The organism is Thermomonas sp. (assembly GCF_035369645.1).
Taxonomy (GTDB): Bacteria; Pseudomonadota; Gammaproteobacteria; order Xanthomonadales; family Xanthomonadaceae; genus Thermomonas.
The window spans coordinates 13,290-57,569 of sequence record NZ_DAOOUM010000009.1; the positions used below are offsets into that span (position 1 = coordinate 13,290).

The 44,280-nt window shown below is 60.8% G+C and carries 48 protein-coding genes and 2 tRNA genes; 21 read left to right on the forward strand and 29 right to left on the reverse strand.

From position 1 onward, the window contains the following. On the reverse strand, positions 1-389 hold a 389-nt coding region (locus tag PK789_RS02960), incomplete at its 3' end, for a hypothetical protein (RefSeq protein WP_324306907.1). A 123-nt stretch (positions 390-512) separates the two neighbouring features. Here PK789_RS02960 and yidD point away from each other — a divergent pair. From yidD to PK789_RS02975, 3 genes are read left to right on the forward strand one after another with little or no spacing between them, the layout of a single operon-like run. Next, a complete protein-coding gene (gene yidD, locus PK789_RS02965; protein ID WP_324306971.1) occupies positions 513-731 on the forward strand; it encodes a membrane protein insertion efficiency factor YidD in 219 nt (72 codons plus the stop codon). Positions 732-740: 9 nt separating this feature from the next. Continuing rightward, positions 741-2,087, forward strand: a complete 1,347-nt coding sequence (locus PK789_RS02970) for a dihydroorotase (protein ID WP_324306908.1) — start codon at positions 741-743, stop codon at positions 2,085-2,087. Then, on the forward strand, positions 2,084-2,953 hold the full coding sequence (locus tag PK789_RS02975) for a M23 family metallopeptidase (protein ID WP_324306909.1): 870 nt from the start codon (positions 2,084-2,086) through the stop codon (positions 2,951-2,953). The genes PK789_RS02970 and PK789_RS02975 overlap by 4 nt, the downstream gene beginning before the upstream one ends. Before the next feature lie 8 nt (positions 2,954-2,961). Here PK789_RS02975 and folE2 read toward each other — a convergent pair whose 3' ends face one another. From folE2 to efp, 6 genes are read right to left on the reverse strand one after another with little or no spacing between them, the layout of a single operon-like run. After that, complete coding sequence (gene folE2, locus PK789_RS02980; RefSeq protein WP_324306911.1) at positions 2,962-3,885, reverse strand: GTP cyclohydrolase FolE2; 924 nt, start codon at positions 3,883-3,885, stop codon at positions 2,962-2,964. A 48-nt stretch (positions 3,886-3,933) separates the two neighbouring features. Further along, positions 3,934-4,602, reverse strand: coding sequence for an isoprenoid biosynthesis enzyme family protein (locus PK789_RS02985; protein ID WP_324306912.1), 669 nt, complete (start codon positions 4,600-4,602; stop codon positions 3,934-3,936). Then, positions 4,599-5,294, reverse strand: coding sequence for a phosphoglycolate phosphatase (gene gph, locus PK789_RS02990; protein ID WP_503011881.1), 696 nt, complete (start codon positions 5,292-5,294; stop codon positions 4,599-4,601). Before gph ends, PK789_RS02985 begins: the two co-directional genes overlap by 4 nt. Beyond that, a complete protein-coding gene (gene ubiG, locus PK789_RS02995) occupies positions 5,273-5,983 on the reverse strand; it encodes a bifunctional 2-polyprenyl-6-hydroxyphenol methylase/3-demethylubiquinol 3-O-methyltransferase UbiG (protein ID WP_324306916.1) in 711 nt (236 codons plus the stop codon). Before ubiG ends, gph begins: the two co-directional genes overlap by 22 nt. Next, complete coding sequence (locus PK789_RS03000) at positions 5,980-7,317, reverse strand: TRZ/ATZ family hydrolase (protein WP_324306918.1); 1,338 nt, start codon at positions 7,315-7,317, stop codon at positions 5,980-5,982. Before PK789_RS03000 ends, ubiG begins: the two co-directional genes overlap by 4 nt. 3 nt (positions 7,318-7,320) lie before the next feature. After that, on the reverse strand, positions 7,321-7,887 hold the full coding sequence (efp, locus tag PK789_RS03005; protein WP_324306920.1) for an elongation factor P: 567 nt from the start codon (positions 7,885-7,887) through the stop codon (positions 7,321-7,323). A gap of 90 nt (positions 7,888-7,977) precedes the next feature. Here efp and epmB point away from each other — a divergent pair, with 90 nt between their 5' ends. Further along, positions 7,978-9,033, forward strand: a complete 1,056-nt coding sequence (epmB, locus tag PK789_RS03010) for an EF-P beta-lysylation protein EpmB (RefSeq protein ID WP_324306921.1) — start codon at positions 7,978-7,980, stop codon at positions 9,031-9,033. A 39-nt stretch (positions 9,034-9,072) separates the two neighbouring features. Beyond that, on the forward strand, positions 9,073-11,169 hold the full coding sequence (locus tag PK789_RS03015; protein WP_324306923.1) for an EAL domain-containing protein: 2,097 nt from the start codon (positions 9,073-9,075) through the stop codon (positions 11,167-11,169). 61 nt (positions 11,170-11,230) lie between these two features. Here PK789_RS03015 and htpX read toward each other — a convergent pair whose 3' ends face one another. Then, entirely contained in the window at positions 11,231-12,088 is an 858-nt protein-coding gene (gene htpX, locus PK789_RS03020; RefSeq protein WP_324306925.1) for a protease HtpX, read from the reverse strand. Between the two features lie 77 nt (positions 12,089-12,165). On the opposite strand from htpX, the gene gluQRS reads away from it, so the two are divergent. The 5 genes from gluQRS (at position 12,166) to PK789_RS03045 (ending at position 16,042) form a co-directional block, all read left to right on the forward strand. Continuing rightward, a complete protein-coding gene (gene gluQRS, locus PK789_RS03025; RefSeq protein WP_324306926.1) occupies positions 12,166-13,086 on the forward strand; it encodes a tRNA glutamyl-Q(34) synthetase GluQRS in 921 nt (306 codons plus the stop codon). A gap of 45 nt (positions 13,087-13,131) precedes the next feature. Further along, positions 13,132-13,872: an acetoacetyl-CoA reductase gene (gene phbB, locus PK789_RS03030; RefSeq protein WP_324306927.1), complete on the forward strand. Its 741-nt coding sequence runs from the start codon at positions 13,132-13,134 to the stop codon at positions 13,870-13,872. Between the two features lie 75 nt (positions 13,873-13,947). Then, the gene (locus PK789_RS03035) at positions 13,948-14,388 is read left to right on the forward strand and encodes a hypothetical protein (protein ID WP_324306929.1); all 441 of its coding nucleotides are present in this window, start codon (positions 13,948-13,950) and stop codon (positions 14,386-14,388) included. A gap of 96 nt (positions 14,389-14,484) precedes the next feature. Next, positions 14,485-14,985, forward strand: coding sequence for a DUF456 domain-containing protein (locus PK789_RS03040; RefSeq protein WP_324306930.1), 501 nt, complete (start codon positions 14,485-14,487; stop codon positions 14,983-14,985). A gap of 19 nt (positions 14,986-15,004) precedes the next feature. Beyond that, complete coding sequence (locus PK789_RS03045; protein WP_324306931.1) at positions 15,005-16,042, forward strand: mechanosensitive ion channel family protein; 1,038 nt, start codon at positions 15,005-15,007, stop codon at positions 16,040-16,042. Positions 16,043-16,099: 57 nt separating this feature from the next. Here PK789_RS03045 and PK789_RS03050 read toward each other — a convergent pair whose 3' ends face one another. Beyond that, positions 16,100-17,620, reverse strand: a complete 1,521-nt coding sequence (locus tag PK789_RS03050) for a fumarate hydratase (protein WP_324306933.1) — start codon at positions 17,618-17,620, stop codon at positions 16,100-16,102. 107 nt (positions 17,621-17,727) lie between these two features. Between PK789_RS03050 and PK789_RS03055 the strand changes: the two genes are divergently transcribed. Further along, positions 17,728-18,228 carry a TerB family tellurite resistance protein gene (locus PK789_RS03055; RefSeq protein WP_324306934.1) on the forward strand — a complete coding sequence of 167 codons (501 nt, stop codon included), beginning with the start codon at positions 17,728-17,730 and terminating at the stop codon, positions 18,226-18,228. Positions 18,229-18,380: 152 nt separating this feature from the next. Continuing rightward, entirely contained in the window at positions 18,381-19,190 is an 810-nt protein-coding gene (locus PK789_RS03060) for a ferredoxin--NADP reductase (protein ID WP_324306935.1), read from the forward strand. Positions 19,191-19,196: 6 nt separating this feature from the next. Here PK789_RS03060 and PK789_RS03065 read toward each other — a convergent pair whose 3' ends face one another. Together PK789_RS03065 and PK789_RS03070 are read right to left on the reverse strand one after the other, a co-directional pair. Then, a complete protein-coding gene (locus PK789_RS03065) occupies positions 19,197-19,601 on the reverse strand; it encodes a hypothetical protein (RefSeq protein ID WP_324306937.1) in 405 nt (134 codons plus the stop codon). Next, positions 19,598-20,077, reverse strand: a complete 480-nt coding sequence (locus PK789_RS03070) for a glutathione peroxidase (RefSeq protein ID WP_324306939.1) — start codon at positions 20,075-20,077, stop codon at positions 19,598-19,600. The genes PK789_RS03065 and PK789_RS03070 overlap by 4 nt, the downstream gene beginning before the upstream one ends. Positions 20,078-20,346: 269 nt before the next feature. Here PK789_RS03070 and PK789_RS03075 point away from each other — a divergent pair, with 269 nt between their 5' ends. After that, a complete protein-coding gene (locus PK789_RS03075) occupies positions 20,347-22,437 on the forward strand; it encodes a M3 family metallopeptidase (RefSeq protein WP_324306940.1) in 2,091 nt (696 codons plus the stop codon). Between the two features lie 73 nt (positions 22,438-22,510). Here the strand turns inward: PK789_RS03075 and PK789_RS03080 are convergent, their stop codons facing one another. The 9 genes from PK789_RS03080 to asnB all read right to left on the reverse strand — a co-directional run bounded on the left by PK789_RS03080 (position 22,511) and on the right by asnB (position 31,099). After that, on the reverse strand, positions 22,511-23,326 hold the full coding sequence (locus PK789_RS03080) for a polysaccharide deacetylase family protein (RefSeq protein WP_324306941.1): 816 nt from the start codon (positions 23,324-23,326) through the stop codon (positions 22,511-22,513). A 165-nt stretch (positions 23,327-23,491) separates the two neighbouring features. Further along, positions 23,492-23,568, reverse strand: a tRNA-Arg gene (locus PK789_RS03085). An 81-nt stretch (positions 23,569-23,649) separates the two neighbouring features. After that, positions 23,650-23,742, reverse strand: a tRNA-Ser gene (locus tag PK789_RS03090). Between the two features lie 56 nt (positions 23,743-23,798). Beyond that, the gene (csrA, locus tag PK789_RS03095) at positions 23,799-23,996 is read right to left on the reverse strand and encodes a carbon storage regulator CsrA (protein ID WP_324306942.1); all 198 of its coding nucleotides are present in this window, start codon (positions 23,994-23,996) and stop codon (positions 23,799-23,801) included. A gap of 128 nt (positions 23,997-24,124) precedes the next feature. Continuing rightward, on the reverse strand, positions 24,125-26,779 hold the full coding sequence (alaS, locus tag PK789_RS03100) for an alanine--tRNA ligase (RefSeq protein ID WP_324306972.1): 2,655 nt from the start codon (positions 26,777-26,779) through the stop codon (positions 24,125-24,127). Positions 26,780-26,935: 156 nt separating this feature from the next. Beyond that, a complete protein-coding gene (locus tag PK789_RS03105; RefSeq protein WP_324306943.1) occupies positions 26,936-27,442 on the reverse strand; it encodes a regulatory protein RecX in 507 nt (168 codons plus the stop codon). Further along, entirely contained in the window at positions 27,439-28,470 is a 1,032-nt protein-coding gene (recA, locus tag PK789_RS03110; protein WP_324306944.1) for a recombinase RecA, read from the reverse strand. Before recA ends, PK789_RS03105 begins: the two co-directional genes overlap by 4 nt. A gap of 182 nt (positions 28,471-28,652) precedes the next feature. Continuing rightward, on the reverse strand, positions 28,653-29,288 hold the full coding sequence (lexA, locus tag PK789_RS03115; RefSeq protein WP_324306945.1) for a transcriptional repressor LexA: 636 nt from the start codon (positions 29,286-29,288) through the stop codon (positions 28,653-28,655). A gap of 113 nt (positions 29,289-29,401) precedes the next feature. Next, on the reverse strand, positions 29,402-31,099 hold the full coding sequence (gene asnB / locus PK789_RS03120; protein WP_324306947.1) for an asparagine synthase B: 1,698 nt from the start codon (positions 31,097-31,099) through the stop codon (positions 29,402-29,404). Between asnB and PK789_RS03125 the strand changes: the two genes are divergently transcribed. Together PK789_RS03125 and PK789_RS03130 are read left to right on the forward strand one after the other, a co-directional pair. Further along, positions 31,098-31,313 carry a hypothetical protein gene (locus tag PK789_RS03125; protein ID WP_324306949.1) on the forward strand — a complete coding sequence of 72 codons (216 nt, stop codon included), beginning with the start codon at positions 31,098-31,100 and terminating at the stop codon, positions 31,311-31,313. The genes asnB and PK789_RS03125 overlap by 2 nt on opposite strands. Before the next feature lie 44 nt (positions 31,314-31,357). Then, the gene (locus tag PK789_RS03130; protein WP_324306950.1) at positions 31,358-33,721 is read left to right on the forward strand and encodes a penicillin acylase family protein; all 2,364 of its coding nucleotides are present in this window, start codon (positions 31,358-31,360) and stop codon (positions 33,719-33,721) included. On the opposite strand, the gene dapE is transcribed toward PK789_RS03130, so the two are convergent. The 6 genes from dapE to PK789_RS03160 form a co-directional block, all read right to left on the reverse strand. Further along, entirely contained in the window at positions 33,722-34,855 is a 1,134-nt protein-coding gene (gene dapE, locus PK789_RS03135) for a succinyl-diaminopimelate desuccinylase (RefSeq protein WP_324306951.1), read from the reverse strand. It lies immediately after the preceding gene. Further along, on the reverse strand, positions 34,852-35,211 hold the full coding sequence (locus PK789_RS03140) for a Spx/MgsR family RNA polymerase-binding regulatory protein (protein WP_324306952.1): 360 nt from the start codon (positions 35,209-35,211) through the stop codon (positions 34,852-34,854). Before PK789_RS03140 ends, dapE begins: the two co-directional genes overlap by 4 nt. A 140-nt stretch (positions 35,212-35,351) precedes the next feature. Beyond that, positions 35,352-36,197, reverse strand: a complete 846-nt coding sequence (dapD, locus tag PK789_RS03145) for a 2,3,4,5-tetrahydropyridine-2,6-dicarboxylate N-succinyltransferase (protein WP_503011879.1) — start codon at positions 36,195-36,197, stop codon at positions 35,352-35,354. Continuing rightward, a complete protein-coding gene (gene glnD / locus PK789_RS03150) occupies positions 36,194-38,797 on the reverse strand; it encodes a [protein-PII] uridylyltransferase (RefSeq protein ID WP_324306954.1) in 2,604 nt (867 codons plus the stop codon). Before glnD ends, dapD begins: the two co-directional genes overlap by 4 nt. Next, positions 38,794-39,570, reverse strand: a complete 777-nt coding sequence (gene map / locus PK789_RS03155; RefSeq protein ID WP_324306956.1) for a type I methionyl aminopeptidase — start codon at positions 39,568-39,570, stop codon at positions 38,794-38,796. Before map ends, glnD begins: the two co-directional genes overlap by 4 nt. 10 nt (positions 39,571-39,580) lie before the next feature. Then, on the reverse strand, positions 39,581-39,871 hold the full coding sequence (locus PK789_RS03160; RefSeq protein WP_324306957.1) for a hypothetical protein: 291 nt from the start codon (positions 39,869-39,871) through the stop codon (positions 39,581-39,583). Here PK789_RS03160 and rpsB point away from each other — a divergent pair. From rpsB to PK789_RS03185, 5 genes are all read left to right on the forward strand, one after another. Next, positions 39,855-40,637 carry a 30S ribosomal protein S2 gene (gene rpsB / locus PK789_RS03165; protein WP_324306958.1) on the forward strand — a complete coding sequence of 261 codons (783 nt, stop codon included), beginning with the start codon at positions 39,855-39,857 and terminating at the stop codon, positions 40,635-40,637. The genes PK789_RS03160 and rpsB overlap by 17 nt on opposite strands. Positions 40,638-40,796: 159 nt before the next feature. Then, positions 40,797-41,675 (forward strand): translation elongation factor Ts, encoded by an 879-nt coding sequence (gene tsf, locus PK789_RS03170; protein WP_324306959.1) that lies wholly within the window; start codon positions 40,797-40,799, stop codon positions 41,673-41,675. 119 nt (positions 41,676-41,794) lie between these two features. Further along, complete coding sequence (locus PK789_RS03175; RefSeq protein WP_324306960.1) at positions 41,795-42,154, forward strand: transcriptional regulator; 360 nt, start codon at positions 41,795-41,797, stop codon at positions 42,152-42,154. Continuing rightward, a complete protein-coding gene (locus PK789_RS03180; RefSeq protein ID WP_324306961.1) occupies positions 42,144-42,452 on the forward strand; it encodes a helix-turn-helix domain-containing protein in 309 nt (102 codons plus the stop codon). The genes PK789_RS03175 and PK789_RS03180 overlap by 11 nt, the downstream gene beginning before the upstream one ends. A gap of 95 nt (positions 42,453-42,547) precedes the next feature. Then, complete coding sequence (locus PK789_RS03185) at positions 42,548-42,844, forward strand: HigA family addiction module antitoxin (RefSeq protein WP_324306962.1); 297 nt, start codon at positions 42,548-42,550, stop codon at positions 42,842-42,844. A gap of 55 nt (positions 42,845-42,899) precedes the next feature. Here PK789_RS03185 and PK789_RS03190 read toward each other — a convergent pair whose 3' ends face one another. The 3 genes from PK789_RS03190 to PK789_RS03195 all read right to left on the reverse strand — a co-directional run bounded on the left by PK789_RS03190 (position 42,900) and on the right by PK789_RS03195 (position 43,869). Beyond that, positions 42,900-43,259: a hypothetical protein gene (locus PK789_RS03190; protein ID WP_324306964.1), complete on the reverse strand. Its 360-nt coding sequence runs from the start codon at positions 43,257-43,259 to the stop codon at positions 42,900-42,902. 88 nt (positions 43,260-43,347) lie between these two features. Continuing rightward, positions 43,348-43,635, reverse strand: a complete 288-nt coding sequence (locus PK789_RS11655; protein WP_503011880.1) for an Ogr/Delta-like zinc finger protein — start codon at positions 43,633-43,635, stop codon at positions 43,348-43,350. 3 nt (positions 43,636-43,638) lie between these two features. Beyond that, a complete protein-coding gene (locus PK789_RS03195) occupies positions 43,639-43,869 on the reverse strand; it encodes a helix-turn-helix transcriptional regulator (RefSeq protein WP_324306966.1) in 231 nt (76 codons plus the stop codon). Between the two features lie 172 nt (positions 43,870-44,041). On the opposite strand from PK789_RS03195, the gene PK789_RS03200 reads away from it, so the two are divergent. Then, on the forward strand, positions 44,042-44,280 hold a 239-nt coding region (locus PK789_RS03200), incomplete at its 3' end, for a hypothetical protein (protein WP_324306968.1).

Consider the following 44,280-nt stretch of genomic DNA (forward strand, 5'->3'; position numbering starts at 1 on the left):
GGCTTGCTCGCTGGCTTGCTCGCTGGTTTGCTCGCCGGCTTGCTAGCTTGCTTGCTGACCGACTTGGCTGCTGCCTTGGCAACCGGCACCGGTTTTTTAGCAACAGGTTTGGCCGCAGCCGCCTTCGCCGGCTTTTTCGCCGGGACAGCTTTTTTGGCGACCACCGCTTTCTTTTGCGGGGCCGTCGGCTTCACGGTCTTGGTCACTGCGGTCTTGGCCACGACTTTTTTCGCCACGACCGGTTTTTTTACCGGTGCGGCCTTCTTTACTGGCGCAGCATGTTTCGCCGCAGGCTTAGCAGCCGCCTTTTTTGCGGGGGCCGGCGATTTCGCCGGGGCGAGCTTTTTGGCCGGCTTTGCGGCCTGTTTCGCGGGTTTTTTCGCAGCCACGTCCGTCAGATTCCTTCGTCTTCCCTTGAGAGGGGAAGGCGCGCTGTTATACCCTGCCCAGCGCAAGGCGGCAACCGCAGCTTGAAGATTCCGCTCTTGACACCCCAACTTCGTGATCCATTCGTGATCTCAAAACTCCTCATTCTCTTGCTGCGCGGCTATAAGCGCTTCATCAGCCCCCTGCTCGGCCCACGCTGCCGATTCGCGCCCTCGTGCTCGGAATATGCGATGGAAGCGCTTGCCCGCTTTGGTGCTATCAAAGGCAGTTGGCTGGCCGCGCGCCGTGTGGCCCGTTGCCACCCCCTTCACCCCGGCGGACACGACCCCGTACCGCCCGCATAAGGACTTCCCATGACATCTACCCTCATTGTGAATGCGCGTCTTGTGAACGAGGGGCGCGAATTTGACGGCGACCTGCGTTTCAACAACGGCAAAATTGAAGCGATTGGCAGCCAATTAACCGCTAAGTCCGGTGAAACCGTCATTGACGCCGCCGGCAAGAGGCTACTGCCCGGCATGATTGACGACCAGGTGCATTTCCGCGAGCCGGGGATGGAGTACAAGGCCGACATCGCGGTGGAATCTGGCGCGGCGGTGGCCGGTGGGCTGACCAGCTTCATGGATATGCCCAATACCAAGCCGCCCACCTTGGACAGCGCCGCGTTGGAGGACAAATACCGCCGGGCGACGGGCCGCGCCTGGGGCAATTTCGGCTTCTATCACGGCGCGTCCAACGACAATTTGGAGGCGATCCGCGCACTTGACCCGAAGGCCGCGCCCGGCATCAAAGTCTTTATGGGGGCCTCCACCGGCAATATGTTGGTGGATAATCCGGACACGCTGGACGCGATTTTCCGCGACACGCCGGTGCCGATCATCACCCACTGCGAAGATACGCCGATGATCGACGCCACCCTGGCCGCCTACCAGGCCAAATATGGCGACGCTATCCCGGTGGAGTGCCACGGCGAAATCCGCTCGCGCGAGGCCTGCATCAAATCCACACGGCTGGCCATCGAACTGGCGCGCCGCCATGGCACCCGCCTGCATGTGCTGCATATTTCCACTGCCGACGAGCTGGCGCTGTTTGAACAAGGCCCGCTGATTCGCGCCGATGGCAGCCGCAAGCAAATTACCGCCGAAACCTGCGTGCACTTTTTGCACTTTGCACGCGCGGACTACAAACGGCTGGGCAATTTCATCAAATGCAACCCGGCGATCAAAGAGGCTTCCGACCGCGACGCCATTTTGCGCGCGCTGGCCGAAGACCGCATCGACGTGCTCGCCACCGACCACGCCCCACACACACTGGAAGAAAAGCAACAGCCCTACAGCAGCGCACCCAGTGGCCTGCCGCTGGTGCAATACGCCCTGAACCTAGCGCTGGAAAAAGTCCACGACGGCCACCTGACCACCGCGCAAGTGGTGCAAAAATTTGCGCATGCGCCAGCGCAGTTGTTTGATGTCGAACATCGCGGTTTTCTGCGTGAGGGTTACGCCGCCGACCTTGTGCTGATTGAAGATGCACCGTTCATCGTGCGTCGTGAAGACGTGTTGAGCCGCTGCGGTTGGTCGCCGTTTGAAGGCGACACCTTCCGCTCGCGCATCGCCAGCACTTGGGTCAATGGCGTACTGGCGTGGAATGGCCGCAACCTGGTGGGCAGCCCGCAAGGGCAGCGGCTGACCTTCGACCGATGAGGGCAGCACCGCGCGGCATCGCCCTTGCGGGCTTGCTCTTGGCTAGCCCACTCTTGGCCAGCCCACTCTTGGCCAGCCTGACCACAGCACCGCAACCGGCATCAGCTGCACCCAGCGACATCGTATTTCCGGCTTCGGCACCACAAGGTGCGATGGTGCTGGGCAAGGTGCCAGTGGGCAGCCGGGTGACCTACGCTGGCCGCAGCTTACGACCCACGCCCTATGGCAGCGTGGTCTTGGGCATTGGTCGGGATGCCACCGGGCCGCTGCACATCGACGTGCAAGCACCCGGTGCCCCGGCACAACAGATCATCTTGATAGTGACCCCGCGTGACTGGCCGATCGAAGCGATTGCCGGGGTGCCACCCGCCACGGTCAACCCGCCACCTGCGATCGCCGCCCGCATTGAACGCGAACAAGCCGCCGTGGCCGCCGTGCGTCGCCGTGACGGCGATGAAACCGGCTTTACCCAGACGTTCTCATGGCCCGTGCAAGGCCGCATCAGCGGCCGTTTTGGCCGCGCCCGCAGCTATAACGGCCAGGCCGGCGCGCCGCATTCCGGCATGGATATCGCCGCCGTCACCGGCACCCCCGTCAAAGCCCCCGCCAGCGGCGTGGTGACCTTCGCCGCACCCAGTCTGTACCTGACCGGTGGCACTGTGGTGCTGGATCATGGTCACGGCATCAGCAGTAATTTTTTGCACCTCTCACGCATCGATGTGAAGGTGGGAGATGTGGTGAAGCAAGGCGATGTGATCGCCGCCGTGGGTGCCACTGGCCGCGCGACCGGCCCCCATCTGCATTGGGGGATGAATTGGTTCGATGTGCGCATCGACCCGCAATGGGTGCTAGAGCGCAAGCAGTAAGCGCACGCTTACGGGTTGCGGCCGCTGACCGTGGCCACCGCATCGTGCGGGTGCAGGCTTTCAAAATGCGCCACCTGTGCCTGCCATGCCGCCACCCGGGTATCGGCCGCAAGCACCGAGGCCACCCGCCGTGCGGCGTCTTCGCAGAACATCAAATTGGCCGCATTGGCCAGCGCAAATGCCTGCTCGTCCTCGCGCTTGACCGCCGTTTGCACCGGCGTGCCCAAGGCCGCTTCCAATGCATCGATCAAGGCCACCAGCGGCAGTTCGTCAAAACAGGGTTTCAGCTCAACCCGCACCTGTGCGCGGCTGCGCTGGGCATGCGGGGTGGCCGCCATGCCGCGCTCGCTGGCCAGCCAATCCCCCACCGCCTCGCTTAACGGTGCGCGTAGGCCGGCGAAATCTTCTTGAAAGCGCTGGGCATTGGCCTGCCGTGACAGTGCTGCCGATGCCGGGCAGGTGCTGGAGTATTCCACCGCAAACGCCAAGGTCAGGCGCAGATGGCCGTCGGCCAGCTCGGCCTCGACCGTCACCGGATAGCGCTTCCAACCCGCGTTATCACTCCGCAACGCGTTGCGCAGCAGTAATTGTTCGAAGCGCAAATGCAAGCGCGCGCGCGTCGCCAAACCGTTCTGGCTGCCGATACAGGCCTCCAGCAAGCGGCGCAGCGCAGGCGCGCCTAAGGCTTCATTCGCCAAGCTTTGCTGCAATTGCAGGTACAAGCGCGACATATGGATGCCGCGCGCGCTGGCGTCTTGCAGGTTGACCGCCACATCGACCGTGGCAGGAATCCGCATCGGCTGGCCGTGCGCGTCCACCACTTTGATCGGCAGCGCCATGCCGTCCATGCCCACCCAATCCAAGGGGCGCGCCAAGGCAACGGCCTCGAATGCGACATCGGGCAGCGGGGAATGAGAAGCGTTCTTGTGCATTGCGTCATTGTAACGCCGCGTAGGTGAGTGCCCGCGCAACGCTGTGATTCAGCCGCGTGCGCTGCGCCACGCAGCCAACAACGCGGTCACTGCCGGCACCGGGCCCGGCTGGCCTCGCAGTGCCCGCCGCAGACGCCCGCGCACCAGCGCCGCGTGGATGCGCTCCACCCGCGCACCATCGCGCAGGGGCGGCAGCGCCAACAGGCTGGGGATGTCGGTGCCGGTGGCCGGGATACCGCGCTCGGGCAAGTGCAGTACCCATTCGGCCAATAACGCGTCTGCCGTGGCCCCGGTGGATGCCGGCGTGGCTGCAAACACCTGCGCGCTCAGCGCTGCCAACGCCTGCGCAAACGGTGCCAGTGTGTCCAGTGCGGCATGGCGGTCGCTTTCGGGCATCCGCTGGCTGCGCAACGCAGGGATACCCATCGCCAGCGCCTGCCAGTCCACCGGCTGCTTTTGCAGCAGCAAGCCCAGCGGATGTCGGCGCGCGCCGCGTGACCAGCCGTGCAGCTCGTCCATCCACCAATCCAACTTGGCTGCACCGGGGGTGGGATCCTCGCCGCCCCAAGCTGCGTCCAGCAGCTCGCCGCGCAAGGCCAGCCATGCAAGCGCGCACTCGCGCTGAGCCGCCGGTAAAAAGGCTTCGGCCACGCCCCACTCTGGCCAGTGCGCCCGCAACTTGTCCAAGAAGGCCTGCGACGCTTCGGGTGCACTCATCGCAAGGCTTGCCACAATGCGGGGTTCAGCAATTCCTGCGCGGTCTGGGCCAGCACGTCGCCCCCCCATGTGTGTGGATCGTCGCCCTCGGGTCGGTAGCCCCAGAGCGCCACCACACTGCGCATTTGCGCCGCACGCGCAGCATCGATATCGCGCTGGTCATCACCCACATACACGCAGTCTTGAATCGCCACCCCCAAGACCTGCGCGGCGTGCAGCAGCGGTAGCGGGTGCGGCTTGCGCTGCGGCAGGCTATCGCCCCCAATCAGGATGGCGCTGCGCGTTTGCCAGCCCAATTGCGGCAGGATTTGCTTGGCCAAGTAGTCGGGCTTGTTGGTGACGATGCCCCAGCGACTGCCGGCGGCGTCGATGGCATCCAGCAATTTCGCCACGCCCTCAAACAATTGCGCATGCTGGCCGAGTTCTTGTTGGTAGATGTCCAAAAATTCGCGGATCATCTCGGCCGGCACCTCGCCACCCAACTCCGGGAACGCCGCTGCGCTCATCGCGCGTGAGCCTTTGGACACCTGCGGGCGCAACGCATCCAGCGTCATCGGTCCCTGCCCACGCGCACCGCGCATACGGTTGACGGTGGCCAACATGTCCGGCGCGCTATCGAGCAAGGTGCCGTCCAGATCGAACAGCACCAGCTTGGGAAACATCGCCATGGTCACTCCGGCTTGTAGGCGCAGGCCAAATAATTGACCTCGGTGCGCGTGCTCAAACGGGCACCGTTGCGCCACGGTTCGTAGAGCAAGCCGGTCACGTCTTCCAGCTGCAAGCCGGCATCGCGCAGCATCCGCGCCAACTCGGCCGGCTTGATGAAATCACGATACAAATGCGTGCCTTTGGGCAGCAACCGCGCCACATATTCGGCCCCCACAATCGCCAGCGCAAACGCCGCTGGGGTACGGTTGAGGGTGGATAAAAACAGCCGCCCGCCGGGCTTCAGCAGACGCGCACAAGCGGCCACAATCGCGGCTGGGTCGGGCACGTGCTCCAGCATTTCCATGCAGGTGACCACATCAAAACTGCCCGCCGCCTCATCAGCCAAGACCTCCACCGCCACTTGCCGATAGCCGACCTTGATGCCCGATTCCAAGCCATGCAGGCGCGCCACTTTCAGCAGATTGGGGGCCAGATCAATCGCGGTGACAGCAGCACCGGCCTTGGCCAAGGCTTCGCTCAGCAAGCCACCACCGCAGCCCACGTCCAGCGCCGCCGCGCCCATCAGCGGCGCGCGCTGGGCCACGTAGTCCAAGCGCACCGGGTTCAAGGCGTGCAGGGCTTTTTGCGGGCCGTTGGCGTCCCACCAACGCTGCGCCAGTTCGTCGAATTTATCGAGCTCGGCCTGTGAATAATTGTGTGCTGCTGCACTCATGCCCGCACCTGCGCAATCTTGTGTCGCCATTGTTTGGCGTTGGCCACGATGGCATCCACATCCATCCCCAGCAGCTCACGCTGGCGCAGCTTGGCCACGCCATTGATCCACACATCGCTGACCTGGTGCCGGCCCACCGCATAGATCAATTGCGAGACCACATGATGCAGCGGCTGGGTTTCCAGCGGGCTTACGTCCACGCACACCAAATCCGCCTGCTTGCCCACTTCAATCGAGCCGATCTTGTGCTCGAAACCCAATGCCTTGGCACCGCCTAGGGTAGCCGCATGCAGGGCTTCGAATGCGTTGAACCCAGCTGCATCCCTGGCCACAGCCTTGGCCAGCAGCGCGGCGCTGCGGGTTTCGCCAAACATGTCCAGATCATTATTGCTGGCGCAGCCATCGGTGCCGATAGCCAGATTCACGCCCGCTTTCAGCAGTGCGCACACCGGGCTGAAACCCGAGGCCAATTTGAGGTTGGATTCGGGGCAATGCACCACGCTGACGCCGCGTTCGGCGCATTGCTGGATTTCGCCCTCGGTGAGCTCCGTCATATGCACCGCGATCAACCGATCATTCAGCAATCCCAAGCGGTCGATGCGTGCAATCGGGCGCTGACCGTGCAATTTCAGCGAATCGCTGACTTCTTGCGCGGTTTCGTGCAGATGCAAATGCACCGGCACATCCAACTGATCGGCCAGCATGCGGATGCGCTCAAAATTGGCATCGTTGACGGTGTACGGCGCATGCGGCGCAAATGCGGTGCCAATCAGCGCATCGTCACGCCAGGTATCGTGCAGCTGGCAGGCGCGGTCGAAATATTCGTCATCGCAACTGGCCCATGCGCTGGGGAAATCGATGATCACCGCCCCCACCCGCGCGCGGAAGCCGTACTTTTTGTACACCCCGGCTTGCACATCGGGGAAGAAATAATTTTCGTTGGCGCAGGTGGTGCCGCCGCGCAGCATTTCCGCAATGGCAAGCGTAGTGCCATCGGCCACGAAGTCAGGGCCAATCACCGCCGCTTCCACCGGCCAGATATGCTGCTGCAACCATGTCATCAACGGCAGGTCATCAGCGATCCCGCGCAGCAAGGTCATCGGGTTGTGGGTATGCGCGTTGACCAAGCCGGGGATCAATACCGCTTCCGATCGCGCCACCGTGTCCTTCGGCGCAAACTGCGCACGCGCATCGGCAATCGGCAATATGGCTTGGATGCGCCCGCCAGAGACAGCAACGGCGTGATCGGTCAGGACCACGCCGTGCGGCACCACAGGCACCACCCAGCCAGCTTCGATCAACAGATCGCAGGGCTGTGGGGTGATGTTGGTCATGGCTTACTTCACTCGGCTGACGTATTCGCCGCTGCGGGTATCGACCTTGATGATTTCGTCTTGTCCCACGAACAGCGGCACCCGCACCACCGCGCCGGTTTCCAGCGTGGCCGGCTTGCCACCGGTGCCGGCGGTGTCGCCTTTCACGCCCGGATCGGTCTCGACGATCTTCAGCTCGACGAAGTTCGGCGGGGTCACCTGAATCGGGTTGCCGTTGAACAGCGTCACCACGCAGTCTTCCTCGCCTTTGATCCACTTGGCGGCATCGCCCACGCCGGCTTTATCGGCCTGCACCTGCTCGAAGGACTCCTGATTCATGAAATGCCAGTACTCGCCATCGGTGTACAGATACTGCATGTCGGTATCCACCACGTCGGCCGCCTCCACCGAGTCGGTGGACTTCATGGTGATTTCCTGCACGCGGCCGGTGCGGATCTGGCGATAGCGCACGCGGGTGAACGCCTGACCTTTGCCTGGCTTCACGTAATCGGTTTCAAAAATGACCGAAGGTTCGTTGTTGACCAGAATTTTCTGGCCGGATTTGACGTCGTTCATGCCGAGGGTGGCCATGGGTACTCCTTGGGGCCACCCGGCAGGGCGGCTAAACTGTGGGTTTGATGAGGATTCCGGCCATGCCGGAATGATGTTTTACAGCCCACTATGATACCCGCAGCCCCTCTCCCATTGCAGCAACCCGTGATTGCACCCTCCGTACGCTGGCAGGTCCAGTGGCGTGACGCCGTGCGCGACCCCCGCGAACTGCTGGCGCTGCTGGGGCTGGATGCATTGGCGGCGCAGCTTTCGGATGCCGCCGCGCAGCAGTTCCCGCTGCGGGTGCCGCGCGGCTTTATCGCCCGTATGCGCCACGGTGACCCGGCAGATCCATTGTTGCGGCAAGTGCTGCCGGTGTTGGACGAAGACCGCATCGTGCCCGGCTTCGGGCTGGATGCAGTGGGCGATCACGCTGCCCGCAGCGGCCACGGCGTCATCCAAAAATACAACGGCCGCGCCCTGCTGATTGCCACCGGCAGCTGCGCGGTGAACTGCCGCTACTGCTTCCGCCGGCATTACCCGTATGCCGATGACAGCGCCGCCAGCGGCGGCTGGCGCGATGCACTGGCGGTGATCGCCGGCGATGCGTCGGTTCACGAGATCATCCTGTCCGGCGGCGATCCGCTGTCGCTGGCCGACCACAAACTGGCCGAGCTGACCCACGCCCTGCGCACCATTCCGCACATTCGCCGCCTGCGCATCCACACCCGCCTGCCCATCGTGCTGCCCGAGCGCGTGGACGCGGGCCTGCTGGACTGGCTGCGCGGCCTGCCGTGGCCGGTGGCCATGGTGGTGCATGCCAATCACGCCAACGAATTCGACCCCGCAGTCGATGCGGCGATGGCTCGCCTGCGTGGTATCGGCATTACCTTGCTGAATCAAGCGGTGCTGCTGCACGGGGTCAATGATCAGACCGATGCCTTGGCCGATTTGTGTGAGCGCGGCTATGCCGCCGGCGTGTTGCCCTACTACCTGCACCAGCTCGACCGCGTGCAAGGGGCCGCGCATTTTGAAGTGGACACTCCCCGCGCACTGGCCCTGCACACGCAACTGGCCGCACGCCTGCCCGGTTATCTGGTGCCCAAACTGGTGCGTGAAATCCCCGGCCAACCCGGCAAAACCCCGCTGACAAGCCCGCAGAACGCCATTCTTGGCGTTGGATGATGTAGCCTTGCCGTAATCTCCGCCACGACTCCCCCGCGTATGGCTACTGGAAAGGACACCGCACTGCGTTTATTGCTCGTTGCCGATTTGGTCAACGAGGCCGAAGCTATGGTCAGCCGCTTGCGCAATGCCGGCACGGCTGTGCGCCCGTTGCGCGCAGAATCACTGGATGAATTGGTGTCGATCTTGGCGCAGCAGCCGGTGGACATGGTGCTGGCCGACTACGCCGCCGTGGTCATCCCGTTCGAGCAAGTCGCCAAGGCGGTGATGGGCTGCGGCAAGGACGTACCTTTGCTGGCGGTGCTGGATGGCATCACCGATGACATTCTGGAACATGTGCAGACACTTGGTGCACAAGCCGTCGCCCTGCACAGCCGCTCGGCACAGTTTCTGAAAAATATCCTGACCGAATGGAACGATCTTGAAGCCCGTCGCGCCCAGCGCCGGCTGGAAGCGCAAATGCGCGAAACCCAACGCCGCTGCGACATGCTGATCGACTCCTCGCGCGAACCCATCGCCTACATCCACGAAGGCATGCATATCCGCGCCAATCAGGCCTATCTGGAAATGTTTGGCTACGAATCTTTCGACGACATCGAAGGCATGTCGTTGCTGGATTTGGTGGCCACTGCCGATGTTGAGGCCTTCAAAGCCTTGCTCAAGCGACTGTCTAGGGGCGAAGACCCGCCGCCGCGTTATGAGTTGACCGCGCACGACAGCAATGGCGAAGAATTCCCGGCGGTGATGGAGTTTGTCGCGGCGGAATATCAAGGCGAGCACTGCCAACAGATCATTTTCCGGCATCAAGCCACCGAAGCCGACCCCGAGCTGGTGCAAGAACTCGAAGAGCTCCGCAAGCGCGACCAAACCACCGGCTTGCTCAATCGCCCCACGTTTTTGCGACAGTTGGAAGATGCAGTGGTCGATGCCGGACAACATCAGGCGCAGTACAGCCTGCTGCTGCTAGAGCCCGACAACTACCAGCGTATCCTGCACGAAATCGGCTTGAACGGTGCCGATGGTTTATTGGCTTCCATTGCCAATAGCCTGCGCGAAGCTTTGGCCACCGAGCTTACCGCTGGCGCTCAAATTGCCCGCTTCAGTGAAAACAGCTTTGCCGTACTGGCGCGCGGCGACCACAACGCCACCTCCGCGCTGGCCGCAAAAATTCGGGATGCATTTTCATCCAGTGTTTTTGAAGTCAACGGTAAATCCGGCTCCCTGACCGCCAGCATTGGTGGCGTACAGATTGGCGAAAAAATTGCCAGCGTGTCGCAAGTGTTGGCTAAGGCCAGCCAAGGGATTCAATCGGCGGCCAATGTTGGCGGCAACTGCTTTGAGATTTTTGATCCGGGTGCGGTGGATCGTGCCGAGGAAGAACGCATCCAAGCGTGGGTGCTGCGCATCAAGGACGCCTTGCTTAACGACCGCTTCGCATTGATCTACCAGCCCATCATTTCTTTGCTGGGCAGCCCCAGCCCGATGTATGAAACCTATTTGCGCCTAGAGGGTGGCGGCGGCGAATCTGTGGCTCCCAAACATTTTCTGCCAATTGCCGAAGAACACGGCCTGCTGGGGCAGATCGACCGCTGGGTCATCCTCAATGCCATCAAGGCGATTGGCCAGCGTGCGCGTGCCGGCAAGCCGGTGACCTTACTGGTCAAAATCACCCACGCCTCGTTGCTGGACGAAACCCTGCCAGCCTTCATTGCCGAACAGTTGGCCGAACATGCCACCAACGGTGCCTCGTTGCTGCTGCAAGTACCGGAATCCAAAGTCTTCATCAACCTGCGCGCGGCCCAAGTGTTTTCCGCCGCAATGGCAGAACTGGGCTGCAAAATGGTGCTGGAACAATTTGGTGCCGGCTTGGATTCGTTCCAGTTGCTGGCGCACTTCGTGCCGGGCTTCGTCAAAATCGACCGCGGCTTTATGGAAGATTTGCCCAAGAACACCGCCAATCAGGCGCGCATCCGCGAGCTGGCGCTCAAAGCCCGCGAACACGGCATTCAAAGCATCGCCGAGTTCGTGCAAGATGCCGCCAGCATGTCGATCCTGTTCTCCAGCAATGTCGATTATGCCGAAGGTGATTTCTTGGCCGTGGCCGGCCCAGACATGCATTACGACTTCGATAATTAAGCCGCGATAACCCCGCAGCCAACCGTAATGCCCGCGACAGGCGCGGGCATTGGGCGCAGCATTACGCCGCCTTTTGCAACGCGGCAATCCGTACTTCCAGCGGTGGGTGGCTCATCAACAGCCGTTGCACGCTGCCGCCATTGATCCCGAAAGCCGCCACTTGCTTGGGCAGGGTGCTTTCGCCGTGGGTCTGCGCCAGACGCTCCAGCGCCGCGATCATTTTCTGGCGGCCAGCCAATTGGGCACCGCCGGCATCGGCACGAAATTCGCGATGGCGCGAGAACCACATCGCGATCATCGAGGCGAAGAAACCAAACACCATTTCCAGCACAAACACGATGATGTAGTAGCCAAAACCGGGGCCACGGTCGCGGTCACCACTGATGGCGCTATCCACCACCCGGCCCACAATGCGCGCCAACACGATCACGAAGGTGTTCAGCACGCCTTGCAGCAGCGCCATCGTCACCATGTCGCCATTGGCAACGTGGCTGACTTCATGCCCCAGTACTGCCTCGGCCTCGTCGCGGCTCATCGCCCGCAGCAAGCCGGTGGACACCGCCACTAGCGCGTTGTTGCGGTTGGCCCCGGTGGCAAAGGCGTTGATTTCCGGCGCGTCATAAATGGCCACTTCCGGCATCCCGATGCCCGCCGCCTGCGCCTGCCGTTGCACGGTGGCGACCAGCCAACGCTCGGCCTCGTTGCGCGGCTGCTCGATCACCTGCGCACCGGTGGCGCGCTTGGCCATCCATTTCGACAGCAGCAACGAAATGATCGAGCCACCAAACCCAAACAGTGCCGCCATCACCAACAAGCCAGAAAACTGCTGCGAATTCACGCCCAGCACCGACATGACGATGCTGACCAGTGCCAATACCGCAAGGTTGGTGGCGACAAACAAGAAAATACGGTTGAACATGGCGTCGTTAGCCCTTCTGCACCCAATGTGCCTATGCTTTCGGTAGTGTGGCCGATACCCGCAAAATTCAATCCAGCATGCTGAACACCCCGTTTAGTTCCAGTGCCTGCGGGCGGTTTGCGCCCTCGCCCACCGGCCCCTTGCATGCCGGCTCGCTGCTGGCGGCGCTGGGCAGTTGGCTGCGGGTGCGGCAACAAGGTGGGCGCTGGTTGCTTCGGGTGGAGGATGTGGACACCACCCGCGAAGTGGCCGGCGCCGCGCATGCCCAAATGCGCACACTGGCGGCATTCGGCCTGCATCACGATGGCGACGTGCTGTATCAAAGCCAGCGCGGTGCTTTGTACCAAGCGGCACTGGAACAGTTACTGGCACGCGGCTTGGCTTTTGAATGCCATTGCAGCCGCAGCGATTTGGCCAGCGTGGGCGGCATCCATCGACACTGCGTGGCAACGTGCAAGCGCCCACACCCGGCCATCCGCTTGCGCGTCCCCGATGCCTGCAACATCCACTTCGACGATGCCATCCACGGCCCCGTCCAACAATGTGTGGATAGCGCCGTGGGGGATGTTGTGCTGCGTCGCAGCGATGGCCTGTGGGCGTATCAACTGGCGGTGGTGGTGGACGATGCCGCGCAGGGCATCACCGAGGTGGTACGCGGGGCGGATTTGCTGGATTCCACGCCCCGGCAAATTTTGCTGCAACGCGCCTTGGGGCTGCCCACGCCAAGCTACGCGCATCTGCCTTTGCTGCTGGGTGCCGATGGCCGTAAGTTGTCCAAATCCAGCGCCGCCTTGCCGGTCAATACCCAACAGCCTATTGCCACGCTACGCCATCTCTGGGCTTGTCTGGGCCAAGCCGCGTTGCCGGAAACAGCCCTCGCATCGGTGGCAGATTTTTTACACGCGGCGACGATAGCGTTTCGGCTTGCCACCGTACCCAAGCAGGCGATTGCAGTGTCCGCCGCAATGCACAACACAATTTCAACGCCTTATGCCTAGAATCAGAACACTTCATTCGCACGCGCATCGCGCAAGGAGCACGACATGACATCCAGAGTTGCATTGGTCACCGGCGGCACCGGCGGTATTGGCACTGCCATCGTCAAGCGTTTGGCCGATATGGGCCACAAAGTGGTCACCAACTACCGCAACGAAGAGAAAGCGCGGGCTTGGCAGGACAAGATGAAGGCCGAAGGCTACGACGTCACCATCGTCAAAGGCGATGTCACTTCGCCGCAGGAAGCCGCAGCGATGGTGCAAGAAATTGAACAGAAGCTCGGCCCGGTCGAAATTTTGATCAACAACGCCGGCATCACCCGTGATGGCACCTTCCACCGGATGAAAGCCGACCAATGGGGTGACGTGATCAATACCAACCTCAATTCCTGCTTCAACGTGACGCGCCAAGTGATCGAGGGCATGCGTGAACGCAAATGGGGCCGGGTCATCCAGATCAGCTCGATCAACGGGCTCAAGGGCCAGTACGGGCAGGCCAACTACGCTGCAGCCAAGGCCGGCATGCACGGTTTCACCATTTCGCTGGCACGTGAAAACGCCCGCAATGGCGTCACCGTCAACACCATTTCACCGGGCTATATCGCCACCGACATGGTGATGGCGGTACCGGAGGATGTGCGCGCCAAGATCGTGGCCGACATCCCCACCGGGCGTTTGGGCACGCCAGAAGAAATCGCCTACGGTGTGGGCTTTCTCGCCGATGAGCAGGCCAGCTGGATCACCGGATCCAATCTTGATATCAACGGTGGCCATCACATGGGTTGGTAATTCCACCCGCGTTGACTGGCGCACAACCACATCGGCAAGGCACAATCCACGCAACTCCATCAATACGGTGCTCGCATGTCCACACCTGAACCCACTGCCCGCAAGTCCAATGCGGGTCGCTACCTGTTTCTGCTGCTGCTTGGCTTGGCGGTGGGGGCAATCGCCACGGTGATGGTGTTGCGTGCGCTGGATGCCCGCAAAAATCACTTCCCCGGGGCGCTGATGGAGGTTCAAGGTTGGCATATGGGCCAGCTCAAGACCGCGATGGAACAAAACCGCTGTAGTGCCAGCGACGTGGTGCCGCATTTGCAAGCACTGCGCATGACCGCCAATGATCTGGAGCCCGCATTTGCCGACTTGCGCGATGACGAACGCTTCAAGAGTGCCGCCGCTGCCATGCGTGGTGCCGTGGATAAGGCCATCACCGCGCCACCGCTGAGTTGCGAAAGTTTGGCCGGCACCATGAAGTCGGTGGGTGACACCTGTAAGGGCTGCCATCGCGACTTCAAAAACTGATCTCTGCACGATTAGAAGCGTTGCGCCATCGCGTTTGTGTAAGGCCGCCCTTCCGGCGGCCTTTGTTTGTTTGGTCTTCGCCCTCATTGTGAACGCATGAACTGGACACTCCTGCTTTACCTGCTTGCTGCGCTGCTGGTGGTTGCCGGCTTGGCAGGCACCTTGCTGCCGGTGCTACCCGGCGCGCCACTGGTCTTCGTTGGTTTGCTGGTGGCTGCATGGGCAGATGGGTTCACCCATGTCGGGGGATGGACGCTGGCCATCTTGGCGATGTTGACGCTGCTCTCGTTGATCGTGGATTTTTGGGCCACCGCACACGGGGCCAAACGGGTGGGGGCCAGTAAACTGGCCATGCTGGGTGCCACCTTGGGCACCGTGGTGGGGCTGTTCTTTGCACTCCCCGGCTTGATCTTGGGCCCCTTCATTGGCGCAGTTGCCGGTGAATTGCTGCATCAACGCAGCCTGCACCCCAACAGTCTTGGCCACGCCAGCAAAGTCGGCGCGGGGACTTGGCTGGGTATCCTATTAGGCGCCGCGCTCAAACTTGCCTTGGCCTTCACCATGCTGGGCACGTTTGCCTTTGCATGGTGGTTGTAATCTCATCGATGCCGTCGTGATGCCAAACACCCTGATGCAAACCCTTCCACCCACCCCACATGGTCTCTACGAGCGCTTCTTGGAAGCGCTAGAGCAGATGCAAGACAAACTGGTGCATCTGCTGGCCAACTCTCCGCTGCTGCTAGTGGCGGTCTTGATTGTGCTGGGGGCGTTCTGGCTGGGCGGGGTCATCAGCCGACGCATGCGCGTTTTGACCCGGATCAGCCGCAGCAATCCCTATATGGATGGCTTGCTACGCAGCACAGTGCGCAGTTTGATTGGCTTGGCCGGAGTGCTGGTGGCACTGGATATCCTCAATGCCACTTCACTGGTCGGTGCGGTACTGGGCTCGGCCGGCGTGGTGGGGCTGGTGCTGGGTTTTGCCTTCAAAGACATCGCGGAAAACTATATTGCCGGCGTGCTGCTAAGCCTGCGTCAGCCATTTGCACCCGGTGACAGCGTGCGCATCGACAGCTACGAGGGCAAGATCATCGCGCTGAACTCGCGCACTACCATCTTGATGACGGGCGAGGGCAACCACCTGCAACTACCCAATAGCTTAGTGTTCAAATCGGTGCTGCTGAACTATTCACGCAATCCGCAGCGACGCTTTGAATTTCAGGTGATCGTCGGCAGCCACGCATCCTTGCACACCGCCATGGACATCGGAATTGCGGCATTGGCGACGGTTGAAGGGGTGTTGCCCCATCCGGCCCCAAATGCGCTGATTTTGAACCTGGGCAACGATGGCGTGACCTTGCAATTCACCGGCTGGATCGACCAAACCCGTAATGACCTAGCGCGTACACGCAGCGAAGCCATGCGCCGGTTACGCCGGCAACTTCGGGAAGCCGACATCGCCAGCCCCGAGCCGGTACAACGGGTACTCGTGCTACGCCACGACGAGGCCCCCTCACCGCTGCCAGAAAATGGGCATCTGCGGGATACCTCGGTGGATCGCACGCTGGACGCGCAGCTGGGCCGCGCACGCGCGCTGGAAGACGCAGGCGACCTCTTGGAACCTACTACACCAACCGCGCCCACTCACGCGCCGTAAAGTAACCAGCGGCGAGCTTCAGCTGCATGCGGTAATACGCGCACCGTCATTGTCCGCCTAGGTAAGCACCGCCAGTGGAATCTTGCCGATCCTGGCCTGCCACTCGCGCGGCCCGGTTTGATGCACCGACGTGCCGGCGCTGTCTACCGCGACCGTCACCGGCATGTCCTGTACCTCAAATTCGTAGATCGCTTCCATACCCAGATCGGCAAAGCCCACCACCTTGGCCGCTTTGATCGCCTTGGATACCAGATAGGCCGAGCCACCGACCGCCATCAAATACACCGACTGGTGCTTTTTGATCGCCTCGATCGCCGCCGGGCCGCGCTCGGCCTTGCCGATCATCCCCAGTAGGCCGGTTTGCGCCAGCACCTGTTCGGTGAACTTGTCCATGCGGGTGGCCGTGGTGGGGCCCGCCGGGCCCACCACTTCATCGCGTACCGGGTCCACCGGGCCCACGTAATAGATGAAGCGCCCGGCCAAGTCCACCGGCAGCGGCTCGCCTTTGTTCAACATCTCCACCATGCGTTTGTGCGCGGCATCGCGGCCGGTCAGCATCTTGCCCGACAGCAGCAGCACTTCGCCCGGCGCAAAACTCGTCACTTCCTCGCGGGTAATGGTGTCCAGATTCACCCGCCGCGCGTTGTGCGGGCTGTAGGTGAGCTTGGGCCAGTCTTCCAGCGACGGCGGCTCCAGCATTACCGGGCCGCTGCCATCCAGGGTGAAATGCGCATGGCGGGTGGCCGCGCAGTTGGGGATCAGCGCCACCGGCAAGTTGGCGGCATGGGTGGGGAAATCTTTAATTTTGATGTCGAGCACCGTGGTCAGGCCGCCCAGCCCCTGCGCGCCGATACCCAGCGCGTTGACCTTGTCGAACAGTTCGATGCGCAGCTCTTCCACCCGGTTTTGTGGCCCGCGCGCGATCAAGTCCTGGATGTCGATTTCTTCCATCAATGACTCTTTCGCCAGCAGCATTGCTTTTTCCGCGGTGCCGCCGATGCCGATGCCCAGCATCCCCGGTGGGCACCAGCCAGCGCCCATGGTCGGCACCGTCTTGAGCACCCAATCGACGATGGAATCGGACGGATTGAGCATCGCAAACTTCGATTTGGCCTCGGAGCCGCCGCCCTTGGCCGCCACGATCACGTCCACCTTGCCGCCAGCGACGATCTTGGTGTTGATCACGCAGGGCGTGTTGTCCTTGGTGTTGATGCGCTTGCCGGCGGGGTCGGCCAGCACGCTGGCGCGCAGCGTGTTGTCGGGGTCGAGATAAGCGCGGCGCACACCTTCGTTGACGGCGTCCTCCAGCGAACCGGTGAAGCCTACCCAACGCACGTCCATGCCGACTTCGAGGAACACGGTGACAATGCCGGTGTCCTGGCAAATGGGGCGATGGCCTTCGGCGCACATGCGCGAGTTGATCAGGATCTGCGCCATCGCGTCCTTGGCGGCGGGGGATTGTTCGCGCTCGTAGGCGGCGGCCAAACTTTTGATGTAATCAACCGGGTGGTAATAGCTGATGTATTGCAGTGCGTCAGCGACGGACTGAATCAGGTCTTCTTGCTTGATGGCGGTCACGGAAATCTGGCATCGTTGGATCGGGGGGTGAAATGATAGCGCGCCCCCCTTTTCAGCGGCGCTCGACTGGCGCAGGATGGGGTGGGGACTTTCTTGGGGGGACGATCATGAGTGATAGCAGTGCTGCAACCGGCAAGTTTGAAGGGATCCGCGGCGTCATCAACGATATCCGCCTGCTGCTGAGCGATCTATTGGGCTTAGGCAAACCCGACGAAGACACGCAAATGGTGATCGAAGTGATCTTTGGCTTGATGGGGTATCTGGCCAAGGCCGACCGCTTGGTCAGCAGTCACGAATCCAATCTGGCCAACCAGATCATGGACGAAACCGACTTGTCGATGACCGCGCGCCGCATCGCGATGGAAGCCTTTGAACGTGGCATGTTGCGCAACATCAATGTGCACGCCGAATTGCTGCGCTTTGTCGATGCCCACCCGGCCGGGTCGCCCCCCGCAGAACGTCTGTACGACGCGCTGTTGCGCCTGGCCACTGCCGATGGCCGGCTGGATCCACGCGAATACGACACCATGGTGCAAGTCACTCGCGACCTTGGTCTGCCGGCGATCACCTTGGACAACCGGCTGGCGATGTTCAACGTCAAACGCTGAAACCGCTCTCGCTGTTGTCACCCATTGTTGTTGCCATCTCCCGGCAGGGGCGTCATGCCGCCCCGCATCGTCGGTATGTTTGCTCTGGATCAACCGGAATGCTGCATGGCAGCGTAAAATAGCCGCCTGCCTCGCCTTCCCCCCTGACCCGCATGGCCGCTCCCTACGGCACCGAAACGGTGCTTGACGTTCGTCATTGGACGGACGCCTACTTCAGCTTTACCACCACCCGCGATGACGGTTTCCGTTTCGACAACGGTCAGTTCGTGATGATTGGGCTTGAAGTCGAGCAGGCCGATAGCAGCCACAAGCCGCTGCTGCGCGCCTATTCCATCGCCAGTGCCAATTGGGAAGAGCAGCTGGAGTTCTTCAGCATCAAAGTGCAAGACGGCCCGTTGACCTCACGCCTGCAACATATCCAACCCGGCGATACCATTTTAATCGGGCGCAAACCCACTGGCACGTTGTTGATTTCAGACTTACACCCCGGCCGAAATCTCTATTTACTGGCCACCGGCACTGGACTTGCGCCGTGGCTGTCGGTGATCAAAGACCCCGACACCTATGCACGCTTCGAGCGCGTGGTGCTGTGCCACGGCGTGCGCGGTGCAGAAGACTTGGCCTATCGCGACTACATCGAACGCGAGCTGCCGCATCACGAATTACTGGGCGATGTGATCCGCGACCGCCTGCTGTATTACCCCACGGTGTCGCGTGAGGCCTTCGAATACAACGGGCAAGACCACCGTGGCCGCATCACCGAGCATCTGGAGCACGACCGGATTGCCGCAGCGCTGGGCATCGACACCCTAGATCCCCGCCACGACCGCGCAATGATCTGCGGTAGCCCGCAAATGCTGGCGGATTTCCGTCGCATCCTCGATCAACGTGGCTTTACTGCGTCGCCGCGTATCGGCACCGCCGGGGAATACGTCTTTGAGCGCGCCTTTGTCGAAAAGTAAGCCCGCTCAGCCGCCACCGTAGCGCAACCAAATGCGTGCGTCACTTTCATTGCCAAACATGCGAATCCGGTAGCCGCGCTCCAACGCCATCAACTCGGCCTCTTGGATATGCGGCATTTGATCCACGCGGCCTTCCACATAAGCGATTTTGGCGTGTTCCAAGCCTTGCCCTGCAATCGCCACAAAGAACCGCTCCAAATCCTCGTGCGACATCACGTCGCTCTCTTTGGCATCCAGCAACAACAGCTGTGTGGCACCCAATGTACGCAGCTTGTGAATGATGCTCAGCCAGTATTCGCTCGTGACGGGCAGGCTGCTGTCGGCATTGCCAAAGATATGCACGCACAGCAGCGGCGGCTGGAATTCCAACTCCAACCGATAGCCACGACCCTCGATGACTTCACGGCTCATGCCAAGGCGGCCTCGATGTCACGGCGCAGGGCATCCGGCGCATCGGTCGGTGCATAGCGGCGCAATGGCTTGCCATCACGCCCGACCAAAAATTTGGTGAAATTCCACTTGATGGCATCGATCCCCAACAGGCCACCTTTTTGCTGTTTCAACCATGCCCACAACGGGTGCGCATTGCTGCCGTTCACATCCACTTTGGCAAACATGGGGAAACTGACATCGTATTGAAGTGAGCAAAAATTGCGGATTTCATCCGCATCGCCCGGCTCTTGGTGACCAAATTGGTTGCACGGAAACCCAAGCACCACCAAGCCGCGCGCCTGATAATCGCGCCAGAGTGCTTCTAGGCCCGCGTATTGCGGGGTGAAGCCACATTGACTAGCCACATTGACGATCAACAGCACCCGCCCGCGGTACTGCGAGAGCGCCTGCAGGTTGCCATCTAAGTCCATCGCTTCAAAATCAAATGCGTGCATGTTGATGGTTGCCTGTCCTGCTCAATGCTGCTGATTCTTATTGCTCGACAGTCTATTGGCAACTGCCGAAAGATATAGGAAAGATATTAGGCCTATCATCGACACATGCACATCCCTCTGGGCCGCATTGCGCTACCCTTAGCGGTCATCTGTAGCGCCTGTGAGCCATCATGAATCGACCCATCGTTTGCACCCTCGCCCTTGCCATCGCCACCGTCATCAGCGGTTGCGCCACCACCGCGCCCGTTGCCCATACACAGGAGGCCTCGATGCGCCCTGCCACCCCCACCGCGCCTATTGCCTACAGCGGCCCATTCGCCGCACCCAGCCCGCTGGTAATGAACTACCCGCAATTTGACAAGATCGCCGACAGCGATTTTGCCCCCGCATTTGAAGCCGGCATGGCCCAGCAATTGCGCGAAATCGACACGATCGCCAACAACCCGGAAGCACCCAGCTTCCAAAACACCATTGTGGCGATGGAAAAAAGCGGGCAAGTGTTGAACCGCGCCACCAATGTGTTTTTCAACTTGATCGCCACCGACAAGAACGATGCGCGCGAAAAGCTTGAAACCGAATATGCGCCGAAGTTCTCCGCACACAGCGATGCCATTTCGCTCAACCCCAAATTATTTGCCCGCATCAAGTCCCTGTACGACGCCCGCGACAACCTTGGGCTGGACGCCATCGACAAGCGCTTGCTGGAAAAGCGCTACCAAGACTTCGTGCGTGCAGGCGCGGCGTTGACCGACACACAGCAGGCGCGTATCCGTGACATCAATACGCAGATGTCCAAGCTGGGCACCTTGTTCAACCAAAATGTTCTGGCCGAGGTAAATGCATCGGCCGTGGTGGTAGATAGCGTCGATGACCTCAAAGGCATGAGCGATGAGCAAATCGCGGCGGCAGCAGAAGCGGCCAAAGCCCGCAACCTGCCCGGCAAATATGTCATTGCTCTACTCAACACAACTGGGCAACCGGCTGAGGCGCAATTGCAAAACCGTGCGCTGCGGCAGCGACTGTACGAGGCCTCGGTGGCGCGTGGTAGCCGTGGCAACCAATGGGACAACACCGGCGTCGTGTCGCAGATTTTGAAACTGCGCGCTGAGCGTGCGCGCATGTTGGGTTACGACACCTCGGCCAATTTTGTACTGGCCGATGAAACCGCCGCCAACCAGGACAACGTCAACAAGATGTTGCGCGCACTGGCCCCCAAGGCCGTGACCAATGCCCGCCGCGAAGGTGGTGACTTGCAGGCGATGATCGACAAGCAGCAAAAGGCCGCCCACCAAGCCACCTTCCCACTACAACCGTGGGACTGGTCGTACTACAGCGAAAAAGTGCGCGCCGCCAAATACAGCTTCGATGAGTCCCAACTCAAGCCGTATTTCGAAATGAAAAACGTGTTGGAAAACGGTGTGTTCTTCGCCGCCAACCGGCTGTATGGGATCACCTTCAAAGAGCGCACCGACCTACCCAAATATCGCCCGGACACCTTCACTTATGAGGTGTTCGATAAAAACGGCAGCGCACTGGCTATCTTCATTTTCGACCCCTATGCGCGTGCGTCCAAGCGTGGTGGTGCGTGGATGAACACCTATGTGTCACAGTCGGCACTACTGGGCGAAAAACCGGTGGTGGCCAACCATCTGAACATCCCCAAGCCCAGCGAAGGCAAGCCCACCTTGTTGACGTGGGATGAAGTCAACACCGCCTTCCACGAATTTGGGCACGCCCTGCACGGCTTCTTCCAAGATGTGCGCTATCCGTACTTCTCGATGAACGTGCCGCGCGACTTTGTGGAATACCCCTCGCAGGTCAACGAAATGTGGGCCGATTGGCCGGAAGTGCTGGCCCATTACGCCAAGCATTACCAAACCGGCAAGCCGATGCCCAAGGCGCTGCTGGACAAGGTATTGGCAGCTTCCAAATTCAACCAAGGCTTTGCAACCACCGAGTATTTGGAAGCGGCGATGTTAGACCAACGCTGGCACCAACTACCGCTGGAGCAAATTCCCGATGCCCCCGGTGTGATGGCGTTTGAAGCCAAAGCCCTGCAAGCCGACGGCTTTGATTACGCGCCGGTACCGCCGCGCTACAAGACGCCTTATTTCAGCCACATCATGGGCGGCTATGCGGCCGGTTATTACGCCTATATTTGGTCGGAAGTGTTGGCCGCAAACACCACCCAATGGGTACGTCAGCACGGTGGTCTGACGCAGGAAAATGGCGATAAGTTGCGCAAGTTCGTGCTGGCACCAGGTGGCCAGATCGAAGCGGGCAAGCTGTTCCCCAATCTTTCCGGCTACGAGGCCAAGATTGAGCCGCTGCTGGAGGCACGCGGACTCAATAGCAAGTAATTTTTCCACAGCCGCAACACGCCAGCGCCGCCTTCGGGCGGCGTTGTCGTTGGTTATCGCCGCAACATCACGATCAGCCTGCGCGAAACAACGGGCGATACACCGGTGCGATCAGCGGCAGCAACACTTTCGCCGGCACATCCGCACTGCGCGTTCCGTCATCGTAAGTGCCCACCTGCTCGGGCGGAAACACAAAACGCAGCGCGCGAATGCTGCCATCGGCATTCATCACCGGCTCAAACTTGGAAAAATGCTTCGGCTCTGGCGTGGTGCCCGCGTCAATACGGGCGCTGCCGCTACGTAGCAATTGCGCGCGTTTGTCGACTTCCACACCTTCATCATCCAACTGTTGCGACAACGCCGTCATTAGCTGCTCGCGCACAAGCGCCGATATCGGCCCCCAATTGGCAGCATCCGGGATCAACTGTTCGGCCGCCAACATCTGCTGCATCTGCGGCAACCACACAAACCGCTCCACCAAGGGCGTACCGTGCTCGCCGCCGGTAAAACTGCTGCCTTCCGCCGCTACCGCCACCACGCGCGGGGTCTCCACCACTTGCGTAAAGGACAGGCTGAGGTCGTATGGCATCTCCGGCTTCTGCCCCTTCAAACCTGTCACCGCCTGCATCAACTGCGCGCGGGTGGATTCGGCATAGGTCTGCACCGCTTGCGCCAACGGCGGATATTTGGAGGCCACTTGCGGGTAGCTGATCCCCACGATGTAGCTGGGCGTGGTTTCGATCACGTCCTGCAAGACCAGTGGTGCGATGGGTGCGGTGATTGCTTGCGTTGCGGCTGGGTTGGCCGTGGCCGCCGCAGTGTCTGCCGTTCTCTCACAACCGACTAAAACCAGCACCAACGGCAGGGCAAACGGAACAACACGAGACATCGTGGGCAGACAGGTGCGCATGGACTGAACAAACGTGTGGGGGAAGCGGCTGCAATGCACAAACCGCGCGCAAAGTGTGCCATGCCGGGCTTCCAAATGCGCTCGGCCGGCCGTATTGCGACGACAGAAAAGCAAAAAGCCAACCCGACGGTTGGCTTTTCTAGGTGGCGCGCCCGGAAGGATTCGAACCTCCGACCCCCAAGTTCGTAGCCTGGTGCTCTATCCAACTGAGCTACGGGCGCAGAAGCGGAATTATGTAGCTTATCCCGCAATGCGTCAACAACTAATGACGCTTACCGCTCATTTTCACGACTTCGCCAAACTGGCGGAGACTGAGGGATTCGAACCCTCGATGGAGCTTTTGACCCCATACTCCCTTAGCAGGGGAGCCCCTTCGGCCTCTCGGGCAAGTCTCCGGAAGGCGAATTCGTGAGCCGGCAAGGATACAGGCAATTACACGATCCGGCAAACCTTATGACGATTTTTCTTCGTCGTCGCCAGATTGCGTATTACTTTGAATCCGCTGGTAAATTTCTTCGCGGTGTACCGAGACATCCTTCGGCGCGGTGATACCAATGCGTACTTGGTTGCCCTTGACACCAAGCACAGTCACGGTGATTGCATCACCAATCATCAAGGTCTCGCCAACCCTTCTGGTCAAAATCAACATCGCAACTCCCCTGTCGCTGCGGCCCAAAACCCTACTTGCATCTGCAAGCAAGGGACTATCCAGTCTAGCGCATCATACTGAATGATCCGCATGCTGCAATCAGCAGCGGATCACAAATTGTCAACGTCTCAAACGCGCTGCTGCACCCACGCCACCACATTGGCCAATGCTGTCACCAAGCCGGGGCCATCTTCACCGCCGCCCTGGGCCATATCCGGACGGCCACCGCCCTTGCCATTAACCTGACGGGCGACATCGCCCAGCAGATCTCCGGCTTTGATCTTGCCCAGCGCCGCGCCGCCGACACCCGCCACCAGCGCGGCTTTGCCGCTTTCCACGCCGGCCAGCACGATCACCGCGTCGCCCAACTCCTGCTTCAAACGATCCAGCGCGTCGCGCAGGGTCTTGGCATCGAAGCCTTCCAAGCGCGCCGCCAGCACCTTGATACCCCCCACGTCTTGCGCCTGCGCGGCGAGGTCACCGGTGGCATTGGAAGCCGCCTTGGCCTTCAGCGCCTCCAGCTCGCGCTCCAGCTTTTTTTGCCGATCCAGCAGACCGTGCAACTTGACCGTTACTTCGTTGCCGTTGCCGCCAAGCAGCTGCGCGAGTTCGTGCAGGCGCTGTTCTTCTTCATTGACGAAGTCCAGCGCGCCCTGCCCGGTGACTGCCTCGATCCGGCGCACACCGGCGGACACACCGCCTTCGCTGACCAGTTTGAACAAGCCAATGTCACCGGTGCGGCTGGCGTGGGTGCCGCCGCACAGTTCGGTGGAGGTGGGGCCAAACCGCAGCACCCGCACTTCTTCGCCGTACTTCTCGCCGAACAAGGCCATCGCACCGAAATCCAGCGCGTCCTGCATCGCCATGTGGCGGACTTCGCCGACGTGATTGGCGCGCACTTCGGCATTGACACGGCGTTCGACCTCGGCCAGCTCCGCCGCAGTCATCGGCTGGAAATGCGAGAAATCGAAACGCAGACGATCCGGCGCCACCAGCGAGCCCTTCTGCTGCACGTGGGTACCCAGCACGCTGCGCAGCGCGGCGTGCAACAAGTGGGTGGCGCTGTGATTGATGACGGTGGCGGCACGGCGATCCGTATCCACCGCTGCGGCTAGGGTATCGCCCAATTTCAGCGACCCCGCCACAAGCACGCCGCGATGACCATGGAACTGGCCGGCCAATTTCAGTGTGTCCTGCACATCGAATCGCATACCGGTCGCCGTCAACTGCCCGGTATCCCCCACCTGGCCGCCGGATTCGGCATAGAACGGCGTGGCAGAGAGAATGACGATGGCAGCATCGCCGACATCAATGGCAGCGACCGGCTTGCCGTCCTTGAGCAAGGCCAGCACCTGCGCACCCTCTGCGTTCAGTGATTCATACCCAAGGAACTTTGTGGGCATCAGCGTGGCCACCACATCCGCCGGCAACTGCACGCCGCCGCCAAATTTGCCGGCCGCGCGCGCGGTTTGTTTTTGCTGCGCCATCGCCGCATCAAAGCCCGCCACATCCACCGTCATCCCGCGTTCGCGCGCCATGTCTTGGGTGAGATCCAGCGGGAAGCCGTAGGTGTCGTACAGGCGGAACGCATCGCCACCGGGGATGACGTGATCGCTGACGCGACCAGCCACGTCTTCGAAAATCTTCATGCCCGAATCCAGCGTTTCGGCGAAGCGTTCTTCCTCGGCTTTCAGCGCACGCTCGGCGGTGGCGCGGCCTTCGCGCAAAATAGGGTACGCCTCGCCCATCAGCGCATCGAGGGTGGCCACCAGTTTGTGGAAAAACGGCTGCCGAACGCCCAGCATCCAGCCGTGGCGCAGCGCACGACGAATGATCCGGCGCAGCACATAGCCGCGGCCTTCATTCGACGGCAGCACACCATCAACAATCAGGAAAGCGCAAGCGCGGATGTGGTCGGCAATCACGCGCAGGGATTTGTTTTCTAGATCGGCGGTGCCCGTGAGTTCGGCAGCATGCTGGATCAGCGCCTGGAATAGGTCGATCTCGTAATTGGAATGCACATGCTGCAAGATCGCGGTGATGCGCTCCAGGCCCATGCCGGTGTCCACGCAGGGCGCAGGCAGCGGCGTCAGGGTGCCGTCAGCTGCACGGTCGAACTGCATGAACACGTTGTTCCAGATTTCGATAAAGCGATCGCCGTCTTCATCGGGCGAACCGGGCGGGCCACCGAAATGATCCGGGCCGTGGTCGTAGAAAATTTCCGAGCATGGGCCGCAGGGGCCGGTATCGGCCATCTGCCAGAAGTTGTCGGAGGCAAACGGTGCACCCTTGTTGTCACCGATGCGGATGATGCGTTCCGGCGGCAGGCCAATCTGATTCAGCCAGATGTCGTAAGCCTCGTCATCGGTGTAATAGACGGTGGCCAGCAGGCGATCCTTGGGCAGTTTCCAGACCTCGGTCAGCAACTCCCACGCCCAGCCGATGGCTTCCTTCTTGAAATAGTCACCAAACGACCAGTTGCCCAGCATTTCGAAGAAGGTGTGGTGGCGCGCGGTGTAGCCCACCGAGTCCAGATCGTTGTGCTTGCCACCGGCGCGCAGGCAGCGCTGTACATCGGCGGCGCGCACATAGCTGCGCTTTTCCGCGCCCAGGAACACGTCCTTGAACTGCACCATGCCGGAGTTGGTGAACAGCAAGGTGGGGTCATTGCCCGGCACCAGCGGTGCCGACGGCACGATGGTATGGCCCTTGGAAGCGAAGAAGTCGAGGAAGTCGCGGCGGATGTCAGAGGTGGATTTGGTTGGCGAGCTGGTGGCGGTCATAGTCATGCGGGCATCGTGGGGTGACGGGCAGCGCTACGCCCGCGAACCCTGCACGATGCGGGTACGGAACCGAGTTGGCAACCCAATCCCGCCAGTTTACAGGGAGCAGGCCTGCTTCACGGCCCAGTTGGCTGCTGATTCCACTCACCCCGCGCATCACGCCGCATCCGGTGTCATCGCTGTGCGGATGCAGTCCATCGCAAATCCCCGCCGTAAAAGGGCATCTGCGGCCTTGCGCCGCGCTGCAAGGTCACCCGTGAGTGCCTGCGGGTGGCGACGGCGCAGCAGATCGCGGGCGTTTTCAACCCAGTCCCCGTCAAACCCATCCATCGTGCTACTGATCGCCTCGCGGCTGAGCCCGTGGCTCGCCAGCTCGGCGCGGATATACGCCGGTCCATAGCCATTAGCCGCGCGACTGCGCAACAGTACTTCAGCAAAGCGGTCGTTGCTTTGCCAACCCGCATCGTGCAGCTGGCCGATCACGGTTTGCGCGACATCCGCCGCAACCCCGCGCTGCGCCAGCTTGCGTGCCAGCTCTTGCTGGGAATGCTCACGTCGGGTCAATAATTCCAGCGCGCGCTGGGTGGGTGAAGGCTCCGGGCGACGACGGCGTTGCCCCATTGACGAGGTGAATGCACCGTCATCGCCGCCCTGTACCGTCATTCGTCGCTAGCCTCGCCTTCGTCGCGCGCCGCTTCTTCCGGTACGAATTTTTCGCGCAATGCAGCTTCCAGCTTCTGCGCCATCGCCGGATTTTCTTTCAAGTATTGGCGCGCATTTTCTTTGCCTTGGCCAATACGTTCACCGTCACAGCTGTACCAAGCGCCGGCCTTTTCCACCAATTTGGCATCGACGCCCATGTCGATCAGCTCGCCTTCGCGGCTGATACCTTCACCATAAAGAATTTCGGTAATCACCTGTTTGAACGGTGGTGCCAGCTTGTTCTTGACCACTTTGATGCGGGTTTGGTTACCGATGATTTCATCGCCTTTTTTGATCGATCCGATGCGACGGATATCCAACCGCACCGAGGCGTAGAACTTCAGCGCGTTGCCGCCAGTGGTCACTTCATTGCTTTGCCCCGGCATCATGATGCCGATTTTTTGCCGCAGCTGATTGATGAAGATCACCATGCAATTGCTGCGCTTGATATTACCGGTCAGCTTGCGCAGCGCTTGGCTCATTAGGCGCGCTTGCAGGCCGGGCAATTGATCACCCATCTCACCTTCGATCTCGGCCTTGGGAGTCAATGCTGCCACCGAATCAACGACCACCATATCCACCGCATTGGAACGCACCAGCATGTCAGCGATTTCCAATGCTTGCTCGCCGGTATCCGGCTGCGACAACAACAGATCATCCAGGTTCACCCCCAATTTCTGCGCGTAAACCGGATCCAGCGCGTGCTCGGCATCGATAAAGGCGCAAGTGCCGCCAGCTTTCTGGCATTCGGCAATCGTTTGCAAGGTCAAGGTGGTTTTGCCGGAGGATTCCGGCCCGTAGATTTCCACCACCCGACCCTTGGGCAAACCGCCAATACCCAATGCGATATCCAGCATTAGCGAGCCGGTGCCAATGGTTTCAACCGCCTCGACGGTACGGTCGCCCATGCGCATCACCGAGCCTTTGCCGAACTGGCGCTCGATCTGGCCCAGGGCCGCGGCAAGCGCGCGCTTTTTGTTCTCGTCCATCGTGGTGCTCCTCAAGTCGGTGATGTTCTGGAATGGGATCAGCTTAGGCATCCGCTGTCGCATAGGCTGCGACAGCGGATGCCCGATTTAAAAATTCGCACGTTGCATGACGGCAAGCGATCGGGAAATACCGCATCTGATGTCGGAATTGCCCTTGCAAACCCGCCAGACTTAAGCCCAGGTCACGCATTGGGCCGCACCAGACCGCAATACAGACCCTCGATGGCGAAGTCTTGCCCCGGCTTGAGTTCAATGGGCGCAAAATCGGGATTGCGGGGTAGCAGGCGAATTTTGCCCTGCCCCATTCGCAGCAATTTGACCGTGATTTCATCGTCGATGCGGGCGATCACCACTTGCCCGTTGCGCGCCTCATTGGTGCGATGCACGCCAATCAGATCGCCATCGAAGATGCCTTCATCCCGCATCGAATCGCCTTTTACTTTCAGAAGATAGTCGGGCGTTGGCGTGAACAGGGCACGATCCATCAACACCACTTGCTCGCTACCGATATCGGCACCGATGGGCACGCCGGCTGCCACTTGCCCCAACACCGGCAACAGCAGGGTGTCGTCATTGGCCGGCAGGGCAAGCTGCTTGGGGCCGCCCGGCAATTGCAGCAAACGCAGGCTGCGGGCGCGGCCGGGGCTGCGCTCAAGAATACCGGCCACCTCTAGTGCTTCCAGATGGTATTGGGCGGCGCGCACGCCTTTGAAGCCAAAGGCGCGGGCGATTTCTGCCTGCGACGGCGCAAAACCGTCGGCTTCGATGCGCTCGGCCAGGAAGGCGTGGATGGCGTGTTGGGTGTCGGTGAGCTTCATGGTTAGTAGTAATACTACTAACTTACTTATCTGTCAACGCCCCAACACGTAAGATCGCCGCCTTTCACACACCCAGCACACGCCCCCTGCGTGCGCTTTGCCAGACCGCTGGCCTACACCGCCGCCACCGCTTGCGCGTGCACGCCCGCCACCGCGCGCCCGGAGGGGTCGGCCATCGTGGCGAAACTGGCATCCCATGCAATCGCAGCAGGCGAAGAACACGCAATCGACTTGCCCCCCGGCACGGTTTCGGCCGCGGCCTGGCTGGGATAGAACTGCGCAAACAGGCTGCGATAAAAATACGCTTCCTTGGTTTGCGGCGGGTTGTGCGGGAAGCGTTTATCGGCGGCGGCCAATTCGCGGTCGGAGACCTGCGCCTCGGCATGCGCCTTGAGCCCGTCGATCCAACCATAGCCCACGCCATCGCTGAATTGTTCTTTTTGCCGCCACAAAATATCGTTAGGTAGATAGCCTTCGAAGGCCGCGCGCAGCACGCCTTTTTCCATCCGTTGCGGGCCATCACTATCTTTGTGGATCATTTTGAATTTGGCATCCATGCGCATCGCCACATCCAAAAATTCGCGATCCAAAAATGGCACGCGTGGCTCCACGCCCCAAGCCATCATCGATTTGTTGGCGCGCAAGCAGTCGTAGTTGTACAGCGCGTCGATTTTGCGAATGAGCTCTTGATGAAACTCGCGCGCATTGGGGGCTTTGTGGAAGTACAAATAACCGCCAAAAATCTCATCGCTACCTTCGCCCGACAGCACCATCTTCACCCCCATTGCCTTGATCCGCCGCGCCAACAAAAACATCGGCGTCGATGCCCGAATGGTCGTCACATCGTAGGTTTCGATATGGCGGATGACTTCCGGCAGCGCGTCCAGCCCTTCTTCGAAGGTGTACTCAAACCCGTGGTGAACGGTGCCCAGCATCTCTGCGGCCACTTTTGCCGCAGCCAGGTCCGGCGAGCCTTTCAGGCCAATCGCAAAACTGTGCAGGCGTGGCCACCATGCTTCGGTTTTGTCGCCATCTTCGATGCGATGGCGCGCATAACGTGCGGCTACTGCGGCCACCAATGACGAATCCAAGCCACCGGACAGCAGCACGCCATAGGGCACGTCGGTCATCAACTGCCGATGCACTGCCGCTTCAAAGGCCTCGCGCAAGGTTTGCGCGTCCACAGCCACATCTTGCACGGCGTCGTAGTCGCGCCACGGACGCGCGTAGTATTTCGTCAGCGTATCGCTGCTGCTGTCATACCAATGGCCGGGTGGGAACTGCGCCACATCGGCGCAGGTGTCGGCCAAGGATTTCATCTCGGATGCCACGCATAGCCGGCCTTGCTTGTCATGCCCCCAGTACAGCGGCACCACCCCGATCGGGTCGCGGGCGATGATCACGCGGCGCTTTGCCTTGTCCCATAACGCGAACGCAAAGATGCCATTCAACCGATTGAGAAAACTGCTTGGCGTCTCTTCCCGATACAGCGCGTTGATCACTTCGCAATCCGAGCCGGTCTGGAAGGCGTAGGCCTGCTGCAATTCGTGCTTCAGCTGCATATGGTTGTAGATCTCGCCATTGACTGCCAGCGCCAGCTCGCCATCGTCAGATAGCAACGGTTGCGAGCCGCCAGCCGGGTCCACAATGGCTAGACGCTCATGCACCAAAATCGCGCCGGCATCCACATACACACCACTCCAATCCGGGCCGCGATGGCGCTGCCGTTGCGATTGCTCCAACGCTTGCCGGCGCAGGGCCTGTAAGTCATCACCCGGTTGCAGGCCAAAGATGCCGTAGATCGAACACATGAAACTTTCCTTTTTGTGGAGGGCTAAAAAACAAAAAGCCCGCCTTTGGGGGGCGGGCTTGGTGAGGTTGGCTGTCTTGCCTTGCCTATGCGCGGGCCCGCTGCCGCGCACGCTGTCGCATGCCGCGATTATTGCGGTTGCAATTATTGTTACTGTTGGCAAGGGCGAAGGACATGTACCGATCGTGCACGAAGCCCCAGCGGTATGCAAGTAACGATTTCTTATGCAACGGCAATGCTAGGCAAGGTAGGTAGCACGATGCGTCGATGGCTCAAGCGCGGATTGATTGCACTGGTCATGCTGGCAGTGGCCGCATCCATCACGGGTTATTGGCTACTGCGCAGCAGCTTGCCCAACTTGGAAGGGCAGGCCACATTGCCCGGCTTGAATGCCGCCACCACCATCACCCGTGATGCCAACGGCACCGTCACCATCGACGCGCAAAACGCATCCGACGCCCTGCGTGCACTCGGGTATGTGCATGCACAGGAGCGCTTTTTCGAAATGGATTTGATGCGCCGTAGCGCTGCTGGCGAACTGTCAGCCTTGTTTGGCGCGATTGCATTGGATGTGGATAAACAACACCGCCTGCATCGCCTGCGCGCGCGGGTGCAACAACAATTGCCGCAGATTGCCGGTGAAAAACGCCCGCAACTGGATGCCTATGTGGCTGGCGTCAATGCCGGTTTGAACGCGCTGCATGCACGCCCATGGCCGTATTTATTGCTGCGGGAAGCGCCGCAACCGTGGCGTGCAGAGGACACACCACTGGCAGCATTCGCCATGTATTTCGACCTACAAGGTGGCGAGAACACAAGTGAACTTGCACTGTGGCGAATACGCCCGCATCTGCCGCCGGCGCTGTATGCCCTGCTGACCCGCGATGGCACACGTTGGGATGCGCCGCTGCAAGGCACCGCGCGTGGCGATGCGGTGCTACCCGGTGCTGAGCAGGTGAATTTGCGCACCCTTCCCGGCGATCCCGTGGACACAGTCACCGCGGATGCCAGGCACGCCCCCGGCAGCAATAATTTTGCGGTGGCCGCCAGCCTGACTGCCGATGGGCGCGCCATCGTGGCCGATGATATGCACCTGACCCTGCGCGCACCCAATATCTGGTTTCGTGCGCGCCTGCGCTACCCCGATCCCGCCGCGCCCGGCGGCAAGGTGGATGTGCAAGGGTTCACCCTGCCCGGCCTGCCCTTGGTGGTGGCTGGCAGCAATGGGCATGTAGCGTGGGGCTTTACCAATAGCTATATCGACACACAGGATTGGAAGTTGGAAACCCCCTGCACCAGTGCCGTCACATCGGGTTGTTCGCCGCTGCGTGCATTCACTGAACGCATCGAGATCGCCCACACCAAGCCGGTCACCTTGCAGGGAGAAGAATCCGCATGGGGCCCTGTCGTGCAGCATCAAGCCGATGGCCGCGTGCTGAGCCTGCGCTGGGCGGCGCACTTGCCGGGGGCAGTCAATCTGGGGCTCACCCGATTGGCGACCGCGAAAGACGTGGACGATGCGATGCGCTTGGCGCAGGACATCGCCCTGCCCACGCAGAACGTGGTGATTGCCGACACCCAAGGCCAGATCGCATGGCGATTGCTGGGGCCGATTCCGCAACGTGCCGCGTCTTGTCCAAATGCCGCATTGGTGATCGATGCCCAGCATGCCGATTGCCCGCCGTGGGCCATTTCCACCCGCAACAATCCGGTTCTGCGCTCACCCGAATTCCCACGTCTATGGACCGCCAATGCGCGCGTGGTGGATGGCCCAACGTTGGCCACGGCGGGCGATGGTGGTTACGTCTTGGGTGCACGTGCCGCGCAAATTCGTGATGACTTACTGCGCAAGCAGCGTTTTAGTGAACGCGATTTGTTGGCCGTGCAATTGGATGACCGTGCTGTTTTCCTCAGCCCTTGGCAACAGCTGTTACAAACGCGCGCCAACGCCGCCAACACACCTGCGCTGCACGCACTTGCCTCTGCTGCCAGCCAGTGGGAGGGCCGTGCCAGTCCCGCATCGGTGAGCTACCGCATCGTGCGCGACTGGCGGCTGGCCGTCACCGCACGCATTGCCGATGGCCTGCTTGCACCTGCCCGCGTCGCACTGGGCAGTAATTTTAAAAAACCGGATCTGCCGCAACTGGAAGGCGTGGTCTGGCCACTGGTGACCCAACGCCCAGAGCATTTACTACCGCGCCGCTACGCCAATTGGGATGCCTTGTTTGAAGATGCCGCACACGAAGTGCAAGGCAAGCTCACCACGCAAGGCCCACTGCAACAACGCACCTGGGGCGAACGCAATACAGCGGCGATCTGTCACCCTCTGGCCAAAGCCATTCCGTTGTTTGGCAAGCACTGGCTATGCATGCCGGCACAAGCGTTAGCCGGCGATGGCAATATGCCGCGCGTGGTCGGCCCCGCGTTTGGTGCATCGGAACGTATGGTGGTGTCCCCCGGTCATGAGCAAGACGGCATCATCGAAATGCCCGGCGGCCAAAGCGGCCACCCGCTGTCTCCGTTCTGGGGCGCAGGCCACGCCGCATGGGTGGAGGGCAACCCCACACCGTTCCTGCCGGGGCCGGTGAAATACACGTTGACGTTACTGCCGGCAACGCGCTGATCAACCCACTAACAACGTCTCCATCAATTGCAAATACAACGCCGGCAACTGCTGCAAATCCCCCACCCGTACCTGCTCATTCACTTGATGGATGCTGGCATTGACCGGGCCAACTTCAATGCACTGCGCGCCCAGCGGCGCGATGAAGCGGGCATCCGAGGTGCCGCCGCCGGTGCTTTCTTCGGGCATCGCGCCAGAAAATTGGGCCAGCACCTGCCGTGCCGCCGCGCGCAACGGGCCTTCTGGCGTGTAAAACGGTTCGCCGCTGCGATGCCAGCGGATGTCGAATTCAAGCTCGTATTTGCGCAACAGCGCTTCACATTCGGATGCCAGCTTTTCCGCTGTCCAATGCGGGTTGTAGCGCAGATTGAATAAGACTTGCAGCTCGCCGGGGATCACATTATTGGCACCGGTGCCGGCGTGAATATTGCTGATTTGCAGTGATGTGGGCGGGAAGCTTTCGTAGCCTTGATCCCACTGCCGCGCCGCCAATGCCGCCAATGCCGGGGCCGCTTGGTGGATGGGGTTGCGCGCCTTGTCGGGATACGCCACATGTCCCTGCACGCCGCGCACGGTGAGCGTTGCCGACAAACTGCCGCGCCGGCCAACGCGCAGCAAATCCCCCAGTACAGCTTTCGATGATGGCTCGCCGGTGATGCACCAATCGATGCGCTGGCCGCGTGCGCGAAACACCTCGGCCACCTTGCGCACGCCGTCGATGGCGTCGCCTTCTTCATCCGAGGTCAACAGCAACGCCACCGTGCCGGCGTGTTGCGGATGCGCGGCCACAAAGCGTTCCAGCGCGATCACGAACGCCGCCACGCTGCCCTTCATATCGGCCGCACCGCGCCCGTACAACACGCCGTCGCGAATCTCGGCGGTGAAGGGATCGCTGGCCCACGCCTCACGCGGGCCCGGCGGCACCACATCGGTATGCCCCAGCAACACCAGCACCGGGCCGTCGCCGCTGCCGTGGGTGGCCCAAAAATTGTCCACCTCGCCAAAGCGCAAGGATTCGATGGAAAACCCCACCGCTTGCAAGCGCTGCGCGATCAATGGCTGGCAACCGGCATCGTCCGGTGTAATCGAGGGACGCGCGATCAACTCGCATGTCAGTTGCAACACGTCATTCATGCGCCGACCCCGAACAATTTCTTGAAGCCATTGTCACTGAATCCTTGCGCCACGCGGCCATCAGCCAACACCACCACGGGCCGCCGGATCAATTGCGGATATTCGCGCAGCAACAATTTCCATTCGGCATCGCTGCCCGGGTTTTTGCGCTGCGGCGCAAGTTCACGCCAGGTCGTCGAGGATTTGTTGATCAGCGCATCCCAACCACCCGCCGCGTCTTTCCATGCCAGCAAGGTTTCCGGCGACTGCGGCTGGTCACGGTAATCCACGAAGGTGTATTCCACGCCAAAACGTTTAAGCCAGTTTTGTGCTTTCTTGCAGGTGTCGCAGCCCTTGAGTCCGTACAACGTGGTCATGCGAGAAACTCCATGGAGATGGCCGGCATGCGGGTTCCGCGACCATCGGCGACAGGGATGTCGCCGATGAGCCTACAAGAACGTATTCACGGCGTGGCGCGGAAACTGCATGCCGGCCAGCTTCGCGATACGGGTAAAGATCAATCCGCCAACCCGCGCAGCAACTCGTTGACGCTGGTCTTGCTACGGGTTTTTTCGTCCACCTGCTTGACGATCACCGCGCAATACAGCGAATGGCTGCCATCGGCCGCCGGCAACGAACCCGACACCACCACGCTGTACGGCGGCACGCTGCCGTAGCTCACTTCGCCGGTCATGCGGTTGTAAACGCGCGTGCTCTGGCCGAGGAACACGCCCATGCCAACCACGCTGTGATGGCCCACCACAAAGCCTTCCACCACTTCCGAGCGCGCACCGATGAAGCAATGATCCTCGATGATGGTGGGGCCGGCTTGCAGCGGCTCGAGCACGCCACCAATGCCGACGCCGCCGGACAAATGGCAACCCTTGCCGATCTGCGCGCAACTGCCCACCGTGGCCCAGGTATCCACCATCGTGCCTTCGCCCACGAAGGCGCCGATGTTGACGAAACTCGGCATCAGCACCACGTCTTTGCCGATATGACTGCCCGCACGCACCACCGCGCCCGGCACCACGCGCACGCCCGCAGCACGGAAAGCGGCTTCATCGAAGCCGGCAAAGCGTGACGGCACCTTGTCCCAGAACGGTGCTGGCGCGGCATCGATGACGCCCATTTCTTGCGTGCGGAAATACAGCAGCACCGCTTTTTTCAACCATTGATTGACCTGCCAGCCACCCTTGCCGTCGGGCTCGGCCACCCGCAGCACACCTTGCTCCAAACCGGAAATGGCCTGATCCACTGCCGGGCGCACGCGGCTGGCGATCTCGTCGGCCGATAAATCAGTGCGGCGCTCCCACGCATCTTCCAAAGTGCTGCGAAGGCTGTCGATGTGGGGCGAACTCATGCAGTTTCTCCATCAAGAACCGCCAGCAAGGCAACGCGAAGTGCATCACAACGTTCTGGCGAAAGGGGGTGATTGTGTTCGTCGCTGACCAGCAGCAAGTCTTCGGCGCGTGCGCCGAAGGTGGCGATGCGTGCATCATGCACACGCAAGTGTTGCTCGCGCAGTACACGCGCTACATCGGCCAGCAACCCGGGGCGGTCGGTACAGACCAAGCCAATGCGGGTGCCACCGGCGATGTCGATAAAATCTAACTGCGGTGCCACTTTGAAATGCTTGAGATGGCGCGGTTGGCTGCGCCGTGCCGGCAACATCCTGCCCACATCTCCCGCCAGCGCGTGTGCCAAGGCATTGGCTATCCGCGCCGGCTCAATCGCTTGTCGCGTATCGGTTGGCAAGACGTGGAAGGTGTCGTGAATGGCCCCCCCCGGGGCATCCAGCACGCGCGCTTGCTGCACACTCATACCCAGCCGATCCAGCGCCATCACGATGGCGGCAAACAGTCCGTCTTGGTCGGGCATATGCACCAGCACTTCCAAGCCACCACGCTCGGTCATCGCCCGCGATGCCACCACCGCTTCACCCACCGCCGCCATGTGCAGCGAAGCCGCCTGCCATGCAATTTGGTCGGGCCGGCTGCGTAGAAAGTTTTCGCTGGGCATGCGCGCAAACATCGCAGCAATCGCCGCATCGGTATGCCCTTCGGCAAGCAGCATCGCACGCGCCGCTTCACGGTTTTCGGAAATACGCTCTTCCGCCGCCACCGGCTGCCCCAAACCACGCCGCAATGCCAGCCGCGTAGCGGTGTGCAAATCCGCCAATAGACGATCTTTCCAGCCATTCCACAACTTGGGCGAAGTACCGGCGATGTCGGCGCAGGTGAGCAGGTACAGATAATCCAAACGCTGACGATCGGCCACGACTTCGGCAAACCGATGAATGACATCCGGGTCGGTGATGTCTTGTTTTTGCGCGGTGATCGACATCAGCAAATGCTTACGCACCAGCCATTCCACCAAGGCGGTGTCGGCCTCCGACACGCCGTGCACTTCACAAAACAGTCGTGCATCTACCGCGCCCAATTCGGAATGATCCCCCCCGCGGCCTTTGCCAATATCGTGAAACAGGCCCGCCAGCAACAACAATTCTGGCTTCCGCAGCGAAGGCCAGACCAAATGCGCAATCGCAAACCGTGGATCGGCCTCGCCACTGCTGAAACTGGCCAAATTACGCAGCACTGCCAGCGTGTGTTGGTCCACGGTAAATACATGGAATAAGTCGAACTGCATCCGCCCGGAAACCCGCTGAAATGCTGGAATCCAGCGCCCCAACACGCCCAGCCTGGCCATGCGTTCCAGCGTGGCTACCGCTTGCGGGCCGCGTAGCAGTTGCAAGAAGGCATCGCGCATCGCATCCGATGCCGCGTCATAAGCGGGAACCAAGGGCAAGCTCAGGGCAAGTTCGCGTGCCGTTTGCGAATGCAGGCCACGCAGTGCCGGGGCATTGGCCCAGGCCGCAAACAAGGCAAATACATGCGCGGGGTCGGCTTCCAACCAGCCGGGTGTTTGCACGGCAAGATAATCGCCGCGTTGCTCGAAGTGGGTGTCTAACGGCTGCGGTGGCACGCTGCCAGCAAAGTGCTCTTCAAACCGCTGCAACAAACGCTCGCTGACCCGTCGCACGATGGCTGCACTGCGATAAAAGCACTGCATCATTTTTTCGACGCCAAGTGCGTCGGCGTCATCTTGCTCGCCCAAGCGCGCCGCCAGTGGTTTTTGATAATCAAACCGCAAGCGTTCTTCGCGCCGCCCCGCCACCAGATGCAAGCCATAGCGAAACCGGCACAACGCGCGCCGCTCGCGCGCCAATGCGGCGGCCTCGTCGCTGCCCAATTGGTTCAGCTCGATGATCTGATCCAGCCTGCGCACACCAAAGCTACGCAGCGCCAACCAGCCCAGCATGTGCAAATCACGTAGGCCACCCGGGCCTTCTTTGAGATTGGGTTCAAGATTGTCGGAGGTATCCCCAAAGCGCGCGTGTCGCCGCCGTTGTTCTTCGCATTTTTCTGCAAAAAATTGCACCGGCGGCCAGACCCGCGACGGTGCAATGGCGTCGGCCAAACGTGTGGCATCCATCGCATCGGCACACAATGGCCGCGCTTCAATCAGTGCCGTCAGCACCGTGATATCGGCCGCAGCGTCAGTGCACTCTTGCCCCGAACGCACCGCCATGCTGGCCTGCAAGCCGGCATCCCACAACAAGGTATTGAAGCGCGCCAGTGCGGCTTCCCCCTGCTGCTGCGCATCTGGCTGCGCCAACACCAATAGGTCGATATCAGAATACGGAAACAATTCGCCACGGCCATAGCCGCCCACGGCAAACAAGGCCAATGGCAGCTGCGCATCCACCACACAGCGCTGCCACGCCGCACGCACTTGCACATCCACCGCGCGCGCGCGCAGTGCGATCAGGTGATCTGCAGATGTGCCCGCATCAAACCGGCGCGCCAATTTGGCATCCACCTGTGCCAACGCTGTACGCGCTGCCGCCGACCACGCAGGGTCGTCTTGCGGCGCGGTCAACACTTGGGCGGACGCACTCACAACTCGTTGTCGTCACCCGGCAAGCGGGTCAGGATTTCCACCCCATCGCGAGTCACCACCACGGTGTGCTCCCACTGCGCCGACAGCTTGCGGTCCTTGGTGACCACTGTCCAACCATCCGGCAGCAGGCGGGTGTGGCGCGTACCTTCGTTGATCATCGGCTCGATGGTGAAGGTCATGCCTTCTTGCAACACCACGCCCTCGTTGGGGCGGCCATAATGCAGCACCTGCGGCTCATCGTGATACACCTTGCCGATGCCATGGCCGCAATATTCGCGCACCACCGAAAAGCGCTCGGCCTCAACATAGCTCTGGATGGCGTGCCCCACATCGCCTAAGGTGGCCCCGGGGCGCACGGCGCGGATGCCGCGAAACATCGCCTCGCGCGTGACATCCACCAAGCGCCTGGCCATCACCGACGGCGTGCCCACGTAGTACATGCGGCTGGTATCGCCATGCCAGCCGTCCTTGATGACGGTCACGTCGATATTGACGATATCGCCATCGCGCAGCACCTTGGCCTCGCTGGGAATGCCGTGGCAGATCACGTTATTGACCGACGTGCACACGGTCTTGGGAAAGCCGCGATAGCCCACGTTGGCCGGGATTGCACCCTGCACATTGACGATATGGTCATGGCAGATGCGGTCGAGTTCTTCGGTGGTGACGCCCGGTTTGACGAATGGGGCAACCACTTGCAGCACTTCGGCGGCCAAACGGCCTGCGATGCGCATCTTCTCGATTTCGGCCGGCGTCTTTAGATTGATAGTCATTTGCGCATTATCACGCATCCTGCCACCGGGTGGTTGCTGCACACCCGGCCATTTGCGCCTGCCTGCCTGCCATGCGATAATCCCGAGGATTCACCGCCACGACGGGCGGCAAATCGTCGAAATCCACACCTGTCGGCAATCCCCGCTCCGGGGTGCCCGCGCAAGCGGGTTCGGAAGCGGTGACGACAGGGAGGCCCAACCCCGGAATCCAGTGCCAGTCCTCATAGACACGGCACGGCGCCTTCATTTCCCCGGCGCGGGTTCCATATTCAGGAGTTTTTGCAATGCCCCAGATCACCATGCGTCAGATGCTGGAAGCCGGCGTCCATTTCGGTCATCAGACCCGCTACTGGAACCCCAAGATGGGCCCGTACATCTTCGGTGCCCGCGGCAAGATTCACATCATCAACCTCGAAAAAACCGTCCCGCTGTTCAACGACGCGATGAATTTCATCTCCGGCGTGGCCCAAAAGCGCGGCATCATCTTGTTCCTAGGCACCAAGCGCAGCGCGCGTGAGCCGATCAAGGAAGAAGCCGAGCGTTGCGGCATGCCGTTCATGAACCAGCGTTGGCTGGGCGGCACCCTGACCAACTTCGCCACCGTGAAGAAGTCAGTCGCCCGCCTGAAGGAGCTGGAAGCCGCGGAAACCGACGGCACTTTCCAGAAGCTGGTCAAGCACGAAGTGATGGGCCTGCGCCGCGAGCGCGACAAGCTGGAAGCCTCGCTGGGCGGCATCAAGGAAATGAACCGCCTGCCCGACGCCATCTTCGTGATCGACATTGGCCATGAAGACATCGCCATCAAGGAAGCCAAGAAGCTTGGCATCCCGGTGATCGCGGTGGTCGATACCAACTACAACCCGGAACTGGTGGACTACGCCATCCCCGGCAACGACGACGCCATCCGCGCCGTGCAGCTGTACGCCCGTGCCGCCGCCGACGCGGTGCTGGAAGGCAAGGCCGCCGCGCCGAACGCCGCCAACGTGCGCGAAGAAGACTTCGCCGCTGTGGTGGAAGGCGAAGAAGCCGCCAAGCCGGTTCGCCGCAACGCCAAGAAGGGCGAGTAATCGCCCCAGCACGTGGCCGCGCAATCCTGTGCGGCCACGGCTTCGCATTTGCTCGTCAATTCCTGCACAAGCGGGAATCCAGCGTTTCCTCCGCGGATCAATAGCTGGATCCCCGCCTGCGCGGGGATGACGTCCACATACATCAAGAGGTAAATCTCAATGGCTGAAATCACCGCTTCCCTCGTGAAGGAACTGCGCGAGCGCACTGGCGCCGGCATGATGGAGTGCAAAAAAGCACTCTCCGAAACCAATGGCGACATCGACGCCGCCGCCGAAGCCCTGCGCAAGTCGGGCTTGGCCAAGGCGGATAAGAAAGCCAGCCGCGTCGCTGCAGAAGGCCGTGTCGCCGCTGCCCAAGCTGGCGGCAAGGCTGTGTTGGTGGAAATCAATTCCGAAACCGACTTCGTGGCCAAAGACGGCAACTTCGTTGACCTGTGCGAAGCCATCGCTGCCGCTGCGCTGGCCTCGGGCAGCACCGACGTCGAGATGCTGAAAACCGCGAAGCTGGCTTCCGGCGAGACCGTCGAAGAAGCCCGCGCCGCCGCGATTGCCAAGCTCGGCGAAAACATCCAAGTGCGTCGTTTGGTGCACGTGAACACCAATAACCACGTGGCCGCGTACGTCCACGGCGGCAAGATCGGCGTGCTGGTCGAACTGGCCGGTGGCGACGCCGATCTCGCTCGCGGCTTGGCCATGCACGTGGCCGCCATGAACCCGCCGCACAACAAGGCTGCCGATGTGCCGGCTGAGTTCATCGCCAAGGAAAAGGAAATCGAGCTGGCCAAGATGAGCGAAAAGGACAAGGCCAAGCCGGCCGACATCCTGGAAAAAATCATCAGCGGCAAGCTGGCCAAGATCGTCAACGAAGTGACCTTGTACGGCCAGCCCTACGTGCTGGACGGCGACAAGACGGTCGAAGCCGTGGTCAAGGCGGCCGGTGCCGACGTGATCGGCTTTCAGCGCTTGGTGGTCGGTGAAGGCATCGAAAAAGTGGTGGAAGACTACGCAGCTGAAGTCGCCAAGGCGATGCAGGTCTAATCCCGCATTCACCCTGTGTGTCACAAAAAACCCGCCAGAAATGGCGGGTTTTTTTGTGGTCGCGCAACAGCAAGTTTTCTGCTGAAATTTGCTGACGGGTGCTCGGAAACCCGCATGAAATGGTGGGTATTGCGGGGGTTGACGGAATACGGGAATCCCGTAATATCCGCATCATGCGGACAACCATAGAAACCCCGTTGTTCCAACGGCAAGCCGCAAAACTCTGGACAGATGAGCAACGGCTCGATTTTCTTGCTTGGTTGGCAGCAAACCCCGACGCTGGGGACGTAATCCCCGGCGCGGATGGTGCACGTAAAGTCCGCTGGGTGCTTCCGGGCACCGGTAAACGTGGCGGCGTGCGGGTGATCTACTTTAATTTTGCCGCCGATGATGCGTTATTGTTGGTCATGATCTACGCCAAAGGCGAGCGTGAAAACGTTTCTAATGGCGACATTGCAAGGGCACATCATGGACATTGAAAAAATCGCAAACGCAATTGAATTGGATGCGGGCGAAGGCTTGCCAGAGTTGCGGCAAGCCTTACGCGATGCGGCCACACTGACAGGCCGCGTGACTACGGCAGAGCAGTTGTTGGTGCGTAGCACGCGGGCAAAACTGGGGATGTCACAAGCCGACTTTGCCGCACGCATCGGCACACCTGCGGCAACGCTACGGGATTGGGAACAAGGCCGGTTCGTGCCGCCGGGTGCAGTGCTTTGCTTGCTGCGCCTACTCACGGCGCACCCGGCGTTGTCTAACGAATTGGCAGCGGCATAGCCATAGCCCAAAGCCGGCGTAAATCGCCCGGTGTGGGTTGGTGGGGCGGTCTTGCTGGCCTCGGTATGGACGGCAGCGATTGAAGGATACACGCCATGAAAAACGGCATGCGCCCCATTCACCCCGGCGAAGTGTTGCGCGAGGATTTCCTTGCGCCCATCGGCATGACAGCGCACGCGCTGGCAACAGCTCTCCGCGTACCGGCTCCGCGCATTTATGACATTGTGCGCGAACGTCGCGCCGTCACACCTGATACCGCACTGCGGCTTGCGCGTTACTTCGGTGGCGATGCGCAAAGCTGGATGAATCTGCAAGTTGCATTCGATTTGCGCATCGCTGAAATGTCCGCGCGCAAAACGATTGAACGCGAAATTCTGCCACGCGCCGCGTGAGTCACGCGCAAATAGCGGTACGGGTTGGCAGCGCATGGCAGTAGATGCGGGCATGTCAGCAGTCGGTTAATTGCACCGCAGCGGAATTGAATTTTTGCGCCGCACAGCCCGCGCAAAACTCGCCCTTGTCTTTCACCACACGGCGGGCGCGGTCATCCCACAATTCCACCATGTCGGCATCTTTCACATTGGTGATTTGCAGGCCGTCAAGGCCGTTTAACTTCAACCAATCGCGCACGTCGGAAATGCCGGCGGCGGTGCTTGCGCGTACCGTAAAAATGCGTACTTCGGTGCCGTCTTTTATGGTGTCCTTCACCTTTTGCAGCATGGCCGGTACAGCCTTCCCCATTTTTCCGGGTGCGGTGGAATACGCCAGCGTTCCATCAAAATCAACACCTATCCATTTCTTGTTCATTGTCATTAGCTCCGGTCAGTAGTCGGTTAATTGGTTGCCCAAAGCGGGCATGGTTGTTTTATCGGCATTTCATTGGGTGGCACGGCCATCAACGTGCAGGGTTGGCATTGAATTTCCTGCGTGTGATGTAGGCGTGCCCGGACGGTATTTTTACGGCGGGGTTTGGGGTGCCGCTGGGGCTTAACGCGCGGATTGCCTCAAGCCCGGCTACCCATGAAAAACTACATTCAGGGTTGCGGCACTGATAGATGATTTCCCGATAGGTGTCCGTCATGGCAAAGCTATTGCGCCCAGCGCCAGGACAACCGCAATGCGGGCAATTCATACCTGGGAATGCCCGATTTTTTGCAGCATCAGGGGTGGCAGGCCGACCCATGGGTTAAGCTGCCTTGGCAGCGGCGATGCGGCAGGCAATCCATGCTTGCACTTCGGATTCTGGCCACACGGTGCCGCGCCCAATCAATTGCACCGAACGCGGGAACTTGCCGGCAGCAATCAGCCGGTAAATTTGCGAACGGGATACGCCAGTTTGGTGGGTCACCTCGCCAATGCGTAACAGTCGATTGGGCGCCGGCGCACCTTGGGCGGTGCCAGTATGGGTATGGGTCATGGTGGGGGTCGGCATCATGGTCTGGACTCGGCAGCGGGTTGGTAGGCGCTTGCCGGGAACCGCTGGCGTTGCGCTTGCAACCATGAAAAGCCCATGGCGCAGATTCGGCCAGCACTGGCGAATGTAAGGCTAGGCATTACATCGCGGCGTTTTTACATATACGCTAAACGCCATGATTTACCTATGGGACGAACAGCAGCGCGCAACCAATCTGGCGCGCTATCGCCTTGATTTCCGGGACGCCCACACCGCACTACATGCGGCGCACGCTTGGAAATTTCGCAATAGGGATGCACAGATGGCCGTTGCCCGCGTGTGCAATGGCGTTGCCGTCTTTGTGCGGGCGGCGCTCTCGCCGGATGGCGAAGCGGTCACCATCCTAGAATTTCGCCCCGCCTACCGATGGGAGGC

Coding starts and splice junctions, on each gene's coding strand:
- dapE (WP_324306951.1), bottom strand. CDS start 34,855: ATGAATGACGTGTTGCAACTGACATGCGAGTTGATCGCGCGTCCCTCG.
- asnB (WP_324306947.1), bottom strand. CDS start 31,099: ATGTGTTCGATCTACGGCATCTTTGGCCTGCAACCGGGTGATGACTTA.
- PK789_RS03175 (WP_324306960.1), top strand. CDS start 41,795: ATGGTGGGTATTGCGGGGGTTGACGGAATACGGGAATCCCGTAATATC.
- PK789_RS03060 (WP_324306935.1), top strand. CDS start 18,381: ATGGCCGCTCCCTACGGCACCGAAACGGTGCTTGACGTTCGTCATTGG.
- dapD (WP_503011879.1), bottom strand. CDS start 36,197: ATGAGTTCGCCCCACATCGACAGCCTTCGCAGCACTTTGGAAGATGCG.
- PK789_RS02975 (WP_324306909.1), top strand. CDS start 2,084: ATGAGGGCAGCACCGCGCGGCATCGCCCTTGCGGGCTTGCTCTTGGCT.
- PK789_RS03130 (WP_324306950.1), top strand. CDS start 31,358: ATGCGTCGATGGCTCAAGCGCGGATTGATTGCACTGGTCATGCTGGCA.
- PK789_RS03140 (WP_324306952.1), bottom strand. CDS start 35,211: ATGACCACGTTGTACGGACTCAAGGGCTGCGACACCTGCAAGAAAGCA.
- PK789_RS03055 (WP_324306934.1), top strand. CDS start 17,728: ATGAGTGATAGCAGTGCTGCAACCGGCAAGTTTGAAGGGATCCGCGGC.
- rpsB (WP_324306958.1), top strand. CDS start 39,855: ATGCCCCAGATCACCATGCGTCAGATGCTGGAAGCCGGCGTCCATTTC.
- PK789_RS03070 (WP_324306939.1), bottom strand. CDS start 20,077: ATGCACGCATTTGATTTTGAAGCGATGGACTTAGATGGCAACCTGCAG.
- PK789_RS03105 (WP_324306943.1), bottom strand. CDS start 27,442: ATGACGGTACAGGGCGGCGATGACGGTGCATTCACCTCGTCAATGGGG.
- PK789_RS03065 (WP_324306937.1), bottom strand. CDS start 19,601: ATGAGCCGTGAAGTCATCGAGGGTCGTGGCTATCGGTTGGAGTTGGAA.
- PK789_RS02970 (WP_324306908.1), top strand. CDS start 741: ATGACATCTACCCTCATTGTGAATGCGCGTCTTGTGAACGAGGGGCGC.
- PK789_RS03185 (WP_324306962.1), top strand. CDS start 42,548: ATGAAAAACGGCATGCGCCCCATTCACCCCGGCGAAGTGTTGCGCGAG.
- csrA (WP_324306942.1), bottom strand. CDS start 23,996: ATGTTGATTTTGACCAGAAGGGTTGGCGAGACCTTGATGATTGGTGAT.
- htpX (WP_324306925.1), bottom strand. CDS start 12,088: ATGTTCAACCGTATTTTCTTGTTTGTCGCCACCAACCTTGCGGTATTG.
- tsf (WP_324306959.1), top strand. CDS start 40,797: ATGGCTGAAATCACCGCTTCCCTCGTGAAGGAACTGCGCGAGCGCACT.
- PK789_RS03075 (WP_324306940.1), top strand. CDS start 20,347: ATGCGCCCTGCCACCCCCACCGCGCCTATTGCCTACAGCGGCCCATTC.
- alaS (WP_324306972.1), bottom strand. CDS start 26,779: ATGACCGCCACCAGCTCGCCAACCAAATCCACCTCTGACATCCGCCGC.
- PK789_RS03125 (WP_324306949.1), top strand. CDS start 31,098: ATGAAACTTTCCTTTTTGTGGAGGGCTAAAAAACAAAAAGCCCGCCTT.
- PK789_RS03000 (WP_324306918.1), bottom strand. CDS start 7,317: ATGACCAACATCACCCCACAGCCCTGCGATCTGTTGATCGAAGCTGGC.
- PK789_RS03160 (WP_324306957.1), bottom strand. CDS start 39,871: ATGGTGATCTGGGGCATTGCAAAAACTCCTGAATATGGAACCCGCGCC.
- PK789_RS03180 (WP_324306961.1), top strand. CDS start 42,144: ATGGACATTGAAAAAATCGCAAACGCAATTGAATTGGATGCGGGCGAA.
- lexA (WP_324306945.1), bottom strand. CDS start 29,288: ATGAAGCTCACCGACACCCAACACGCCATCCACGCCTTCCTGGCCGAG.
- epmB (WP_324306921.1), top strand. CDS start 7,978: ATGATACCCGCAGCCCCTCTCCCATTGCAGCAACCCGTGATTGCACCC.
- efp (WP_324306920.1), bottom strand. CDS start 7,887: ATGGCCACCCTCGGCATGAACGACGTCAAATCCGGCCAGAAAATTCTG.
- PK789_RS03035 (WP_324306929.1), top strand. CDS start 13,948: ATGTCCACACCTGAACCCACTGCCCGCAAGTCCAATGCGGGTCGCTAC.
- PK789_RS03190 (WP_324306964.1), bottom strand. CDS start 43,259: ATGAACAAGAAATGGATAGGTGTTGATTTTGATGGAACGCTGGCGTAT.
- ubiG (WP_324306916.1), bottom strand. CDS start 5,983: ATGAGTGCAGCAGCACACAATTATTCACAGGCCGAGCTCGATAAATTC.
- PK789_RS03080 (WP_324306941.1), bottom strand. CDS start 23,326: ATGTCTCGTGTTGTTCCGTTTGCCCTGCCGTTGGTGCTGGTTTTAGTC.
- PK789_RS02985 (WP_324306912.1), bottom strand. CDS start 4,602: ATGAGTGCACCCGAAGCGTCGCAGGCCTTCTTGGACAAGTTGCGGGCG.
- recA (WP_324306944.1), bottom strand. CDS start 28,470: ATGGACGAGAACAAAAAGCGCGCGCTTGCCGCGGCCCTGGGCCAGATC.
- phbB (WP_324306927.1), top strand. CDS start 13,132: ATGACATCCAGAGTTGCATTGGTCACCGGCGGCACCGGCGGTATTGGC.
- map (WP_324306956.1), bottom strand. CDS start 39,570: ATGACTATCAATCTAAAGACGCCGGCCGAAATCGAGAAGATGCGCATC.
- PK789_RS03015 (WP_324306923.1), top strand. CDS start 9,073: ATGGCTACTGGAAAGGACACCGCACTGCGTTTATTGCTCGTTGCCGAT.
- PK789_RS11655 (WP_503011880.1), bottom strand. CDS start 43,635: ATGGGTCGGCCTGCCACCCCTGATGCTGCAAAAAATCGGGCATTCCCA.
- PK789_RS03195 (WP_324306966.1), bottom strand. CDS start 43,869: ATGACCCATACCCATACTGGCACCGCCCAAGGTGCGCCGGCGCCCAAT.
- folE2 (WP_324306911.1), bottom strand. CDS start 3,885: ATGCACAAGAACGCTTCTCATTCCCCGCTGCCCGATGTCGCATTCGAG.
- PK789_RS03040 (WP_324306930.1), top strand. CDS start 14,485: ATGAACTGGACACTCCTGCTTTACCTGCTTGCTGCGCTGCTGGTGGTT.
- gluQRS (WP_324306926.1), top strand. CDS start 12,166: ATGCTGAACACCCCGTTTAGTTCCAGTGCCTGCGGGCGGTTTGCGCCC.
- PK789_RS03045 (WP_324306931.1), top strand. CDS start 15,005: ATGCCAAACACCCTGATGCAAACCCTTCCACCCACCCCACATGGTCTC.